This is a genomic window from Vibrio aerogenes, from assembly GCF_024346755.1.
In the GTDB taxonomy this organism is placed as follows: domain Bacteria; phylum Pseudomonadota; class Gammaproteobacteria; order Enterobacterales; family Vibrionaceae; genus Vibrio; species Vibrio aerogenes.
Genome location: NZ_AP024862.1, coordinates 1,268,773 through 1,326,443, shown reverse-complemented (window position 1 = coordinate 1,326,443; position 57,671 = coordinate 1,268,773). Strand labels below are relative to the sequence as shown.

Below are 57,671 nucleotides of genomic sequence, written 5' to 3'. Positions count from 1 at the left end.
ATGGCTGATTTGACAGATAACTGGGTGGCTAATTTGTCTTATGCCTACAACGATACAATCGTCAAGCAGGCTTATGATGGTATTTCCCGGACTGTTGGACGTCGCTTTGCAAATGCACCGCATCATCAGCTGGGATTGTGGACCCGTTATGACTTGCCGGTGCTCAATTCGTCGGTTGGTTTTGGTGCGGATTATGTGGGACAGCAGTGGAGTCAGGATGGACAAATCGTCAAATCATATACGGTTTATGATGCTTCATGGCAAACCCACTGGCAGGACTGGAAATTCCAGCTGAATGTGAAAAACCTGTTTGATAAAACCTATGCTGTCAGCGGTTTTCTTGAACGCACAGGACATTTCCCCGGAGAAAAACGCCGCATTTATCTGACGGCTGACTATTCATTTTAGTGGCAGATAAATGACGCCAGTACCTTTATCTGGCTGAGTTCATTGCCCGGCGATTCGCCGGGCTTCATTGAGGGTCTGTTGACCCTGACAACCCCAGGTTAATATTTATGATGAGCAGAAAACTATTTATCCGGGCCATGTGTTGCCTGAAACTATATTTTCTTTCGGCGGTCTGTTTTGCTGCAGTGACTGTTGAAGATAAGCACGGTACATTTCATATTGATTATGTTCCTTCCCGAATCGTTGTACTTGAGTTTTCATTTGCAGATGCACTGGCTGCTGTAAATGTAAGTCCGGTTGGCGTTGCCGATGACAAAGATCCAAAACGCTTATTACCGGAAATTCGTCAGAAGTTTTCTGACTGGGTTTCGGTTGGCACGCGCTCTCAGCCATCCCTTGAAGTCATAGCCTCTTTAAAACCTGATTTGATTATTGCTGATGTTGGCCGGCATGCAGCTGTGTATGATGATTTATCCAAAATTGCGCCAACACTATTACTTTCGTCCCGTCGTGAAACTTACGAAGAAAACCTTCAGTCTGCGGCTTTAATTGGCAAAGTCGTTGGTAAAGACAAAGAAATGCAACAGCGCTTGTCAAAACATCGTCAACTGATGAAGTCATACAGACAAGAATTATCCGCATTTGCCGGAAAGACCATCCAGTTTGGTGTGGCAAGAAAAAATGGTTTCTTCGCTCACCCAAATGATTCGTATACCGGTGGGGTGATGCATCAACTGGGTTTTGGATTCCCGCCTGATATTCTGGGTCATCATGCATCACGGCAGATTGGCGTTGAACAGTTACTTGCACTCAATCCTGATTTTTTGGTGATTGGTGACTATACAGCTGACAGTATAGTCCGTACATGGCAAAAACAACCGTTGTGGCAATTATTAAAAGCAGCACAAGCCCATCATGTAAGTCATGTCGACGGTAATCTATGGTCCAGATGCCGGGGGATTCTCGCTGCTGAATATATTGCCAGAGATCTGCTTCAAATCGTGAAGGGATCATGAATCTGAATATGCTTAAACCCACTCTGATTGTCTGTATGGGAATACTGGTGATCGGTTTGAGTTGGATGAGTATTGTCTCTTTCTCTGTTTTACCCTTGCCGTGGCATGTACCCGTGCAAATGCTTTTGCACGGGATGTCCGGAACGATGACAGAAATGCTGATTGCAGATATTCGTTTCCCAAGAGTTCTGGCTGCGATAATCACCGGGGCTGGTTTTTCTGTGGCCGGTGTTCTCATGCAGACCCTGACCCGTAATCCGCTTGCATCCCCCGGACTTTTTGGGGTAAATGCAGGTGCCGCATTGGGCGTTGCTCTGGTATCGGGAATATGGCCTCAGGTTTCGTCGGTGACTTTACCGGTGGCTGCTATCGCCGGTGCTGGTTTTGCGTGGGGCCTGGTCATGGTTCTGGGACGCTCATGGCGTGGTGGCAGTGAAAGCAGGCAGCTGGTGCTGGCCGGAATTGCTGTTTCAGCTTTGTGTGGATCAATGACAAAAGCAAGTCTGATTCTGGCTGAAAATCAGGCGACACCGGTTTTGACCTGGCTGGCAGGATCATATGCCGGTATCGATTGGCAGACTGTTTTTTGGAGTGGACCGCTCTTGTTACTGCTTTTGGTTATAGCGTTTATGTTTGCGCCATCTCTGAATTTATTGCGGTTAGGAGACGAACGGGCGAAGAGCCTGGGGGTTCGTCTGAAGTTGATTCGCTATGCTGTAAATGCTCTGGTCCTTGCGCTTGTTGGGGTTTGTATCAGTAGTGTTGGTTCGATTGCTTTTGTTGGGTTAACCGGGCCTCATATTGCCCGTTTCTTGTTTGGACATGATCATCGCTGGTTGATGGCAGGAGCTGCGCTCACCGGAGCGATTCTTACCGTTAGTGCTGATATTTTAAGCCGTGCGGTTATTTTTCCTGCTGAGACTCCGGCCGGCGCTGTGCTTGCGTTAGTCGGTGCGCCATGTTTTATTTATCTGGTCAGGAAGAAAAAGTCATGAGTGCCGCGGGAAAGACAAAGACAATCATTTTGGGTAAGACAGCTATTTTATCAGGATTATTAGTGATCAGCCTGATCCTGAGTATTTCTTTCGGGGCTGTGACGATCGAATGGACACAATTGATAGCCGGACTGAGTAATCAGGGCGATCAGGCTTTTACTATTTATGAATATCGTCTCCCCAGAGCCTTGCTTGCTGTCATTGCCGGTGCAATGTTATCTGTTTCCGGTGTACTGGTTCAGGGCGTTATCCGTAACCCGCTGGCTTCTCCCGATATTTTGGGGATCAGCCATGGTGCAGGGCTGGCTGCAGTGCTTTTTATGGTTCTTTTCCCTGAACAAAATATCGCTTATATCCCGTGGATTGCACTTTTGGGTGGTTTGTTTGCTGCGTTATTTCTTGTTTTGATTGTCCGGGGAAATTTAGCGCCGGTAACACTGGCCGTGACTGGTATTGCTTTGTCAGCTCTGTTTGCCAGTGTGATTGATTTTGTGCTGCTGATTCACCCGTTTGAAATTAATAATGCGCTGCTATGGCTGACCGGAAGTTTGTGGGGCAGAGGCTGGGAGCAGCTAAATTTATTATTGCCGTGGGCTTTGTTATTACCGGTTGCTTTAGCGTTCGCTCATCCGCTTAATTTACTGGTACTTGGGGAAACAAGGGCTGAAACTTTGGGCCTGCATGTTTATCTGATGAAAGGACTTTCACTGTTTCTTGCCGTCTGCTGGACTTCTGCTGTGGTTTCTTTTTGTGGACCTGTCAGCTTTTTAGGGCTGGTTGCGCCTCATATTGCGAGAAGACTGTACGGTGGACGTCATCAGGCGATTATTCCGTCAAGTATGTTAATTGGGGCGATCATCTTAGTGTTTGCTGATTTTTGTGCCCGGGTGATTGCGCCGCCGATTGAGCTGCCTGCCGGTATATTTACAGCGTTGGTGGGCGCTCCCTACTTTTTATATTTACTGATGAAAATGAGATAAAACATGACATTAAGTACAGAAAATCTGGTTGTCGGATACGGAGATCATCCCATTATTCATCAGGTGAATCTGCAAATTATCGATGGAAAGATCACTGCACTTATCGGCCCCAACGGTTGTGGTAAATCAACGCTGTTGAAGGCTTTGGCGAGATTGTTAGCACCTGAATCAGGAAATGTGATGTGGATGGGCAGTGATATCCGGCAGTATCCATCGAAAGATCTGGCTCAATTATTGTCGCTGTTACCCCAGTCACAAGAAGTGCCGGAAGGCGTAACAGTCCGCGATGTTGTCGGGTATGGACGCACACCATACACCGGATTTTGGGGGAGACTCAGCGATGTTGATCAACAAAAAGTTGATGAAGCAATGGCCTTAACCGGGGTCAGTGAGTTTGCTTCGGCCGAAATTACGGCGCTGTCCGGAGGACAACAGCAAAGGGTATGGTTAGCGATGACTCTGGCACAGGATGCTGAGTATATTTTTCTCGATGAACCCACAACTTATCTTGACCTGAATCATCAGGTTGAGCTCATGAAACTGATGCGTTCACTGAATGAAAATGGTAAGACGATCATCACCGTCTTGCATGATATTAATCAGGCATGCCGTTACTGTGATCATTTGATTGTCATGAAATCTGGTCAATTGATTGACCAGGGTACGCCGGAACAAGTTTTGAGTGTTCCGATGCTAAAAGATGTGTTTGGCCTGGATGCTGCCATTCATCGAGACCCCATAGCAGAAACACCGATGTGTATTGTGAAATAGAGAATGAGCCGGTCAGATGGACTGCGAGACCGGCAAAATCGAGTTTCGGTTAATCACCCTGCCTGTGAATTCAATCTGGTTTGGGGACGTTTGATTTTGTGCCAGCTTTAAAGCCAGATGAATGGCACTCTCTGTCATTTCTTCAATTGGAATGCTTACAGTCGTCAGTGGTGGAAAAGCATATTGTGAAATCGGAGAATTATCTATGCCACCAATAGACATATGCTCTGGTACGCTAATTCCTTTTTCTGTCAGCGCTTTCAGGCTGCCGACGGCCATTTCATCACTGCATGCAAGTATGGCTGTAAATTTTACCGGTCGACTCAACAGGTTTTTACATGCCTGATACCCTTCCATAAAATGGTTGTGACCTGACTCGGTCAGCGCTGGATCGAATGGAATATCAAATTCAGCTAATGCTTGTCTGTATCCCTGAAGCCTGGCAATTCCTGTATGTGTTTTCAACTCTCCGGTAATACATGCGATTTGTCTGTGCCCCATCTGAAGTAAATAAGAGGTAATCATATATGCTGCACCAGCCTGATCGAATGTGATACAGGGTAAAGCCGGACTGGAGAACTGTCGGTTAATGGTCACGACAGGAATCTGGATTCTCTGGATGAGTTCAGCGAGCATTTTTTCCGGCATATGACGGCTATATAAGATAATTGCGTCACAGCAACGATCACTCAGCAATAAGATGGCTTCTTTTTCCATGACAGGGTCGTTATGTCCGTCGGTGACAATCAGTTGTTTTTCATACCCCTCTGAAGAACTGGCCGCTTGTTTTAGCAGAGAACCGTAGTAAGCGCCTTCAAATTCGGGAACAACTAACCCAATGGTATTGGTTTTTCGGGTGATAAGTGCTCTGGCTACTGAGCTGGGCCTGTAATTCAAAGCATTGACTGCTGTGATTACTTTTTGTCGGGTAGCATCAGAGACTTGTCCGGTATTGTTTAAAACACGTGAGACAGTGGCTTTTGATACACCGGCAGCTTTACATACATCAGCGATAGTTGTCATAAAACTCCAGTCATTAGGTTGTATCAGAGGAGGATTGTCCGCCCGGATTATGTTTCGCGGAAGTATCTTCCTCTGAGTGGATGATATCTCAATAGTAGCAATAAATTGGAACCGGTTACAATTTGTTGCTGTAAATTTGAATCAGGTTTGAATTTTTATCTGAATTTTTATCTGAATTTTTTGCATGAAGACTGGTCTGAGTCTTTTGTCATCCTGAAGTTCATCAGACCGTAGCTTGTGTTATACCTGAGGGGGGATCATACCGGGTATGGATATGTCCGGGTTGATTCCCGGGCTTCAAGCATTCCTGAATATTCGTAGTGATGTGAGTCCTGAGTGCTTTTATCTGATAAAGATACCGCCAGATTTACCGCATCCTCAGTCAGCTTTTCAACAGGAAGAGAAACCGTAGATAAGCTTGGAATGGCGTAACAGGCTGCCGGTTCATTATCAATGCCGATGACTGAAATATCTTTGGGTACGGAAATATTTTGATCGTGAAAGGCCCGGATTGCACCGATTGCCATATTATCATTACAACAGAAAAGCGCTGTGAATGAGGTGTTTTTTTCAAGCAGTTTCATTGCAGCAGTATAACCACTGGGAAGTGTGCTGTTTCCCTGTACAATGAGGTCTTCCTGAACTGGTATATTCCGGTTATTCAGACAACTTTTATAGGCCTGAAGTCGTTGCTGACCCGTTTGGCTGGTGAGGGGGGTTGCAATACACGCGATATGCCTGTGTCCCAGCTCCAGTAAGTGATCAACGGCGATTTGTGCCAGTTGCTTTTGATTGAACCCAAAACTGAACAGTAATTCTTTTTCCAGACAACGGTTCAGTACAACAAGCGGAATCTGCAAATCTTGTTGAGCTGTGGCTAACTGGGTTTCGGTCAGATGCCGGCTGTAAATAATGATGGCATCACAGCGTTGAGCAGCAAGGGAGTGAAGTGCTTCGATCTCGCCACTCATGTTATCGTGGCTATCCATAACAAATAATTTTTTATGTTTCAGCTGAAGTATTTGAGCTGTTTTTTTAAGCACCGAGCCAAAATAGTTATTTGCAAAATGGGGCAAAATCAAACCAATAGAATTGGATGTATTTGTTGCCAGCGCCTGAGCTAACAGGTTGGGCTGATATCCCAGTTGTTCCATAATGGAAAGTACATGTTGTCTGGTTTCTTCCCTGACCTGTCCACTGTGATTAATGACCCGGGAAACTGTTGCTTTGGATACACCGGCTGCTTTACAAACATCATTAATCGTAGCCATCTGATTCCTCTTTTATTTTATCTGATTTTTTACAGCAGACATCTTATCCAATTTATATAGGTCGTGTTAATATTCTCTGCTCAAATTGCGGAACAGAGAATATTATTTTTACTGTCCTGTCAGTTTAGAAATCGTCTGAATATTTTGATCAATATAAGACAGTTCCCCCTGTACATTGTCAATTTCATTGATGCTCGCCTGTATACTCCCTGAAGCTTCTTGAGAAAGAGAGAGCATTTTGCTCATTTCGTCATTGAGCTCTGATGATGAACCTTTGACATGTTCCATAATTTCCACAGTTGTGGAAATCACTTCTTTAATTGAGTCAATCGAGGCATGAAGGCTGCTGATTGTTTCACCCGTAGAGCTCAGACTTTCCTGAGTGCTTTGGGATAAATTTCTGACTTCATCTGCTACCACTGCAAACCCCCGGCCTTGTTCACCAGCACGGGCTGCTTCAATGGCTGCATTCAGGGCTAATAAATTTGTTTTTTCTGCAATACCATCAATCACGTCCAGGATATCCTGAATCTTATTTGAGTTATTCTTCAGTGTTTCTACATAATTTTGCAGCTGATGACTATGCTGAGTTTGCTCCTGGACTTTTGATGACATTGATATAAAGCGTGTCTGAACCGTTTGAGTTGCTTCAGAAGTACTGTTAGCAAACAAAGCGATATCTTTCAGGTTACTCAGTAAGTGATCGAGTAAATCTTTGTATTGAATGAGATAATGAATATTTTTTTCCTGCAAAGAGACTGTTTTACGTAAACTTTGCAGCTCTGTTTCTATAAAGTAGCTTTTGTAATTGCCGTAATACAGTGGAAAGTTTTCAGCGTGCTCATCATAAAAGCTATCTGTATCGTTTAGTTTGTAAAAACTAAGTGCTGTTAAGGTCTCATTCTGGTGCACACCAAGCATTTCCCCGAAACTACTAAAGCCTGCAATCGCCGGAATCTGATCAAAAGTATGAACTGATGCCAGAGATTCACTATTATTCAGGCGGCGTAAAATGCAGTCATTGGCGATCATTGCAATTGGATTGCCAGGCTTACCCTGTTGAAAAGAGGCATAGTCTTTCTGCAATGCCTGATTAAAGTCTTTTGCTTTAACCAGATATATTTTATCGCCAAATGTGAAGTCACAGAAAAACTTGATATGGCCCGTATCAATATCGATACTGGCGATGGATCGAATGTAGATTTGTCCACCGATTTTTACGCCAAAGCTATGTTTATGTAGTCTGGAGGCTAGTTCACCAGGCTGACAGCGGAAGTGTTCACATAACATTTCTACCGGTGTTTTCAATGTCATTTGCTTTTCATCGAGCAGTGTGCGGACAATCCGGGTTTCTGCATCAGCTTCTGCAACAGTGAAAGAAGTGGAGGTTGGCTCAAAATTATGGGTTTTTAAAATACCATACCTTATTGATGGTGCCAGCTTAACAAAAATTAAAGTGGCACAATTGGGCACCATTTTCCCATTGATGGCGATATCTGCCTGAGAGAAATCCATTTTCCCCCCGGCTGACCCACCGATAAAATAGCAGGGCAGTTTTTCGGATTGATAAAGAGCTTTCACAAAAAAGTTCTCAGAAGCGGATATACCATCAAAAAACGTCAGCGCCAGCGTGTCGATATAGTTGACTGAGAATGGCAGCTTAACTTTTTGAATTTCACGCTTGATTTTTTCAACACGCTCATCTTTATCAAGCTTTATTTGTCCAGCCTTAATATCTTCACAGAAAAGAGGAACCTGAGCGATATCGACATGAGGAAACAGATTTGAGCTGAAACTTTGTAAAACAATACCATCCCATTCACCCTGTGTATCGTGGTAGAGCTTTTCTGATGTACCGCCCAGTTCACCGGCGGTCATAATTGACACAACATGTTTAGAAAATGGCATGGCATCTTTGAGTTGCCTGGATATGCTGTCAAAAGGCAGATGGGGGGAAACAAATGCCAGTACAAGAGCGGTTGAGTTATCTCCAAAGCTCATTTCCCGGAGTTTCTCTGGGGAAATATCTTTGCTGCGAATCGTTTTAACTTTAACGTAAAGGTCTTCCTGCAATGATCGCGGAGTTTTATTCTTTTTTGGGCGGAAAATATTTAACATAAATCCTCTTTTTGTTTATTTCTTCCAAATGTAATCGATTATATTTTCTCAGATATCATGTGATTCATAGTTATGATAATTCTCTTCCTGCTACCGATAATTACCAGTTCATATGAGATCATTCCGTTTACAATGCCGGTTTTATCATGCTTGACCCAAGTGTAAGTCAGATAGCTTCTTATCCGTTTGACATATCCGTTTCTGTTAGATTGCCGGGATTTGAGTCATATTTCAGTGATTGTAATAACGTAAAGCGGAATTATACAAAGAGTTGAGTAAATGAACGAAGTGATTGGATCAAATTATTACATGTTAATAAACATAATAAATATGGAAATATCTTAAATAATTAATTAATTGATTGATTGCTTTGATAATTTTATTCTCGTTCAGGCCCCATGAAGAGACATAATAATATGTTTTACTCTATCAGGTGTGTGATTTATTCGTATTTGAGCAGGATTGAGTTTTATTTCATTAAAAGGAAATAAATGTCAACAATAAAGATGATGAAATGAATACATTAAATTTTGGGTGAATATCACAAATATTTGAAATAGATTAAAATTGTCGAATTAATAATCATAAAACAACGCACATTTCCAGACCCCCAAAGCGAGAATTATGTCAATTTATGGTTAATTTACTCGCGTTTACCAAAATAAAATATCGAACATTTGTTGTTTTTTAGTGTTTTTTGTGACATTCTCCACTTCGTTGGATGGTTTTTCTGATATATATATTTTTAGTGTTTTGGCACTAGATTATTTTGTCAATATAAGGGAAAATCGCTTCAGAAAGTTAAAGCGGGCAACAAGTTGCCTGATTCAGGCAATAAATTGCCTGAATGGTTAGAAAATACTCAAAAAATTAGCTCAAATAAAAAGAAAATATTAGGAATTCAATAATATGGTGAATAACAGGCTGAATATTCATCATGTTTTGGATTGACTAACAACGATGAGGCAAATATGGGAAATGGAATAGTCGTCGGACATACAGGGTCCGATCATGCTGGGTTTCCGCCAACACCGGTACTTGCTGGTTCTGGCACCGTAAAATACGATGGTATTCCTGCAGCTCGTAAAGGTGATCCACTGGCTCCGCACTCAAAACCTAAACATCCTCCTCATGGACGATCAATTTCTGGTGGTTCAGGTACAGTCATGATTGATGGCAAACCGGCTGCGAGAGTCGGCGATGCTGTAAGTTGTGGTGGTTCTTTGAAAGGTGGTAGTAGTGTTAATATTGGCTAAACATGTCGGTGTTTTATCCCGTGTAGTGTTTTTAGGAATAGCCATATCGGCACAGTCTTTTCCTCTTTCTGCTGCGTTATTGGATATACCAGGAAATATTATTCCTGATCCGGTTACTGAAACAACTGAATCAGTCAAAGCAAAAGCAACGGCTGAGTTAGTTAAAGAAGTCAACCAACATAAATCTGTGACAAAAAACGCAGAAGATAAAGACGCTGGAAAGAATAAAGAAGCTGACAGAAAAGCTGATATCAAAGCATCAAATAATGCTGATGATGATTCGCAAACTGTAAAGATCATTGTTGCGGATGAACAGACCTATGATTATGACATTGAGTCGATGTCGGCTGATCAAGCCTATAAAAAAGGACGTCTGTTAAGGGCGCAATTTAAAAATAGTGATGCGCGTGCTTATCTTCGGTATGCCGCAGATAAAAAACATGCGGACGCTGCGTTTTTATATGCTGTTGAGTTGATGAAATATAATGCAACCGTCCGAACGCCTGCTGAATCAAGAAAATATATTGAATTATCAGCGAAGTTGGGAAATTTGCATGCGATGAGATATCTCTATAAACGTGGAGACTGGCTTCGGCCAAAAGATCGGAATACCTGGAAAAAACGTTATCATGATGGTTTGATTGCTTTTGCTGGGCAGAATCCAGGAGAAGCAACATATTTACTGTCTCTGTTTTTTCAGAATAGATTTCCGGATAAGTCTGATTATTATCTCCGTCGTTCAGTGAAATATAATTATCCATTAGCATTAATGGAGAAAGCACGCAGACAACAGGGGAGTGGAACACCTCAACTGAAGTTTTCAACAGATGGCAGTCGTGATCCGGATGTATTGCGTACATATAAGCAAGCTGCATCGGAAGGCTTTATTCCTGCAATCAAAGCATGTGTTGAATTATATGAAGCCCGGGATGATTTTCAGGAGGCATTTAAATGGCGTTTAAAAGCCGTGGAAGCCGGAGATCTAACCTCCTTATTTGCAGTTGCAAAAATATATTCTCATGAAGCGGCGTCGTACCAGTTCGTTGACAAGGATTTAATCAAAGCACGAGCTTTCTCTGAACTTTATCTGGATTTTGCCGGAGATGACCGTTTTACTAAATTACATCAAATGGTTGAACAGTTTTTTGTTGATGTAACAGAACAATTAACACCTCCGGAAGTTATCGAAGCAAATGCTTTTGTGACCGACTATAAAGAGAAAACTTTATTTTACAATCACGATATTTATTGGGATTTGTAATTACTTTGAAATAATTTGTGTTTATTTAAAAATATATCTGGTTATCAGGCGTCTTTTGGATGTTGGATAGAATGATAATGAATAATTAATCAGATATATCTAATTATTTTTTATATTCGGATCTTTTCGGATATTACGGAGTGTCTTCATCTCAAAATTATATTTATGAAATAACGATTTATTTCGTTGATATTTTTTGATGTGAGATGAAAATCGGTAAGCAACGACTATTGGCATAGGTATTGGAGACTTTTTATGTCTAAAGAAGGTAGTGTCGCTCCCAAGGAGCGCATTAATATTAAATATGTTCCTGCAACCGGAGATCAGCAAGCTGAGATAGAGTTGCCAATGAAGACCTTAGTCATTGGTGATTTTAAAGGTCATACTGAAGAAACTCAGATTGAAGATCGCCCTACAGTTTCGGTTGATAAGAATAATTTTGAATCAGTCATGCGTGAAAGTAACCTTTCAGTTAGCACTTCTGTGAAAAATAAATTGAATGGTGAAGAAGATTCGGACTTACCTGTTGAATTAAGCTTTAAGTCACTGTCTGATTTTGCCCCTGATGCGGTTGCATCTCAGGTACCTGAACTGAAAAAGTTAATTGAACTGCGTGAAGCGTTGGTTGCCTTGAAAGGCCCTCTGGGGAATATCCCTGCATTCAGAGAGCGTTTACAAGAGCTGATTGCATCTGGTGAATCGCGTGACAAACTACTTGCTGAATTGAATATCATCAGCGGTGGTGAAGGTGAATCAAAGCCGGAAGAACCTCAAGAATAATTGTCGACGCGATACATAAGGTATTTCGTTTAACTTTTTTTATACGTCAACTTAGGAATTTGATTGATGTCTGCTACAGAAACGGTACTTGAACAATCGCAGGCCGGTGAAGCGAGCCTGCTTGATGAGATAATGGCGCAAACCCGCCTCGCTCCTGATGAAGAAGGCTATGATGTAGCCAAGAAGGGCGTGGCTGCGTTTATTGAAAATCTGATCGGTTCTCATCAGGAATCTGAGCCTGTAAATAAATCTCTTGTCGACCAGATGTTGGTTGAATTAGATAAGAAAATCAGTGCTCAAATGGATGAAATCTTACACGATGAGCAATTCCAGCAAATGGAATCGGCATGGCGTGGATTGAAACTATTAATTGATCGCACAGATTTCAGAGAAAACAACAAAGTCGATATTATCCATGCAACCAAAGAAGAATTGCTGGAAGATTTTGAATTTGCTCCGGAAACTTGCCAGTCAGGTTTGTATAAGCAAGTGTATTCTTCAGGATATGGTCAGTTTGGTGGTGAACCAACCGGTGTGATGATCGGTAACTATGCCTTTACCCCATCAACACCAGATATGAAGTTGCTTCAGTATATGGCTGCTCTGGGTGCCATGGCTCATGCGCCATTCCTGTCCAGTGTTGGTCCTGAATTCTTTGGTATTGACTCTTTTGAAGAGCTGCCAAATATCAAAGATGTGAAATCTATTTTTGAAAGCCCTAAATTCACCAAATGGCGTTCACTGCGTGAATCTGAAGATGCGCGCTATCTGGGTCTGACTGCACCTCGCTTCCTGCTACGTGTGCCGTATGATCCAATTGAAAATCCAATTAAGACTTTCAATTATCAGGAAAATGTCCGTGAATCTCATGAGCATTACCTGTGGGGTAACACTGCATTCGCACTGGGTACACGTATCACAGACAGTTTTGCGAAGTACAGATGGTGTCCGAATATCATTGGTCCACAAAGTGGTGGTGCAGTTGAAGATCTGCCTGTCCACGTATTTGAATCAATGGGTGCGCTGCAGGCGAAGATTCCTACAGAAGTTCTGATTACTGACCGTAAAGAATTTGAACTTGCCGAAGAAGGCTTTATTGCACTGACCATGCGTAAAGGTAGTGACAATGCTGCATTCTTCTCTGCAAACTCGATTCAAAAACCAAAAGTCTTCCCGAATACGAAGGAAGGTAAAGAAGCAGAGACTAACTACAAACTGGGTACTCAGCTTCCTTATATGATGATCATCAACCGTCTTGCACACTATATTAAAGTGCTGCAACGCGAACAGATTGGTTCATGGAAAGAAAGACAAGATCTTGAACGTGAATTGAACACCTGGATTAAACAGTATGTCGCTGATCAGGAAAACCCACCAGCAGACGTACGTAGCCGTCGTCCACTTCGAGCAGCGCGTATCGAAGTGACCGATGTAGAAGGCAATCCTGGTTGGTACCAAGTGTCTCTTGCGGTTCGTCCTCACTTTAAGTACATGGGTGCGAACTTTGAGTTGTCACTGGTAGGACGTTTAGATCAGTAATGTCTTACATTGCACCTGAAGAGGTTGCATTTGGCGTCGGCTTCTTTGAACGATTGGAAGCCGGCGATAAACCTGCGTCTCTGACGCAGGGACCAGATGCCGATGACGTGCTCTACTCGATTAAGCGGAATGTTTCTAATTTACTGAATACGCGCGTGGGAGGAGCTCAGAGTGCACCGGACTTGGGGTTAGTTGATTTTAATGACGCCACGCTGGAAACTCTGGATCTTTCAGTCAGAATCCGTTTAGCCATAGAGCAATGTTTGAACCAATATGAGCCACGGTTAAAAAATATTGTGGTGACATCAGAGAAAGATAATTTTAATCCACTGAGCCTTCGGTTCAGCATTGTTGCAGAAGTGAATACAAGTGCGATTCACAATACAGTGAAGCTGAGTTTGTTGCTGGATCAAAATCGTCAGTATCGAGTGTATTAATACATGGCACAAGATAAGTATTTTCGGGAAGAACTTTCATTTTTGAAAGAGCAGGGAAAACATTTTACTGAGGTTCATCCTCAGTTGTCCCGTTTTCTGCATGGTCAGGTGACCGACCCTGATGTTGAGCGTTTGCTGGAAGGGTTTGCATTTCTGACTGCGCGCTTAAGAGAAAAAGTTGAAGATGAATTTCCTGAATTAACCCATTCGTTGATTAACATGCTGTGGCCGAACTATCTGCGTCCGGTTCCGAGCATGAGTATTGTCGCATTTGAACCTAAATCAAGTGTGAGTGAGAAGCATGTGATCAAATCAGGGGTTCAGCTTGATAGTGCCAGAGATGTGTTAGGAACAACATGCCATTTCCGCACCTGTCGGGATGTGTCGCTGTTTCCGCTTGTCATTGAGGGAATTACCTCCCATCACACCCGCGAGTCGAGTACGGTGAATATTTCACTGATGATGCAGGGTGAAATGTCAGTCGGTGAAGCTTTGGTTGACAGCTTAAGATTTTATTTAGGTGGTGATATCTACAGTGCACAAATGCTTTATCTGTGGCTCAACCACAATTTAAATAAGATCGTGATTGATGTGGATGGTACTGAATTTAATGTTCCAAAAGATGCGCTGAAATCTGTAGGATTTTCATCCGAGGATGCATTATTACCTTATCCAAAGAATGTTTATGAAGGGTATCGGATTCTTCAGGAATATCTGTCGTTTCCACAAGCATTCCATTTTATTGATGTATTTTCTTTGGATAAAGTGATTCCTTCGTCAGTACGTGGTCGTATGACGATGAAAATTCGTTTTTCAAAAACACTGCCAACAGATGTCCGGATTAATGAGGAGAGCTTTCAGCTGTATTGTGCTCCGATTATTAATCTGTTCGAACATGATGCGGATCCGATTGATTTAACAGGTAAACAGTCTGAATACCGGATCATTCCTTCAAGTCGTTACCCTTCACATTATGAGGTCTTTAGTGTCGATGGTGTGTATGGCTGGCAGGATAAAACTCAGGACAGCCAGAGAATTCGTGGTGAGAAACGTGTTTATCACCCGTTTGAAAGTTTTCAGCATCAGGTGGAACGGGTCCGCAATCGCCAGGTTCTTTATTACAGAACCCGGGTGAAAGATAGTATTCGTGGCGATGGGTTTGACTCGTTCGTTTCCTTTATACGGGGAGATGAGACGCGATCAATTGATGTTGATGAAGCCGTTTCTATTCAGTTGACCTGCACGAACCGTTTATTACCCATTGAATTGGGTGTCGGAGAAATTTGTCAGCCGACGGATACTTCGCCCGATTTTGTTACCTTCAGAAATATCACGATTCCATCGCAGCCGCTACGTCCGGTATTGGATGGTAGCCTGCTTTGGGGGCTGATCTCGAATCTGTCGCTGAACTACCTTTCTCTGCTATCAAAAGATGCATTAAGTAGTGTGTTGCGGGCTTATGATTTCAGAGCTTTAGTTGACAGACAGGCTGAGCGGGTTGCGAAAAAACGGCTGGCCGGAATCATTGATATTAAATCGAAGCCAGTTGATAAGTTATTGCGGGGATTACCGGTTCGGGGGTTGCAGTCGGAAATATTTATCGATCAGACCGGGTTTGGTTCAGAGGGTGAGTTGTATCTGTTTGGCCGGGTTCTGAGTCACTTTTTCGCGTTGTATGCCAACATTAATTCTTTCCACGAACTGATTTTGGTCAATGTTAGTAATAATGAGAAGTATACATGGGGAACCCGGATAGGAATGCAGCCCTTGATTTAGAGGGTGAGCAAGAAGAATGTCTTTTGCCTGAGCGGGTCAGGTCATATAACTTTTTCCAGTTGGTGGAATTATTACAGCAGCTGCAAAAAACAAACCCTGAAGACGAAGACTGGGAAATGTTGTGCAGTCTGTTATTTAGCGCAAATCCCAGCCTGGGTTTTTCGCCGGCTGATGTCACTGATTTAACCCGTTTTGATAAAGATCACCTGATCTTACAGACAAACTTTTTTGGTTTGACTGGTGCGCAGTCACCACTGCCGGGATTTATTCTGGAGCAACTGGTTGAGGAAGAAAGTGGTGGTTTTCGCCGGCCTTTCCTGGATTTCTTCAATAACCGGCTGATCACCCTGGTGTATCGTGTTTGGCGTAAGTATCGCTATTACGTGCGGTTTCAGGATGATGCGCAGGACCTGTTCTCTCAGCAATTATTTGCTTTGGTTGGACTGGCTGACCCGGATCTGCGCGGAGATACGCCAATTAACTGGTGTAAAATGCTTGCTTATGCAGGTGTTTTGGCTGGCAGAAGCCGTTCTCCACAAGTTGTTGCCGGGATTATTGCGCACTGTTTTGATCTGGAAGATGTCACGATCAGGCAGTGGGAAAAACGGAAAGTTGCGATCAATCAGGAACAACAATTTTGTCTTGGCAAACAAAATGGTCAGTTAGGCATGGATAGTGTTATCGGAGAATCTGTGATGGACTGCAACGGGAAATTTGTTGTTTGCGTCAATGGGTTGTCCCGCCAGCGTTTCACTGACTTTCTTCCGATTGGGAAGGAGTTTCAGCCATTATGTAAATTGGTTGAGTTCATTCTCAGGGAACAAATGGCATATGATATTGAATTGTCTCTTGATGAGAAGGAAATTCCGGAACTTTGCCTGAATTCTGAACAAGGTGTTGCTTTGGGCTGGTACTCATTTTTGGGCAATAAAAATTTGAATAACAAAGTGTTGATACAAGTAAGGCAGTAAAGTATGACGATAGAAGAACAGCCTTTACTCAATATGGTTGTCGTTAACGTACAGTTGCTCGAATCCGGTTTGACACCTCAGTCCTCTTGGACCCCGGATGGTGGCCGTATTGGTACCTCAGTAGATAGTTTTTGGCGACTTACGGATAAAAATGGCAACATCCAGCCGAATCATGCCCAGATTGAAATGATTGACGGGGCTTTTTGTCTCCGGGATCTGTGCGGTGAAACTTATGTCAATGGTTCCCTGATGCCTCTGGGCAGCGGAAAGCTGGCAAAGTTAGAAAATAAAGACGAAGTCCAAATCGGCCCCTATAAAATCCGGGTCTATCTGGGGCATAACATCAAAGAAGATATGGCATCCAACCACGTCCTGGAGCAAATGTTTGATAATCAGGATACGTTACTGGCCGATGATAACGGTGAAGCTGACCTTCTGCATCTTTCAGCCAAAGAAACGGGAGTTGTCGATCCATTACTTGCTCTCGAAGAAACCATGGTGAAAGTTGAAGATGACAGCAACTCTCTGATTGAAGGTGTGGAAGAGGAGCCAGCGGCAGATGAAATAGAAGAGAAACGTATTCTTTCTTCTGAAGGTTATGAGTCTCAGAGTAAAACACTGCAGGAAACTCAACAGGAAGATGGAGAATATGACATGACTTCGTCCATCAGCCTGAAGAAAATTTTTAGTTTTGCCGGTTTTAATAAGACTGGCAGAAAATCAAAACAACAATCTTTACGGCATCAGACTTCTGCTTCTGAGAAGACAGGTGAGCCAGTAAATCACAATTTAAATACAACAGATTCAAACCAATCAGAGGGCTATGGAATGGATGAAAATGTACTGGATCTTCTTGAAGAAGAAGTCGCAAAAAGTATGGTGTCAAAACCGACTCAGTCTGATGCAGAAAATCGTTACGGGCAGCATCTCCTGACTGGCCCGATGCTGGATGGACTGGGGGTTAATTTTCTCAATGATCAGGATATGGAAAAAATGCATTTCCTGTCTGAGGAAATTGGTCAGTCACTCCAGTCATGTATTAAAGGATTACTGGAGCTGCATCGTCAGGTTGATCATGGCCGGTTTGAGATGTTGAACCGTAATTTGCAGCCAATCGAAGATAATCCATTAAGGCTCGGTCTCTCTTATGAAGAGACACTGAAGACACTCTATGACTCAGATAAAAGTCTGGTGCATCTTTCTGCTCCCGCAGCCATCGCTGAGAGCCTGAAAAATATTCAGGATCACAATGACGCAGTATTGCATGCAACCACTGAAGCATTGCAACAGATTTTAGCCGCATTTTCACCTCAGGTTTTGTTGCGTCGTTTTAATAACTACAAGCGTTTGCACGAAGTTCATCATGAGTCGGAAGAAGCATGGGCCTGGAATATGTACAGCAACTATTATCAGGAGCTGACTTCGAATCGTCAGAAAGGTTTTGAGAAGCTTTTCTGGGAAATTTTTGAGCAGGCATACGATAAGAAAATCCGAGAAAAACAACTGGAGTTCTGACTGTGAAAAAACTGGCTTTTATCCTGTTGGTTTTGACGATGTTGTCGGCTTGTAGTAGTGGCGGTGATAACCCGGCTGAAAACTATAATCCGGCTCAGGAACCGACAGAAGTGACATTTAGTATGGTCATTGATGATGGTGTCAACCCGAATATCTGGGGTGAAGCTTCACCGGTAGAAGTTCAGGTATTTGAGTTAGAAGACGATTCGATGTTCATGTCAGCCGATTATGATGCAATTAAAGAAGATTATAAGAAGGCACTGCGAAGTAATTTTGTCCGGGATTATGACTATGTTCTGATGCCAGGGCAATTTAAGTTTGTCGACCAAATTCACCTGTCTCCGGATACTCACTATATTGGAGTGATGGCTCATTTTGCCGAACCGGAAGTCAGTGAATGGAAAAAAGCAGTCAAGGTTCTGAATAAAGGTCGTAAGTACCATTTGCTTATGTACTTTAAAGATTACGATGTCAAATTAAAAAGAGTGGAATAGTTGAGATGTTTGCCCGTAACCGTGTCATCTGGAATGAAGGTCTTTTTATAAAACCTCAGCATTTCCAACAGCAGCAACGACACACTGAATACTATATTGACGAACGCATGAATACTGTGAGTCGTTATTTGTATGGTGTGGCTGATCTGACTTTAAACCCTGAATATCTGGCGTTCGGACGTATTGCGATTGAACGTGCCACTGGTGTAATGCCTGATGGCACTGTATTCAATATCCCTCAGGAAGATGCAATGCCTGAACCACTGGAAATTCACGGTGAGTCTGTTGCAAATCAACTTGTCTATCTGGCGCTGCCATTGCGAACTGAAGCATTGATGGAAGTGACCTGGCCCGAAGAGCGTGGCTCAGGCCGGTATGTTAGCCGCCGGATGGATATTCGCGACGTACAGAGTATGCAGGGTGATACAACGACGATTAATGTTGCCCCCGTTTGCATGCAACTGATGCTTGAATCAGAAGATCGCAGCTCTTATGCGTCTTTTGCGATTGCCCGGATTCAGGAAAAAAGGCCCGATGGTAGTGTTGTTCTGGATCCTGAGTTTATCCCTTGCCATATTAATTCATCAGTGAATGTTACCCTGCACCGGGTTGTGACTGAAATGGCTGGCCTGATGACGGAGCGGGCCAGAAATATCGCGCAGCGTATCAGTTCTCCAAGTCAGGGAGCTGTGGCGGATGTTTCTGATTTTATGTTGCTTCAGACATTAAACCGCATGCAGCCACAGATGGAGCACTTAGCGAAGTTGCGTAGTCTGCATCCGGAGCGTCTTTTTGAATGCTTTGCCTGTGTTTGTGGTGAGCTTTCTACATTTACTGACGAAAGCCGGCTGCCACCATCAATTCCGGTGTACAACCACGACATGCCTTCTGACTCCTTTATGGCGTTGATTCGGTATCTGAGACAGAGCCTGAGTGTGGTACTTGAGCCTAGAGCTGTGTCGATCCAGCTGGATAAACGGAAGTATGGCCTGATGGTCGCGCCAATCCACGATAAGATGCTGATGGAAGACGCTGACTTTATTATTGCTGTGAAAGCGAAAATGCCTCTGGATGAGCTACGCCGGGTATTTGTTCAGCAGACCAAAGTGGCTTCAGTTGAAAAAATCAGAGAGCTTATCTCATTACAATTACCAGGTATTCCGTTGGTCGCACTTCCTGTTGCGCCAAGGCAGCTGCCATATCATGCCGGGTATACATACTATCAATTGGATAAATCAAGCTCGGCATGGTCAATGTTGCATCAGGCCAGTGGATTCGCATTCCACGTTGCGGCAGCATTTGAAGACCTTGATTTACAATTCTGGGCAATCAGGAGTTAATTGTGGAGCAGGAAAATAATTCTAAGCCGCTTAACAACTTACTGTTTGATAATGTTGAAAATATCGATCGCGACCAGGACTATTGGTTCAAATTACGTGGTGATAATCCTAATGTCTTGATCGATGCTGCGACGCCTTTATTTGGATTGTCGTTGCGGGTTCGCGGGTTAACGGCTTGTCCGAATATTGAACAAATTTACAATCAGACGATAGAAGAAATTAAAGCCATCGAAATCGAATTGAGTGAGAAGGGTTTTGAGAATGCTGTCGTCATGGCATACCGGTATATCTTATGTACGTTTCTTGATGAAGCGGTCATGGGAACGGAATGGGGAGCGTCCAGTATCTGGGCATCTCACTCAATGTTGTCCCGTTTTCATAATGAGACCTGGGGTGGGGAGAAAGTGTATACCATTCTTGCCCGTCTGGAAGGTGAGCCCAAACGCTATCAACCCTTATTAGAATTCATTTATTACTGTCTGATTCTGGGGTTTGAAGGTAAGTATCGTGTCATGGTGAATGGTCATAATGAACGTGAACGGGTGATCAATCACCTGCATGACCTGTTAACCACTTTGGAAGAACCCCAGATAAAACCATTATCTCAGGCTAATCAGCATGTTGTTGATGCGAAGTATCGTTTGAATCACCAACTGCCGGTCTGGTCGGTTTTTGTCGGATTTGCTGTGTTGTGGGCTGGTGTCTTTTTAGGATACACCTGGTTACTACATGAAAAATCGTCGGACGTTATTAATCAGTTAACGCAACTTCTTTAATTCATTTTTAGGCTAGGTGATTACTGTGATTCGAATTGAATTACCCACTCTTATCTCAAAACTAAACCAACAAAGTAAGCTGGCACTTGAACAGGCAGCTTCACTTTGTATTGAACGTCAGCATCCTGAAGTCACTCTGGAACATTATCTTGATGTGTTACTCGATAATCCCCTGTCTGATCTCCGCGTGATCCTGAAGCAGGCTAATATTGATTTTGAACGTGTGAAACAAGCTATTGCAAGTACTTACTCACGTGAGCATGTTTTGGATACTTATCCTGCGTTTTCTCCATTACTTGTTGAATTGCTGCAGGAAGCATGGTTGCTTTCTACAACTGAACTGGATCAGCAAGAGTTGCGCTCTGGTGCAATTTTCCTGGCCGCTTTGACCCGGGTTGATCGCTACTTATCGACACCGTTAATTTCTCTGTTTGATTCAATTAATCGTGAGAACCTTAAGAAGAATTTTGCAGCGGTTGTGACTGATTCTTCTGAGACAGAAGTTGAAACTCCATCTGCATCAGGCAAGGCTGCGGGTAATATGTTGCAACAGGAAGCGAATTCTCCGCTGCAAAAATACTGTACAAATGTAACGGAGCAAGCGCGTCAGGGTGAATTAGATCCTGTTCTTTGTCGGGAAGACGAACTGAACCTGATGGTTGATATTCTTTGCCGTCGCCGTAAAAACAACCCGATTGTGGTTGGTGATGCCGGTGTGGGTAAAAGTGCCATGATTGAAGGTTTGGCTTTGCGGGTGTTTGCCGGAAAAGTACCGGATCAGCTGAAAAATGTTGAAGTGATGGCTTTAGATTTAGGCTTATTACAGGCGGGTGCATCGGTTAAAGGTGAATTTGAAAAGCGTCTGAAAGGCGTGATTGATGCGATTAAAGCAGCGCCTACCCCAATTATCCTGTTTATTGATGAAGCACATACACTGATTGGTGCCGGTAATCAGGAAGGTGGTGCGGATGCCGCGAACCTGCTTAAACCTGCACTGGCCCGTGGTGAGTTGAGTACGGTAGCTGCGACAACCTGGAAAGAATACAAAAAGTATTTTGAAAAAGATCCAGCACTGACCCGTCGCTTCCAGCTGGTTAAACTGGATGAACCTTCTGTTGATCAAGCGGTAGACATTTTGCGTGGTCTGAATAGTGTGTATGAAAAATCACATGGTGTATTGATTACTGATGAAGCACTCAAATGCGCCGCTGAACTTTCTGCAAGGTATATTTCAGGCCGTCAGTTGCCGGATAAAGCGATTGATGTGCTGGACACTGCGTGTGCACGGATTGCGATTCACTTAACGACACCGCCGAAGCGCCTGGCATTGCTCGAAAATAACTGTCATCAGCGTCAACTTGAGATTGATATGCTTGAACGGGCTCAGTTCCTTGGACAAGACTATGAAGAAAAACGTCTTGAAGAGTTGAGATTGCAGGAAGCAGATGATGAAGCAGAGAAAGAGATCCTGCTGGCCAGCTGGGAATCTCAGAAATCTCTGGTAGAAAATATTATTGAGTTGCGTGGGCAGCTGATGGCGTTTTCTGAGCAGGATGAAATTTCTGAAGAAGAGATGGATGCTGTGGAAACGCTCAAAGTGGAATTGAAAGAGAAATATGATGAGCTCGAAAATATTCCGCATGATCAACGTTTGATTCACCCTCAGGTTGACGTCAATCAGATTGCTGAGGTGATTGCCGACTGGACAGGTGTTCCGGTTGATCAGATGAATACAGATGAACTGCATAAAATCACCAACCTGACTTCCATCTTAGGCGAAACGATCAAAGGTCAGGACATGGCGATTGAGCGGGTGCACCGCCACCTGCTGACTGCCAGAGCTGATCTGCGCCGCCCTGGTCGTCCAAAAGGGGCTTTCCTGCTTGTTGGTCCAAGTGGTGTTGGTAAAACCGAAACGGTTATTCAGTTGGCTGAGCAACTTTATGGTGGACAACAATTCCTGACGACGATCAACATGTCTGAATATCAGGAAAAACATACGGTTTCCCGCTTAATCGGTTCTCCGCCAGGATATGTTGGTTATGGTGAAGGCGGTGTGCTGACAGAAGCAATCCGTAAAATGCCTTACTCAGTTGTATTGCTCGATGAAGTCGAAAAAGCACACCCTGAAGTATTAAACATTTTCTATCAGGGCTTCGATAAAGGTGAAATTGCCGATGGTGAAGGCCGGGTGATTGACTGTAAAAATGTCGTCTTCTTCCTGACATCCAATCTGGGTTATCAAACGATTGTTGACTATGCAGATGAACCAAAGCTAATCAGTGAAAGGCTATACCCTGAACTGGCGGATTTCTTTAAACCAGCACTGTTGGCCCGTATGGAAGTGATTCCTTATTTGCCGTTGAAGAAAGAAGTACTTGCTGAAATTGTTCAGGCGAAACTCAAACGTCTTGAGAATCTGTTTAAAGAGCGTTATTCCGCTGAAGTTGAGATTGATGATTCTTTGATTGAAGAGATTCTTAACCGGGCGACGCGCTCCGAAAATGGTGCGAGGATGCTTGAAGCGATAATCGAAGGGCAACTATTGCCACCTGTTTCTCTGGCTTTACTGAATAAGCTGGCAGAAAGAGCGGATGTGAACCGCGTATATCTTGGTGCAGAAGACGGTGAGTTTATCGGAGAGGTTGAATAAAATGAGTCGCTGGTTAACTTATGCCACTGATTTAATTGGAATCAGAGAGCCACAGCAATTAGCACAGCTTTTTGCTGAGACTGTAAAGCATGAGTTGGAGCTTGAGACTTGTTTAGTTCTCTTCCTGAGTGCAGATGGGCGCACGCTGGTGCCCCATCTGCAATCACTGAATAAAACCTGGTCTGTGACTGACTTTGATTGTCCGTTTGCGCATGTTCTGCAGTCCGGAAAACCGATGGAAATTTCGTCAGAAGAGTTGGTGTTCTGGCAGCAGAATCGTGATTTTTGTCAGTTGACTGAATCCATGAGCATGTTTTCTGCAGCGAGAGTTGAACCACTTCCGGTCAGTCACCAGTCTGTCAGAGCCGTTCTGTTTGTTGTCGGCAATGCGGACAAAATACACGACACATTTACCGATGAAACATTTCATCGTTATAAGCAGGTTTTCAGTCAGCAAAGGTCATTGTTGATCGACATGCAGCAAGAAGAGTTTACCCAACGTAATCTGCGGGAATCTTTATCTGATGTAGAGCGAAATAACCAGCAACGCCAAATGGTGAATGAACTTTCCCGGACACTGGTTGGCTGCAGTGAAGCAATGAAGAAGCTGAGAGAGCAGATCATCAGTGCTGCTGGTTCCCGGTTGTCTGTGATGGTTCAGGGAGAAACCGGAACGGGAAAAGAATTAGTTGCTCAGGCAATTCATGATTTCTCTCCCCGTGCAGGAAAACCGTTTGTTGCGATTAATTGTGCCGCGATTCCGGAAAATTTGCTTGAGAGTGAGTTGTTTGGCTATTGCAAAGGTGCTTTTTCCGGAGCGGATACAGACAAGCAGGGACTGATTGAACAGGCTGATGGCGGTACTTTATTTCTGGACGAAATCGGAGATATGCCGCTCGTGTTGCAGGCGAAGCTGCTTCGGGTGCTGGAAACTCATCAGTACCGGCCCATCGGCGGGAAAGAAGAGTATGCTTCTGATTTTCGTCTGGTTTCAGCAACCCATGTGAATTTGCAAAATCAGGTACATCAGAAGTCTTTTCGTCAGGATCTTTATTATCGTTTGTTTCAGTATCCGTTACTGGTTCCACGCTTGGTGGATCGGATCGAAGATATTGAATTACTCAGTGATCACTTTGTTGCAATTTATAATCAGGTTCACGGGACACATGTCCGCGGACTGAATTACAAAACGGTTGACTGTCTGAAGCAGCATAACTTTAACGGGAATGTACGTGAGTTGAAACATCTGGTTGAATTCGGATGTGCGCAGACTCAGGATGATCAGGAAGTTTTAGCAAACAGTCTGATTCACCGGATTCTTCCCAGAGAAGAGCTTAATCTTCTTTCCGTTGAAGAACCTGAATCATGTACTGTCATTAAAGATTTGAAGCAGGCACTACAGGATTTTGAATCGAAAATTATCCGGGAGCGGTTACGACTTTTTTCCGGAGACCGTACAAAAGCCGCTGAAAGCCTTGGAATTCCAAAACGAACTTTGGCTTACAAATGTCAAAAGTTGGAGATTAAATCGCCATGAAATTAAGAGTATCCAGCTTATTTATTAGCTTGATTCTGTTGATACACACTGCTTTGGTTCATGCGCAAGATGCACCTGAATCAGATTCAAAACTATTGATTGAAAAAGCAAAGCAATGTCGTGACGTCACGGAGCGTTTAGACCGGCTGCGCTGCTTTGACCGCGTATTTGATACACCGCTGATGCATATTCCAAAGATTGTTGAACATAACCAGGCATCCGTTGGTTGGATTCGTGCTATGGAATCAGCGGCAAAAACACAAGATGGAAGCATGATGAATCTGACGGTTCAGGGAACCGAAGATGAACATGGGAATGCATGGTTAACACTGTTGGCTTTGAATGATCAGGGTCGCTTCAGTAAAGATCAAAAAGCCGTATTAATGATGAGTTGTATTGATAAAATCAGCCGGATTGATCTGGCGCTTCCGGAAGCAATTCCTGAAGCCAGAGTGAAAGTCAGTGTCCATGGTACGACTCAATATTGGCGGAGTGATGATGCCGGGCTGTTACTGTCCTCCGGCCGGGGGATGCCCGCGATCAGCCTGATGAGAAAAATAGCATCGCAAAGCAGCATTGCTCTGCGATCGAATGCGGTTAAAGTGGACGGTTTGTCTTTCGATACACATGAATTGAAACAGGCACTAAAACCGTTAAGAAAACGTTGTGGGTGGTAAGAATAAGCATGGAACTTTCTGAATATCGCCAATGTGTTGCTTCACCTATCAGTGATGAGAATCCGGTAGGTGAACGGTTACTTGATGATTCTTTATTTGATTTTGTCGAAGACCAGATGATGAAAGTTGGTTCTTTGTCGCATGCGAGTGTCCAGTGGGACGAGGTGGAACATAGTGTCCTGAAGCTGCTCAAAGAAAAATCCAAAGATATCAAGTTACTGGTCTATTTACTCCAGTGTTTGCACCACGAAGTCATTCCTGCCCGGTTTAATATGTCACTGTTTATTCTGGCTGACTTTATTTCCCTGTATTGGGAAGAAAGCTTTCCGGCGCCGGGACAACGGGGTAAACTCCCGCGCCAGAAGTTTTTCGGGCAGATTATCCAACGGTTCAACCTGATTATTGAAAAGCAGGAATTTGAACGTTTCACCGGCGAACTCATGAGCGATCTGGAAAATGCGCTGGCGTTATTCAGCACTGCCGTTGAAGAAAAAGAGATCAGCAATGATGCTTCTGATGATCTGTTAAAAACGGTCCGGACGAAAATGCGTCTTGCTGAAGAAAGGCAGCGTGTTGAGCAGCAGGCGTCAGATACCGGTTCGTCTCAGTCTCAGAATGTAACTGAGTCATCTGCGACTGTGACGGCAGCGCCTGCATTGTCCGTTGACAGTTCTAGTGATAAGGCGACAAAGCAGACTTTATTTAAAGTATCAGATTTTCTTGGTGAAAATGGAGAAGGGATTGCTCTGTCTGTCCGGGTTCGCCGTTATGCTGTGTGGTCCGGCATTCACTCAGTGCCTGATCACAACTCTGATAATGAAACCATGCTAAGACCAATGCAGCAAGATCGGGTCAAAGATTATCAGGATTTAATGCGTAGTCCGGATATGGCATTGTGGCGAAAGGTAGAGCAGAGTCTGACTGTCGCGCCTTATTGGTTTGAAGGACAGCTGATGAGCTACCGGATCGCAGAAGAATTAGAGAAGCCGGTTTGGTGCAAAGCGATTAAAGAAGAGACACAGATGTTTCTTGAACGTCTGCCTGCGTTAAAAGAACTGAAATTCAAAGGTGGGCAGCCATTTGTGACTGCCGACGTTCTTTCCTGGCTTGATGAGGAAGATGAGCAGGCTTCATCTCCTGTCGTTGCCGCGACCGGAGGGTGGCAGGAAAAACGTAAGGAAGCGTTCACTTTGGCCAAAGAAGCTGGTATTGCTGTTGCTCTTTCTATGATTAATCAGGGTCTTGAAAGTTCAGTTGAACCACGCGACAAATTTTACTGGCGATTGCTATCGGCGGATTTACTTGAAGAGTATGGTTTTTCTGCGATGGCGCAAGAGCAGTATTTCACATTATACCGTCAGGTGAATGCAGCGAGTGTCTCAGATTGGGAGCCCTCTCTCATGCAACGACTAGAAAAATATTCAACGTCAGAATAAGCGAAGGACAATTATTCCATGTTATCCATCTTAAAAAAAGTGTTTGCTCTACTGAAAAAAATAAAACTGAAGCCAAAACCAGGCATGTTAGCTGTCATGCCTATGTTACTGTTCCTGTGTTTTATTTTAATCAACGTTGCTATCTGGTGGGCAGGCCCTTGGCTGACATTGTATGATACAAAACCTCTTGAAAGTGTCACAAACCGGGCAGTTGCCACGACTGTATTCTGGCTTTTGGTTGCCGCAATCTGGGGGGTATGGCAGTGGAAAAAGCTTCAGGGTTATGAAGAGCAGCAGGAACGTGAAGAGCGTTTTCGTCAGGATCCAATCAAATTACTTGAAGAGAAGCAGGAAGCTGAGCTCAATAAAGTCATTGCGAATATGCGGAAGAATATCAATAAACGGGATTTTCTGTATACGCATCCCTGGTATTTGGTACTTGGATTAGAGAACGCAGGTAAAACCAGTCTGATTAACCGTTCTGGTCAGAACTTCACCATGACCTCGGTGATGAGAGCATCCGGACAAAAAAGTGAAAATCCATACTCGTTTGACTGGTGGATTGGTGATAAAGCCGTTGTGATTGACCCTGATGGTGAGTTACTGACTCAGGGCCATCGTGATGCGGATACAGATGGCGAGATGGAACGCCGTTTATGGAAGCATTTTGTTGAATGGCTGGAACGTACCCGGAACCGTCGTCCTTTAAACGGGATTGTTTTAGCGCTGGATGTGTCTCATCTGGCTTCAGTGAAAGCGTCTGAGCGTAAAGCTTACGCAAGTATTCTGCGCGCCCGGGTGCGTGAAATTGTTGAAACGATGTCAATTCAGTTACCGGTTTATATTGCTTTGACCAAGCTGGATTTACTCTACGGATTTGAACCCTTCTTTAAGAATTTTACCAAAGAGCAGCGTGAAGAAGCCCTGGGCTTTACCTTCCAGCTGAAGCCGGATGATGATGACGATCAGTGGTTAGCTGAATTTGAAAATGAGTACGGACAGTTTGTTGATACGGTGAATGAAATGCTGCCGGTTTCTGCTTCTGCACCGATGGAGCTGGATGAAAGAAACGGTATCTATAGTTTCAGCCGTCAGGTTGCCGGGTTAAAAGATATTCTGACTCAGTTCTTACGGGAAGCGCTGGGGAACGATCAGTACTCTCTCTCTGCGATTGTTCGTGGGGTGTATTTCACATCGGTGTATCAGCAGGGTGTGCCAAGTAATGCGTTTGATGATGCCGCCTCACGTCGTTATGGGCTTGAGCATGCGATTAATAAAGCGCAGATAGCAAAGAACTCAACCGTATATTTTACCAATCAGCTATTTACGAAAATCATTTATACGGAATCGGGTTTAGCATCAGACAATAAAAAAGTGATTAAGCAGAAGCGTCGTTTATTGATGCTGTCGACTGTCGCCTGTTCGATTGTGACTTTACTGCTGTTTGGTTCATGGCAAAAATATTATCTGTCTAACGTGAATCACTCGGATGCGGTACTGACAAAGGTCAATCAGTTTAAGAATGAGCTGCCCAAAAATATTTATAAAGCCTCTCAGCAGGACATGCTGGATTCGCTGAATAAAATCCGGGAAGCAACGCTTGAGTTTGGTTTCTTCCGGAATAAATCACAGTATTTTGCGGATATGGGACTTTATCAGGGCCATACAATTGGACCCATGGTTGAAAGTACCTATCTGAATATGCTGGAAACCCGGTTTTTGCCGATTCTGATTTCTGATGTCATTGTTCAGTTAAATCAGGCGCAAACTGATGAAGAAAAGCTGGATGCTTTACGTGTTTTCCGGATGATGACGGATAAGAGCGGCCGCTATAAAGACATGGTGCTCGATTATTTCGGCAAATACTGGCAGCAGGAGTTTCCGGGTAAACGGCTGGTTCAGGAAGAGCTGCTGGGCCACTTAGATTATGCGATGGATCATACCAATCTGGCGATAGCCCGTGCTCAGGGTGACAAAAATGCGGATAAGGTATTGCGTCCTTATGATCAGACAATTGCTCAGGTGCAGACAGAACTGAGTACAATGCCAAACAGACAGCGGGTTTACCGTAACCTGAAGCAGAATGCACAAACAATTCTTGGCCCGGATATTAATCTGAGAAATCTGATTGGTCCTGTGTTTGATCTGGTTTTTGATGAGCGGGTTGTGAACAGCGACGGATTATATATTCCGCAAATGCTGACCAAGAAAGGCTTTGAAGAATATTTCATTCCTCAGGTTGAATCAGTTTCAAAACTGGCATTGATTGATAGCTGGGTACTGGGCCAGAGTAAATCTGCTGAATTCAGTGAAGCGGATAAACAGAAACTTCGTGATCAAATCCGGGAGTTATACGTTTCTGATTACACGAAAACCTGGCGGGCAGCACTGGCTGAGATCGATATGAAATATTTCAGCGACATGAACGATGCTGTTTCAGTGCTGGAAAATATAACAAGCAGTGTTGAGCCTATTCAGCGTTTGATGAGAACTCTGGAAGAGAATACAAAGCTGTTTGATATTCAGCCAAAAGATGAAGAAGCGCAGAAAGAATTACTGAAACAGCCGAAATACCGGATGGCTGCAGCGATTGACACACCATTTGCTGACTTAAACAGCATGTTGACAGCTGTTGGAGATAAGCCGGCTTACATTAATGAAGTGATTGGTGCTGTGGATGAATTGAAACTTTATTTGAAAGGTATTCAGGCATCTCCTGATGAAGGGATGGCTGCGCTGAACGCGACTAAGTCCCGGATGAAGCTGGTAAATGCCGATCCGATTTATACACTGAGACGAATTGCATCAGGCCTGCCAACACCACTGGATCGTATCTTAACCAAACTTTCTGATGAAAGCTGGCATGTGATAAAACAGGAAGCGATTAAGTATCTTGAAGTGCGCTGGCATAATGATGTTTACCGGGTGTTTGAAGAAAAGCTGGCGAACCGTTATCCGTTTAATCCCGCTTCCAAGAAAGACGCATCTCTGGCGGACTTTGAATCATTCTTCGCCCCAAATGGTATTCTGGATAGTTTCTATCAGAATCAGCTCAAGATATTTATTGATGAGAAGAGTGTTCTGGGTAGTGAAAGTGAAGGTTCTCAGGGCGTGGTTAAAAATTCAGTGCTTGAACAGCTGAAACAGGCGAAACAAATCCGGGAAGCCTTCTTTAACCGGAAAGGGATTCTTGATGTCAGTTTCTCGGTTGAGCCGTTACGTTTAACCAGTAACAAACGCAGAAGTGTACTGAATGTTGATGGACAGTTCCTGACATACAGCCATGGTTCGAGAGAAAATGCTGAACTGATTTGGCCGAATACTTTGCGGGATTCAGCCATATCGAAGATCACTTTGATTCCGGCTAAATCGAATCTTTCACCACGAAGTATTGTGATTCAGGGGCCATGGGCATTCTTCAGATTGCTTGACTTTGGTGATGTGATTGCCGCAAGTTCAACATCGGTTGATTACCGCTTCCGTGTTGATCATGGTGATATGATTTACCGGATTAATTCTGAAGATGATGTGAATCCGTTTACACAGAGATTGTTTAAATCATTCAAACTTTCTGCAAATCTGTATTAGATATAGAAGCTTAACCGCAGTTAGTTTTATGGAGCGCTTCTGGCGCTCCCTTTATTCAGGGGTCGCAGGGGATATGTCCCAACGCATCTTTATTGAAAATAAATCATTTATGATAACCAGTGAACATGATGAGCTGGCCGGGCATGCACTTTATCAGTCTGTTAAGAAAGAAGTGTATAGCGAGCGTTCACCATTTTCTGGTGGAACAAACTGGGAGAAAGTAAAGCAGGAATGTGAGCAACTCTCTCAGGAAGTTGGTGCTGATATGGCGGTAAGCACTTACTATACAATCGCTCTGCTAAAACTTGATGGATTACGTGGCTACGCCCTTGGGCTGGAGTTTATGTATAGCTGCATGCTTAACATTGGTGAAGTCGTTCACGAAACTGAACGCCAGATACAGCGTTTGTTACGCTGGGCGAATGCACAGGCATTGATTGAATTGCAGAATCTGAAAGCAGGTTATGAGATGCTGAGATATTTGTATCAATGTGAGCAGTATTGCCAGCGAATCAGCTATTTGCTGCAAACTGATTATCCGTCAGTTAAAGCTGATTTTGAATCCATTGGCTATGTCATCTTTGAGCATATTGATGGTCTTGAGACCTGTTATCAGGTCGCGCTGAAGAGAAATGAAGTCAGTGAAGCCGGGCAAAGTGTTCAGGTCGTGAAAGCAGGCAAACGATCCGCCTGGCCGGTTTTGTTTGCCTTTATTGGCGGAGGGATTCTCTCAGGTGCCGGATATTGGTTTTGGTTAAATATGCAACTCTTTAGCTGATCACAAATCATCTGTATCAACTGATTTTGCAGATGATACAGATGGTCTTTTGAGTCGGTTCAGACACAATTGTTTTATCTTGTTCAGGCTGCAGCAATATATTTTCGCTGGTGGTTTTTCATTTCTTTGAGTGTTGAGATGAGCTTATCGATATCTAACGGTATGTTGAACTGCTGCTTTAAATTCGCCAGATAGATAATATCTTCACACATCGCTTTTTCTGGTTCATCGCTGATTTTGGCGACAGGCCGCCCATTACATTCAGCCAGCTTGATGACAATTGAAAGCGGCGTATAAGCTTGGTTTTGAGCGTTTTCCCATGCACCGAGGTCATTGGTGAGGAAGGTGCCGATACCAAATGAGATCTGGATTCTGTCGGCAAAATATTCACAAATGTCTAAGGCTTGATCAAAGTTGAGTCCATCAGAAAAAACAAACAGTTTTGTTTTCGGATCGATTCCCAGCTTTTCATAATGAGCAATCATTTTGTCGCCCCAGGTGTAAGGGCAGCCTGAGTCATGACGAACGCCATCATAGGCTTTTGCCAGATGAACGTTAAAATCATGAATAAATGCATCAATTGTGAGTGTGTCTGTCGGAGCGATTGAAAGTTGTCCGTCAAAAGCTTTCAGCCATTGTTCCAAAGCGACCTGCTGCGAATCTGCCGGGTTAACAAGCGCCTGATGTCCCATAAACCATTCATGCGCGATAGTGCCAATGGGTTGCAGGTTAAACTCCCGGGCAAAATGATAGTTGCTGGTACCAAGTAATAAGTCTGGTATGTATTGTTGCATATAATCGATCACCTGATGCTGCACCTCAGAAGAGAACCGGCGTCGTGTGCCCATTTCAGTGATTTTGAAGTTATGAATCCCCCGTTCAGTGAGTTTATTCTTCAGGCTGGTTATTTTTTGGAACAGTACATCTTTGGCCCGGGTCGCTGGCATATCGCTCCAGTGACTGCGGCTGCGGACCTCTGAAATGATCGACATAATCATTGTTTCGTAAAGAATTGTATCCCGCCATGTACCATGAATACTGACGCGCAGCTGTTTTTTGCCGTTTTCATGGATGATGCCCAGCTCAACCTGCTGCTCTGGCTGGAACCGAAAGTAACGCAGGGAATGCAAGAATGTCTTTTTCAGATGAGGGGAACTTTTTTCCAGATACCTGATATCACGTTCAGAAAATTGCAGATGTGCCAATTGCTTTATCTCATAGCGAATATCGCTTAGCAGATCACTGATATCTTCAGCAGATCTGACAATCAGTTCATAACGGACTTCTGTATCCGGATAGAAGGAGTGAATTGCCTGCATCATATTGATTTTATATGCATCTAAATCCAGCAGACTTTTAATCATATGTTGGGAAAACAGGCCTGTATTCATAATGACATCCTCACAAAGTCATATTAGTAACATGATGTTCCTAACTTGAGCGACATTAAAATAGCTCGTACTATTTGTCAACTGGTTGTGTATCAATAATCCTGAGACATTGTTATGCTTTATCGCAGGTTTTTAATGAGTTGACTGAGTTCAAAATGTGTGGAACAAATAAAAAATAGAGTGATATCAAGTTTGTAACATCAAGTGATTAAGTTTGACCTCTTATTCATGCATTTTTAGAATACGTCTCCGGATAATCAGCAGGAACGGCGATGAAAGATAAACACGCCCGAGGGGATAGATGAGTTTTTTGCAGGGAAGGTTTTATGATTGTTACCATTGATATGATTTGTCTTCGTCTTTCAGGCAAGGGTATACAGGCTTTGCTTATGAAGCGTTCTAATCCTGAAAGACCACACTTTGGTGAGTGGGCGATACCCGGTGGTCTGGTTTACGACGAAGACATGACAGACGCAGGTGGAGAGCCCGTAGACAAAGACTTTGACGCTGCAAGGAGAAGAATATGCCGGCAGAAAGTTCATACTTACCCTAATTTTATCAGCGATCCATTAGTTGATGGTAATCCTAAACGGGATCCGGATGGATGGAGTGTCAGCATTTCACATTATGCATTGCTGAATCCATCTAATGCCAGGCAAATTGAAAATGCAGGCGTTGATCGAAACCGGTTAGACTGGTTTGATCTGGATGCATTGATCACGCATCAATTTCAGATGGCATTTGATCATGTCGCCCAGATAAAGCATGCATGGAAAAAATTACGTGCGGCGGTTGAATATACATCCGTTGTGCTGTTTTTTCTGGATAAAGAGTTTTTAGTAGCCGATATCATAGAAGCATATGCACAGTTTGGTGTTGAAGTAAACCGGATGACAGTCAAACGTCGTTTGATTGATTCTGGTGTCATCGTGAGTATGAACAAAGTCGTGCCTACAGGTAAAGGGAAGGGGGGAAAGCCTGCAACTGTCTACTGTTTAGCAAGTGATCAGGTGACCTATTTTCAAACCTGTCTGAAAACGGGTTAACACATGTCCGGTTTTGTGAGGTAATTTCCGTGCAGCGATTCTGGATGCACAAGTCACTCATTTTCAATATAAGAAACGTTTTCGAATCAGAATCGCCCTTAAACCGGTGATTTACTTCAGGATCAGAGACATCTTATCAACTACCTGTATTTTGAGAGGAATGTAAAGATCCTGGCATTTACTCTTTTTCTGCTGATTAAGTATTGATAAATAGTCTGTTTTTTACTATACCCGGCATTAAAAGTATCAACAGAGTTTAAAAGCATCGTCTGAATAAACCATATGATAGCGACGATAAGTACTAAACTGATTTTAAGCGATGGTTTGATTATCAGAGATTAATTGCATTGTGCTGTTAATCTTTTGGATTGATTTTATATTGGTAAAATAATTATATGTCACTATTCAATTGGTATAATATGTCATTAAGCCGGAAAATAAGCACGTTATTTATCGTATTACTTTCTTTTCTTTTAATTGTGATTATTTACTCGATTTATAAACTGAGATTAATAGAAAATGAAATGAATGAAGTGGCATATATAGATATTCCTCTGAATCAGATTATGAGCGAAGTTGAAATGATTCAGCTGGAACGACATATTTTGTTTGAACAATTTAAACTGAAAGAGAAATTACCCAAAGAAAAGAAAACACCGCATCAGGAGTTTGTCTATCAAAAACAGCAGTTAAAGCTTTTGCTTGATAAAGCTGTCAACGTGATTGCTGAGAACCTGGTCAATCATAAGATTCGCTTTGAACGACATGAACACCAGCATTTGCTGGAAGTTATAGAAGCGTACCATGTACAGAGTGACAGGTTTGAGAAAAAACTTGCTGAAGCTATTTCTCACGAGTCTATCCCAAGCGCAGAGCGATATCAGCTTGAAGAAACCTCAACCCAACTGGAATCTGCAGTGAATTCGATATTGCAGCAGCTCGATGAGATGACATTTGAAGCCGGTAGGTATGCAGAAAAACATGAGCAAGAGTTTTTATTTGTGAATACCGCGCTGGGTGTGTGCGCACTGTTACTTGGATTATTTTTGACAATATACACAATTTATATTTTCCGGCAGCGTATTAATAAAATCCAGGATGGTATTCAGAATATGGACTTTTCTATTGAGCAAGGCTACCCAGCTCTGGGGAAAGAGATTTTTCAGGTTGACGGCCCCGGTGATGAGCTGAGTGAACTTGAACAAGAACTGATGCTTTTGATGCAGCGTTTGACAAAGGAGATCACTAACCGGGAACAAGTTGAGAAACAACTGTTGCAAATGGTGACTCAGGATAAACTAACCGGAGCTTTTAACCGCCACAAGTGGGATGAACAGGTTCTGCTTCATCTGGATTTGGCACGTCGGGGCAGTTTTTTCAGTTTGATTTTGCTGGATATTGATTACTTTAAGCAAATTAATGATGAATATGGCCATCAGGTTGGTGATCAGGTCTTGCAAAATCTGGTACATCGTTTGAGCACCGGATTGAGAAAGACTGATATGCTGTTTCGTTTGGGTGGAGAAGAATTTGCGATTTTGTTGCCTGTTCAGGAAGCATCATCGGCATGTATGTTGGCAGAAAGGCTGAGAATATTAGTTTGCCAGGATTCAGACGAAGGTCTGCCATCTTATACGGTCAGTATTGGTGTCACCTCTTATCAGGAAGAAGATACCGAAGAGTCTGTTTTTCAGCGTGCAGATAAAGCGCTTTATCAGGCTAAATCCTCCGGTCGTAATCAAATCTGTCAGATTTAGACATGATACCTGCCTCATTGTCCTCAGGGCGCATTTGCAGCTTCCTGAGGACATGGGCATACAGAAGGTCTGCTACATCACACTGGATGCTCATTGGGTCAATATTATTTCTTATTGATTTCCAGTATCACTTTTCCGATCACTTTGATGTCGTCCTCATGAATTTGAAGGGTCGAACCAAGAACGTCGATCGAACAGCGTCTGCCGGGTAAGCGCTGAATCGTATTCAAAGAGTAAAAGTCTTCCATATCAATAAGATACATGCCAGCTACAATTTGTGTGACAGACCGGTCAATGACATAAATGGTATTTCTGTATTCGATACTCAAAGGTTGAGTCACTTCCAGTTTATATAAATAGTCATGATCAAAAATTAATCTTTTACACCTGAACAGCTCTCCATTGATGAGTTGAAAATGTTCGATATTGGCGATCTTTTTGTTCTTTATATCCATATTTTGTTCATATTGAGAACTTTTTTCCGGATAAGGTTCGCCTTTGCCTAATAATAAGTACTCCAGAGCAGCTCCTGTATGTAAATGCACACGAAGAATCACTTCATAAGGTGTGAGTTCCCGCTGATGCCAGGTTGATATTGTTGAACTTGATATATTCAAAAGCGAAGATAATTCCAGAATAGTATGACAATTTGTCACTTCTTTTAATCTTTTTGTGACGTCATGACCTTTTATGTACGCTTTTGGGTGAATTTTATCTTGTTGTTCATTCATAAGCGATCTAATATTGTTGCATTGAAGGGCGTTTGCGACTGAAATGCCCGGCAATAAATTGACTCAATAGCGTACAAGGATAACATTATGCTTTCATATCAAGTAGTCCTAAATTCATCTTTTCAGGGGTTCGGATAAAATCCGGTTTCTGGCTATCACTTTGCGGTGTGCGTTGTGCCAAATGATAAAACTGCGGGTTGGTGATGACATTTTGGTAATGGCACTTTGATGATGATAGTGTGGCTTGGATATGAAACAGGGTTTCTTTTTCTTTTACGTGATAAAAATGAATATCAGGAGGTTTTTATATGGCAGAAGTTTATACAAATAATTTTGAAATGCACAAGTGTGCCTGTTATCACTTGATGATCATGCAGACGATAATGACAGATACTGAACGATGTGAGCTGGATGAGGTGCTTCTGTATCTGCATTGTTTGATCGCAAGGGATATGTATGACAGGACATGATGGTCTGATACTATAAATATTGTATCGATTGAATAAAATTAATTGCATATCTGTTATGAATATATATTTTTAAGCTACGATTCACTTCATTTTTTTGTCATAAATGTCGATCATTTTGTAATGAAAGAAATATTTGGGTATATATTTAACAGACATACTTTATGCTGAAATGAGTTTTATTCTTTCCATAATATATTTAGTCAATATGTCTGTCTGCGTGTGAGTTTTATTTATATCATTCTTTGGGAATATTGAGGTTTATATTTTATTATATGGCGTTTTTTATTTTAAAGGGGAATAGTATGAGGTCTAATGATTAACATATTGATTATTGTGGATGAATTCTAATAAAAAACATAAACATGTTGTATTTGAAGAAGATTATATTATTCTGTGTTTTTACAATAATATACATTCATAAATAATCATATGTTAAGTTGGTGCTTTAAATGCATGATTACAATCGGCGATTGTTCCCTTTATCTGCAGCGCAAAGGGGAATCTGGTTCTCTCAAATAATGAATCCTTCTGCCCGGGCAGAAGTTTATAAGATTACAGAATATCTGGAAATTTTTGGTGAAATACAAACAGATATATTCGAAACCTCTCTCCGCCAGGCTATTCGGGAAGCTGAATCATTCAATCTGGTGTTTGAAGATACAGAGGATGGACCCAGGCAGTATATAATGCCGCAGAAAGACTGGGATTTTCCTGTGATAGACATGCGTCAGGAAGAGAATCCGGAATTATCTGCGGAACAGTGGATGAGAGCCGATATGGCCCGCCCCTTCAAACTGAATCATGGACCCCTGTATTCATTTGCTTTGCTTCGGTTGAAAACGGACCTTTTTTTATTTTATGCCAGTACGCATCATTTAGTCATGGATGGCTTTGGTGGTTTTCTTTTTGTCCGCCGCGTTGCAGATATTTATTCAGCGATGGTGAATCATTCGAAGATACCTGAATGCCCTTTCAGCACAATATCCGAAGTATTTGCTAATGACATTGAATATCAGAATTCAAAACAGTACCGGATAAGTCAGCAATACTGGCAGTCGCAGAAAGAAAACGGGTCAGAGCCATTTAGTCTGAGTGGTGAAAATAAGGTTTGTAGTCAGGTGATTCGTTGTCAGGGAACACTTTCTCCACAAGATAATATCAATCTGTCCTGGCTGACCAGCGTCCATCATACATCCCTGCCGATATTACTGACGTCTCTTGCCGCGATATATATTCACAGACTCGCTGATCAGAATGATTTATTATTTGGCTTCCCTATGACAGCCCGTCATAACCGTTTATTGCGCTCATTTCCGGGAATGGTAGCCAATGTACTACCATTTCATCTGAAGTTGAATGCGGCAATGACCCTGACTGATGTGTTACTTGCGGTGAAACAACGGATTCGCTCCATGGCCAGGCATCAACGATACCGACCGGATGATTTAAACACCAGCTCATGGGCCGAAGGTCGTGAGAAAGGATGTTCAACCATCATTAATATCATTCCTTTTCCGTATGATATGCACTTTGGTGAGTTTGAGTCGGCAGTTCATAATTTATTATTTGGCCCGGCTGATGATTTGGTGATTCACTTTTGTGATTATGGCCCCCGGCGGGGGATTCATATCTTTATGGATGCGAATACAAATCTTTATACCGAGTCGCAGCTGCAAATGCACCTTGATCGCTTCATTCATTTCTGTTCGGAAATCCTGACTGAAGCATCTGATTTGTGCCTGTCGCAATACCCCCTTCTCTTACCTGAAGAACAACAAAACATCACACTGTGGAATCAGACAAAAGCCGGTTATCCGGCCAACTGTAGTCTGTACAGCTTATTTGCAGCACAGGTGCGACAGAGCCCTGATGCTATCGCTGTTATTTGCGGTGAAAGACAATTGACTTATGGTGAGTGTGAGTACAAGGTTAATCAACTGGCTGGTTACCTGAGATCGTGTGGGGTTGAGAAAGGAGATGCAATTGTTGTCTGCCTGGAACGTTCAGCTGAGTTGATTCTGATTCAGCTGGCGATTGTTCATTGCGGTGCCATTTATGTTCCGGTCGATATTCATGCACCGGATGAACGACTGAATTATGTGCTATCGGACTGTCAGGCCCGGATGATATTTATTTCACCTGACAGGCAGTCAGCGTTTATCCCCGGTGTGAAGGTGGTTCCGTTTACCCTGAGTATTTTTACGCAATTACCCGCTGAATCAACATATCCGGAAAATCTTAGTGGCCTGGATCCTGCGTATATCATGTATACATCTGGTTCGACCGGGAATCCTAAAGGTGTTTTGGTACCCCACCGTGCCGTCATACGTTTGGTGGTTCAGTGTGGTTACGCTGATTTTAATCCGCAGGACAACGTTGCTTTCGCTGCAAATCCTGGTTTTGACGCTGCAACCATGGAAGTTTGGGCTCCTTTGCTGAATGGCGGGAGCGTCGTTGTGGTTGAGCAAAACGTTTTACTTGATCCACTCCGGCTTGAGGAAAGTCTTCTTCGCCACAAGGTCACTGTTCTGTGGATGACCGCAGGATTATTTAAACAGTATGCAGAGGTCTTAGGGAATACTTTTCAACAACTGAGATACCTGATTGTTGGTGGTGATGTTCTCGATCCTTCAATGATTCAGCGAGTGCTGGAAAATAATGCTCCCCGCCATTTGCTGAATGGTTATGGTCCGACGGAAACGACAACGTTCGCCCTGACATATGAGATACAGCCTTCAGCGGGCATTATGCAAACGATACCTTTGGGCCGCCCAATCAATCATACGCATGTCTATATCCTGGATTCAAATCATCAGCCTGTTCCGGTGGGTATTGTGGGTGAAATCTATATTGGTGGTGATGGTGTGGCACTGGGTTATATGAACCGTCCTGATTTAACCCGGGAAAGGTTTCTGCATGATCCTTTTTCTGAACAATCAGATGCCCGTATGTATAAAAGTGGAGATATGGGCCGGTGGCGTTCTGACGGCGTGATTGAGTTTACCGGCAGGAATGATGAACAGATTAAGATTCGGGGATACCGGATTGAGCCAGCTGAAATTGAACAGGCGTTGCAGGCGTGCCAGGGTGTTCACTATGCAGTAGTCATTGCTGAGAACACTCCCGCGCAGGGAAAAAGACTGGTTGCTTACTATGTCCCTCAAGCTGAAATCCGGGTGTCAGCTGAAACACTGAAAACATCGCTGGAAACTCAGTTTCCTGACTATATGGTTCCGGCTATCTATATTGAACTGCCATGTTTGCCTTTAACGCCCAACGGCAAAGTCGATCGGAAAGTGTTACCAAAACCGGATGAGAATGCCTTTATCCGGGATGAGTACGAAGTACCACAGGGCGAAACAGAGCAGGTATTGGCTGGCTTTTGGCAGGATATTCTGCATGTTCACCGGATTGGCCGGAATGATCACTTTTTTACACTGGGCGGACACTCCTTACTGGCGGTTCAGCTGATTTCCCGGATTCGTGAACAGTTGAACGTTGAGCTCTCTTTAGCGGATATGTTTGCATGGCCGGTGTTACGTCAAATGGCTTCCCATATCCAACAGATGCAGCCCTCGAAAGTCGCTGGTCCTGAGATACCGGCTTATGACGGTGGGTATGAAAATAGTGTATTTCCATTATCATTTGCTCAACAACGTTTATGGTTTCTTGCACAAATGGACAGCGAGGCTGCTCATGCTTACATTATTGCAGGTTGTGCCGATTTGAAAGGCCGGTTAGACGTTCATGTCCTGAAGCAAGCGCTTGATCAGATTGTTGCCAGACATGCGATATTACGGACACATTTTCAGGTTATATCTGGTACTCCATGTCAGATCACCGGGTCAGCAGCATGTGGTTTTCCCCTGCAGGTGATTGAGATTCAGGAACAAACAGCAGAAATTGAACCTTTTTCTCCTGTTTTTGATCTGGAGAAAGGCCCGCTAATCCAGGGACAATTACGCTGTTTCCCCGGCCATATGTACCAGTTGCAGCTGGCCATGCACCACTTGATAGCCGATGGCTGGTCAGTGAGTGTTTTCATCAACGAGCTGAATATTCTTTACAGTAACCTCTGTCATCGTCATCGAAAAAAGACACCATTGGCCGATTTGCCGTTTCAGTATGTCGACTATGCCCGGTGGCAGCATGAAAATTTACAAGAAGACGAACTGAAGAAACAACTATCCTACTGGGTTGAACAACTCGGCGGTATTCCTGAATATATCAATCTGCCTGCTGATTATCCAAGGCCTAACATACAGGATTACAGCGGGAAACTATTACCGGTGAAGCTGGATCATGAACTGACTGCCGGGCTCCGGTCATTCTGCAAGGATCAGGGCTGTACTATGTATATGTTGCTGCTGGCAGGATGGTCTGTGGTGATGGGACGGCTTGCCCGACAAAATGATATTGTGATTGGATCTCCCGTTGCCGGAAGAACCATGACTGAAACCGAATCATTGATCGGCATGTTCGTGAATACGATTGCGCTTCGTATTGATTTGTCTGATAGCCCGGACACCCGAACCCTGCTGGCACAATTAAAGTCGACAGCCTTATCTGCAATGGAAAACAAGGATATTCCTTTTGAGCAGGTGGTCGAGGCAGTTTCACCAGCCCGAAGCTCGTCACACAGCCCGGTTTTTCAGGTGATGTTTGCCTTACAAAATGTGCCTCCGGCACAGATAGATTTACCGGATGTGTCGCTGGTGTCCTTTGAGCCGCTGGTCAACAATGCGAAGTTTGATTTAAGCCTTGAAATGACAGAAAAAGGGGAGTCTCTGGAAGGTTTTATCAACTATGCTTCAGCTTTGTTTGATGAACGGAATATTCAGGAATATCTGAAATACTGGCAGCATTTACTTTGGGAGATGATCCATCATCCGGAGCAATCTGTACATACCTTACCGATGCTTTCTCCGCAGGCATCATCTGATTTATTAAATCGATTCAGTATGGGGCATCGATCTGCAGTGAGCCATTTGAGTGTCCATGAATGGTTTGAGCAACAGGTGCAGCATACGCCTGATGCCATGGCTGTGATTGCCGGTGAAGAGCAGCTGTCTTACTATCAATTAAATCAGCGGGCCAATCAACTGGCTGCTTATCTGCAGATGCAGGGAGCCGGTCCTGAAACGAGAGTGGCTCTTTTTTGTAACAGAAGTACCGAATTTATTATTGCCATGCTTTCTGTACTGAAAGCTGGTGGCGGATATATCCCAATTGATCCCGCCTGTCCCGCTGAGCGGCTGCAGTTTATTCTGTCTGATTGTCGTCCGGTATTCATTCTGACTGACAGGGAGGAGGGGACTGAATATCTGTCCGGCAATTCTGGAGTGTCAGTCCCGGTGATTCATCTCATACAGGATATTGACTTGTGGGAACACTTGCCTGCAGACAATCTCCGGCAGGATAGCTCCGGGCCGGAAAATCTGGCTTATATCATTTATACATCAGGTTCGACCGGCCGCCCGAAAGGAGTGATGGTCGAACATCAAAACCTGGCCCATTTAATCCACTGGCATCATCAGACATTTAAACCCGAAAACGGTACTTACGGTTCCAGCGTCGCCGGTTTAGGGTTTGATGCCGTTATCTGGGAAATCTGGCCCACATTATGTGCGGGCGCCTGTTTATTATTACCTCCGGTTTCTGCTTCAGAAAATCCAGACCAATTACTGGACTGGTGGTATGAGCAGCCTTTACAGACCAGTTTCCTGCCGACCCCTGTTGCTGAGCTTGCTTTGGCCCGGGGGGTGACTCATCCGACGTTAAAAACGTTATTAGTCGGGGGGGATCAACTCCACAGCAGTCCATCGGATCAGCATGCTTTTTCTCTGGTCAATAATTATGGCCCGACAGAGACCACTGTCGTAGCGACTTCAGGATGTATTTCTCCGGAAAGTCATTTGTTGCATATTGGCCGTCCGGTGACGAATACAAACATTTATATTCTTGATGAGTCGAAACAGCCGGTTCCGGTTGGTGTTGCGGGAGAAATTTATATTGGTGGTGCAGGGGTCAGCAGAGGATATCTGAATCGCCCGGAGCTGACAGCAAAGCACTTTTTATCTGATCCTTTCAGTCACGAGCCGAATGCCCGAATGTATCGTACAGGAGACCTGGGACGCTGGAGAGCAGATGGTGTGATTGAGTATCTGGGCCGGAATGATCAACAGATTAAAATTCGCGGATACCGGATTGAACCTGGTGAAATCATGGCTGCTATACAACGCTGTCAAGGCATTCAGAGTGCTGTGGTTACCGCAGTTGGTTGTCAGCTTAATAAAAGACTGGTCGCTTATTTTACTGAGCATCCGCACAGCCATGTTTCTGTTGAACAATTGAAAAAGCAGTTAAGTGAACAATTACCGGATTATATGGTGCCTTCTGCCTACATACGTTTAGCCCATCTTCCTTTGACGCCCAATGGTAAAATCAATTACAGGGAATTGCCTCAACCGGATGACCGTTCCTTTATCCGGCACCGTTTTGAGCCACCTCGTGGTGAAAATGAACAAATATTAGCGACTATCTGGAAAAAACTCCTCGGGGTTGATGACATCAGCAGACATGACAACTTTTTTGAACTTGGCGGCCATTCATTACTGGCTGTTCAGGTGATTGAAAGCCTGCGTCAGAAAGGATTCCACCTCGCGGTCAAAACGCTTTTCAGCCAGCCTGTACTTTTGTCACTGGCGGAGAGTCTGGTGCCTGAATCCGCTTGTGAGGATTGTGACGTTCCGCCTGATTATATTCTTGAAAAGACAGAAAAAATTACGCCGGATATGTTACCACTGGTTCATCTGACACAATCACAGATTGATCGTATATGTGATGACATTCCCGGAGGTGCGGCCAATGTCCGGGATATCTATCCGTTAACACCGCTTCAGGAAGGTATTTTGTACCACCATCTTGTACAGCAACAGGGGGATTTGTATGTCATCAGGAGCATTCAGTCTTTTCCGTGTTTATCGCGGTTACGGCAATATACGCAAGCGATACAGGCATTGATCGATCGCCATGATGTACTGCGTACCTCTTTTGTCTGGGAGGGGGTGGCAGAGCCGGTTCAAGTCGTATGGCGTCAGGCTACACTTCCTGTGATAACGCTGGATATTGAAGCCGGTGATGCCGAATCTCAGCTACGCCAGCATCTTGAGCCTGGCCAGTGTAAAATGAATATTCGCCAGGCCCCAATGCTGGAAGTATGGCAGGTTGAGGACAAAGAAAATCAGTGCTGGTTAATGTGTTTAAGGATTCACCACTTGTGTACCGATCACTTCAGCCTTGAGCTGATGGGAGAAGAAATTCACAATTATCTGCAGTATCCGGAAAGACAGTTACGTCCTTCATTGCCATTCAGAAATTTTGTAGCCAGAACCCGGCAGAAACATGATCCGGATGCGGAAGCCTCTTTTTTCCGCCAGCAGCTCGGCGATATTGAACACCCTTCTGCGCCCTTTGGTTTGATGGATATATACGGAGAAGGTCAGCAAATTTCAAGACGACATCTGTCAATTGATGCGGCACTTGCAAGGCGTATGCGTGAACAGGCTCAGTTATTGGGAGTGAGTTGTGCCAGTGTGTTTCATCTGGCATGGGGGTTGGTCATCAGAGCCTCTACCGGCCGTGATGATATTGTTTTTGGTACCTTGTTATTTGGTCGTATGAATGCTGTAAAAGGTGCAGACAGAATGATGGGCTTATGTCTGAATACGTTGCCATTTCGTTTGTCTCTTGATCATGCTTCCGTGAGAGATTGTGTATTGGAGACGCATCAGAAACTGGCACAGTTACTTGAGTTTGAACACACGCCGTTGACGAGGGCACAACAATACAGTCGTGTTGCATCACCATTGCCGCTCTTTAGCAGTCTGTTAAATTATCGTTATCAGCAGGACTTTATCTGGCTGCGTCAATCGGAAGAGAGTCTGAAGCCAGAGATTCTGTTCTGCGAAGAACGCTCAACTTATCCGGTCAGTTTGTCTGTAAATGATTTTCCCGGAGGCGAGTTCTCATTAGACATTCAGTCTGATATTCGTGTGAGTTGTGAGCAGCTCGGGCTGATGATGATGAATGCGTTGTCTGGTGTGCTCACGGCACTGGAGACGACACCGGAATACCCGGTGAACCGTCTGAACGTCTTACCGGAACATGATGATTTGGAAAATGGTGTTCTTCCTGAGGCCGTTATACAACCGATCCGGTTTCAACAGAATAAGCGTTTAAACCAAGGGTATGTACCACCGAAAAACAGCACAGAGAAAATACTGGCGAAATTGTGGCAGACATTACTGAACATTGAACGGATTGGCCGGAACGATGATTTTTTTGAACTGGGAGGCCACTCATTATTGGCTATCAGGCTGATTCATGAAGCGAGAGCACAGGGTATAGAATTTTCGTTATCTACGTTGCTCAACGCATCCGTGTTAAAAGATTTGGCGAAGAAGGTGAGCTTATCCGCCACGGAGTGATTCTGACAATCCCCAAACACCCTCAATTATGAATCTTGAGGGTGTTTGGGGACAAGGCTCCGGAACGATTGGTAATATTCAATAAATTCGGAGATTTCCAGCGAATCACTGTAATACCAGCCCTGTACCAAAATATCCGGTTGTTTTGGAATGAGCGAGAGTTGCTCCCGGGTTTCCACTCCCTCAACAATTACACCGAGCTTTTGGCTGTGGGCGATATCAAATAAAGACAAGAATAAACTTCTTGCTTTTGGCTGGTGGATATTCTGTAAGAAGCTGCGGTCGATTTTGATTTCATCGAGATTAAATTTGGGCAGATAGCTGAGTGAAGAGTAACCTGTACCAAAATCATCAAGATGAATTCTGACACCAAGTGATTGAAATTTTTTGAAAATGTCCGCAATGATATGTTCATCTTGCAGCAGACTTTTTTCGGTGATTTCGATATCAATTCTGTCTGCGACGCCCGATGACTCAAGTAACTGTCTGATTGTTGTGACGGCGTCGTCATCGAGCAATGTGTCGATAGAAATGTTGACGCCCGTCCGGATGTCGACACCTGTGTCTTTCATCATCCGGGCATCACGGATAACCTGATTGAAAACCCACAAATCCAGGTCTGTCATCATCTCTGCTTTTTCGAGCCAGGGAAGGAATGATGCAGGTTGATATATCTTATTCTCGCTGTCTCTGACCCGGATGAGCGCTTCAGCTCCGACAACTCCGGGATCAATCAGAGAAACCTGTGGCTGATATTCCAGATAAAATTCGGCCGAACTTAACCGGGTTAACTCTTTCTCGAGCTGACGGTGCTCTTTTTTACTTTGTGATAAGTAGCTCACCAGATCCTTGGTTAATATTTGTGCTTCTTCTTCTTTTCGCTGGTAGTAAGTATCGAATCTTGAAAAATAGATAGACCTGGTTCTGTAGGAATGACTGAGTCTTTTAACGAATGGCAGGTAAACCAGAGTCCCGATACCAATATTAACCAGTTGCAACAATACGGCATACCAGTCTCCGTCTGTCGCAATGTATGCATTGGCAAAAAGCGGGCTGATATAGGGAACAGAGACGACTGTTGGATGAACCCAGCCAGCATTGGTCAGAAACAGGGTCAGACTGATATTTAATATCGGGACGATCAGAAAAGGGAAAAATAAGGCCGGATTAAGAATAACAGGAATGCCGAAAATCAGAGGTTCATTAATATTAAAAAAACCGGGTGGAATACTGAGCAGTGCAATAATCCGTAATGATTTTTCTTTGCTGAACAATAAAATAGCAATAATCAGGGAAAATGTGGAACCAGCGCCTCCGAGCCGGGAAAATACACCAATAGCCGTGTGATTCAGGGCAACAAAATCCGTATTTCCCTGCATATAGCTCATCACATTTTCGGTCGTTGCCTGATAGAGCCCCTCATTCAGAAACGACAGTGTATAAAAGCTGTGTAACCCCAGAAAGTGAGAAATAGCACTAATCACCGATATCAGGTTGCTATACAGGTAGGGGTGTGTTTTTAAATCTTCATATTCGACGGTTGGTGGTGAGATCGCGTCCCAAATATTCAAGAGGGAGTCATGGACCAACAGGACCAGCAGCATCGTGATAAAAGCCGGAATAATCAGCGCCATGACCTCTGAAAAAACACCAGATAAATGTTTACTTTGCGGGGACCTGAAAAAGCTCAGGCTCTGTAGCCATGTGATTAAAGGAATCGTATAAAAGGGCGTAATAATTGCGATCAGATATTGCATTGCCATCCCCTGAGGATGCTCCGGGATAAAGTACTGAAATAAACCCAGATAGAAAATTGATAGCAATATGAGTGGAGGGCGGGGTTGTTTCCATCGGATAGAAATGGTGAATGTCAGAGCAACGGTTAACAGGTAACTGAATAAAGTGTGGATTTGCTGGTAAAACCGGACGACCAGCAGATAGCTGTGATCGTTTTCTGTTGAGAAATAATGGAATACACCCACCAGAAGTATCAGCATCGAATACAGGATAATACAGGGAACAATCCAGAGTAATGTTATCCTGAAATCAGCAAGTTGTTGTGACAAGCCTTCTTTCATGGCATTCAGGTATGAAGTTAATCTGGATAAATTAACGTTGAACAAGTTCTTCCCCACTTTTAAACGACACTGTAAAGAATGGACCCGCTGATTATCCGCAAATCAATATTAATGACATAATACTTTATAGTTTAATGGCCTGTTTGTCTTGGCATTCTTTAATATTTATGATCGGGTTATCTTAGGGTCAACAGACCCTAAGATGAAGCAATGTATATACCCAAGTGACCTCAAGATGCAGAATTCAGAGCGCCATCAACAGGTCCGGTTCAAGGAAAAGAACTGAAGGAATGCACCCGCCTTTCGAAGTTATTTGACGCAGAAATGGACCTGTTGATGCGCTCCCGAAGGGCGAGATTGATTGGCTCCTGCCCTGTGTTACTGATTTTCAACGTAGAATGACTATGTTTACAAATCAGTGCCTTGGTCAGAAGCCAATCAACTCTCGCTGAACATGCATCTTGAGGTCACTTGGGTATACCCACTTTTAAAATTTACCTGGTGCAGAAACCTGTCGGTATCTGTCCCGGAGCGATTTTTTACTGGGGCTCATTGATGGTATTTATTACTGATTCTGTGAGTTATTCCGAAGAATCATGAAAAAATCACTGAACATTGATGTGATTCGGACGCCTTTTATTCTTAAAGTCGTCAAACCTTCCGGGATACACATGGCGTTTGCAGATATGGAGCAGATTTAAGGAATACCATGATTAATAAGGGCTCATTAACATTCTTTTATGGAAAAACAGGGACAGGAAATTGTGCATTCTTAAAAAAGATTGCTTCAGAAAAAGCAGCGGTATTACTTTCTGAGCACGAATGGTTGTCCACACTTTATCCGGGGTTAGTCATCTCACATGATGACTATCTGGCATATTCATCCCGCCTCAAACCGCGCATTAAATCGTATACACAACATATTTTGTCGATTGGGACCAATGTGGTGATGGATTTTCCGGCACAAACACGTCAGCAACGAAGATGGTTTTTGGATCTTGTGACTGAAATCAAGGCAAAACATGAGCTAATCCTTATTTCAGATCATCACGTCATTCATCAGCCAGAGGCCTGTTTCGGAGCAGATTTCGGGGTGTCTGAGGTTCCTGATGTCAGCGAAGGGCTAGTCATCCGGACTTGCTGACTTTAAATACCAGTTCCTGACTGTGGACCACTCAGGCAGATATAGAACACAGACACACATCACCTTTGGGGATCTGCCGCGCCCTCTCTGGCGCGGATGGTCTGCTTATCGCCATCTTCCCCGTAACCAAAAGTGGCGAATATTCAGGAACACCGAGTTAAGCACCAGAGCTCACAGAAGGTGGGATACAATCAGAAATCGTTATTTTAAGCCATAGTCTGAGTTTGTTTAGGGTATAAACCGGTGTTTTTCTGAGCCCTTTCAACACAAGGTAATAGTCAGGTAAACAGTCGCTGTATATAAATTTAATCGATAGTCAGAAAATGATGAATAATGCCTTTCAACAAGCAATTCAATGTAGTATCCATATCAAACGAGACAATGCAAATATTATTTGGGAATGAAGTTAATATTGATTGAATTCAATAGAATTTAATTTGTAAGTGATTGTTTTTATTGGATTATGTTTGATTTCCAATAGAATCATCACCTTGGAAAAATTATTGATTATTCATGTTTTTTTATTTTATTCAGGAGTAGAATTACCAGATGTTTTAAACGGGAGCTATTCTGGTTATTTATTTCATACTTGCTTAACCATATAAAATATAGTGGTAAACATATTTGTATATTGTATGAATACCGGATGAATTGTCAGCATATACCCCCAACAACCTGAAGATGTGGTGTTTAGTGAGATTTTTCCGGGCTTGAAGTCCATTTCCTTCCCGAATTAACAGAAAAAGCCAGCATCAGTTTGATTCAGTTTTCAGGTGGTGGTTATAAAAAGCCTTTGTCACCAGGGCTACATTCTGGTGAAGAATAACAGATACATTGAGGTTTTAATGGCTACAGATAATAAAGAGAATAAAGAAAATACCACTCAAAATAACGATGAGAAATCGAATCATAGTGATTTGCCACCTGCCCCAAAGGGAAAACGGAAAAAAAGTTTACTCATATTTGTGTTCATTTTGTGTGTGATTGCGGGTGGTGCAACAGGCTGGTATTACCTGTTTGAAGCTGGTCATGTGACCACTGAGGATGCCTATGTTGATGGCAATCTTGTTCAGATAACGCCCCAGATTGTTGGCACAGTAACCCGAATCAGTGTTGATGATGGTGATTATGTCCAGCAGGGAAGTGAGCTGGTTCGTTTTGACCCAAGTGATGAATATATTGCGGTTCAGACTGCAAAAGCAAATCTGGCACAGACGGTTCGCAAAGTCCGTTCATTATTTAATAATGTTGAGCAGGCAAAAGCCGTTGTGGCACAGAGAGAAATTGCACTGAAAAAGGCGAAGACAGACTATCACCGCCGGCAGGAAATGGTGAAGTCCGGAGGGTTATCCAGGGAAGAACTCAGCCATGCAAAAGATATGGTTGATTCATCTCATAAGGCATTATTAGTGGCGATTCAGCAACTGAAGTCACAGGAAGCGATGACTTATAACACCGATGTTGAATCCCATCCACTGGTCCGTACTGCAGCTGCTCAGTTACGTAAAACCTATCTGAATCAGCTAAGAACCCGGGTCGTTGCTCCTGTATCCGGGTATATCGCACGACGGAATATTCAGGTTGGACAACGAGTCAATCCCGGTGCTGCGCTGATGGCTGTCGTTCCATTGAATCAGGTTTGGGTTGATGCGAATTTTAAAGAAACACAAATGAGAAACATGCGGATAGGACAGAAGGTCACACTGATTTCTGATCTGTATGGTGATGAGACGGTATTTCATGGTGTGATTGAAAGTCTGGGCATCGGTACAGGCAGTGCATTCTCATTGTTACCGGCACAAAATGCGACGGGAAACTGGATTAAAGTCGTTCAAAGGTTGCCGGTCCGTATCAGACTGCAAAAAGATGAGTTGGTGAAACATCCGTTGAGGATTGGGTTGTCGATGCAGGTTAATGTTGATATTCAGGATCAACAGGGTAAGTTGCTCTCTGGTACATCTCCGGCGTCACCCCGGTATCAGACCGATATCTATCAGGCACAGTTATCCGGCGTAGAAAAAATCATTCAGGATATTGTTAAATCCAATGATATTGTTAATCATAAGGATTCATAATGGATGAAGATCAAGGTTTTCGGCCTGCCAATTTTTCACTCTGTGTGTTTGCAATTTCACTGGGTGTATTTATGCAGGTGCTGGATAGTACGATTGCGAATGTCTCCCTGTCGACCATCGCAGGAAATATGGGCGTCAGTCTGAATCAGGGAACCTGGGTTATTACTTCATTCACTGTGTGTAACGCTATCGGGTTACCTGTCACCGCCTGGTTGAGCCGGCAGATTGGTGAGGTCCACCTGTATGTTGGCTCTCTGGCTGTTTTTGTCATCACTTCGTTTTTATGTGGTATCTCTCAATCGATGACCGAACTGGTCATGTTCCGTGCACTTCAGGGATTGGCCTCTGCGCCTTTATATCCGATGAGTCAGGTTTTGCTCATGTCCATTTTCCCCAGAGCCAAACGGCCAATGGCGTTAGCTTTGTTAGGGATGGTCGCGGTTGTTGGTCCGATTGTTGGCCCGATTTTAGGTGGGTGGCTGACTTATAATTACACGTGGCCATGGATATTTTTTATTAATATTCCGATTGGTATTTTTACAATTTCAGTTGTTTTAAGCCAGATGAAAGAGCATCCGCATGAGCCGCAAAAATCCCGCTTAGATTACATCGGTTTTGTCGGATTAGCTTTGGGGGTTGGGGTATTACAGGTTGTTCTGGATAAAGGAAATGATCTGGACTGGTTCAGTAATATCTGGATTATTGCCGGATCCGTATTTGCTGTCATCATGCTGGTGTTTACGGTGATCTGGGAGCTGACCGATAAGGCTCCTATTATTAATTTGCGCTTATTTACGAACTGGAATTTCTGCTTTGGTACGTTATTGCTGACGTTAGGTTATGCTGGCTTCTTCAGCATTAACCTGATTTTGCCTCAGTGGCTGCAAAGTCAGATGGGGTATACCGCGTTATGGGCAGGACTTGCTGTTGCTCCAATGGGGATTATTCCGATATTTCTTTCGCCGGTTCTGGGGAAGATTGGTAACCGGTTGGATATGCGACAGCTATCTGCGATGGCATTTGTGGTGATTGCATCAAGTTGTTATTTCCGGGCAACATTCAATCATTCAGTTGATTTTGAATCCATTGCCTGGGTGCAGCTGTTTATGGGGATTGGTATTTCCCTGTTTTTTATGCCAATAACAAATATTTTACTTGCGGAATTATCCGGGCCTGAAATTGCGGATGCTGCATCTTTGTCCACATTTATCCGGACAATCGGGGCGAGTTTTGCTTCTTCACTGACAACCTGGATATGGACAAGAAATGCCAGTGTGCATCATTCGGTGTTGGCTGAACAAATATCACCCTACAATCCACTGGCGTCTTCGGTGGTACAAAGTGGTTCTCCGTCAACGCTTGCTTATGCGAATCAGACAATTACACAACAGGCCTATATGTTGTCCACAATTGACTTATTCCAGATACTGATGTGGCTCTTTGTTTTTCTGATACCATTTTTGTTTATTACCAGGCCGGTAAAAGCACATTCTTAATACTGTTCTGCAACAGGTCTGGATTTTCAAGGCCTGTTGCGTGCTTCCATGACAAAATGGCAGTTTGCTGGTTTTCAGGCTATTTTTTAATGAAGTTTTTCATATAAAACTGATTCTTAAAATGCCTGAGGATATGAGTCATGAGATATATGTGTGCCGTGTACGCACACTTCCTTGTACTGTTTCTTTCATTCAGTCCACAAGCGAGCGCTAAGCCCGCGGAGTTTATTTACCCGGTAAAAAAATCAGAGATGGATCACCGGTACAATGATGTGATTGAACTCATTGATACTGCTTTGCAAAAGACGCTTATCAGTGATGGGCCATATATACTCCGTCCCGCCCGGATTTACATGTCCTGGAAACGTTCTCTGGCAGAGATTAAAAAAGGCAGTGAGTTAAACATTATCTGGGGGGAACCGACACAAGAGAACCTTCAGCACTTGATACCGGTTCGGATTCCGCTCAGAAAAGGTTTATCAGGTTATCACTTGTTATTCGTTCGTACAGCACATCAGGCTCAGTTTGCTCAGGTGAATTCTCCCGGTTCTTTTCGAAAACTACGTCCCGGATTATGGACTAAAAGTAACGAGGTTGATATTTTCAGGCTGAACGGGTTTGATTATCTTGTAGGTAACAGCTATGAGGGACTGTTCCGCATGTTAATGATTGGACGGTTTGATTATCTTCCCCGCAGTGTGAATGAAATTTTTAAAGAAGCGGAACAAAGAACAACAGAATTTCCTCAGATGGCTATCGAAGAAACGTTGGCCTTGTATTATCCGCTTCCCTTATTTCTTCTTGTCAGTAAAGATCATCCTGAACTAGCCAGAAGGCTGGAAAAGGGATTGAATGCCATGGTGAATGATGGCAGCTTTGACCAGATTTTTTACAAGTATCACCGTCACAGTATTGAGAAAGCTAATTTAAATCACCGGAAAGTCATGAGAATGTTAAACCCGCTGCTGTCAAACGAGTTCATACCGTTTGACAGGAAGAAATTGTGGCTGAATGTTGCAGACCCGGAGCACAATGTCACTCCGGATTCACAGTAAAAACACTCAGCCCAGAGCGGGTAGTATCTTAAAGGTAATCAGACATTGTGCAAAGATAATCATTAAGCCTGCCAGTGTCACCAGATTCAGGACTGACTTGCCGCCTTTCACCCGATAGACTTCGGTTGAATTTGTTTTTCCGGATAATACCGGATTATCTGAATTTGTAGTTTGTCTTGCTTTATGAATCATGGCGACAGGAAGAAAAATCGCCAGTACTGTTAACGCGATTGCTGCATATCCCAATGCCATGATAAATCCCTGCGGATAGAATAAGGCAAAACACATCGGTGGCAGAAAAGTAATAACTGCCGGGAAAATTCTGTTCTGTTGACTACCCATGCGTTTCTTCAGGGTGTCGCCAAGAAATTCGAATAAGCCCAGACTTACACCTAAAAATGAAGTTAGCAAGGCAAGATCAGCAAAAACACCGATGATTTGGTTGAGCTGGCTGAAGTGGACTTTAGATGATAATGCATTAATTAATGCGTTCAGCCGATGGTGATGTGATAACTCTTCCTGACTGATAACACCCAACGTGACGACCTGCCAGAAAATGTAGATGATAAGCGGAATCGCTGAGCCGAATATAATCGCTTTTTTTAAGGCGCGGGTGTCACCGTCAAGATAGTTGACGATAGCAGGAATACTGCCATGAAAGCCAAATGAAGTGAAAATAACCGGGATAGCCGCAATCACCAATCCCTGTTTCAATGGCATGTCCAGCAGATAAGATTCGGTGACATTTGGTGTCAGAAAGAACAGGACGGTTACCATTGCGATTACTTTTGCCAGAAACAGCAGACGATTAAAGTGATCAACTGTTTTCGTTCCTATGGTGACAACCAGGCAGACAATGAGTGTGAAAATCACTGTTGATTCTGTTTCTGTCAGCCGGATACCAGCGATCTGTGACATTCTCTCACTGAACTGAGATCCCCCGCCGGCAATATAAGCGGCACATAGTGCATAAAATAAGAACAGCATGGCAAATCCTGCCACCCACTGCCCTTTATTTCCGAGAAATTGTTTGGTTAATGTGTGTAATGTTGCGTTGGCGGGGGCGTGTTGATGCAGCTCTAACATTAATAGCGCGGTATATGTCATCAGAGCCCACAGAACCAGCATGATGACCAAAGCGGTTGAGAAACCAATCCCGGCCGATGCCAGTGGTAATGCGAGCATCCCCGCACCAATTGTCGTACCGGCAATGATCAGTGTACTGCCAAAAATCTTCGATTTATGCATTTGTATAATTATCTTTACAAAGTATGATTTATTAACATGTAAATAACACTATAAATTATCATTTATGGCGCTATATATAGGATTTTGAGCCGATTATTCAGTATTTTTATTTGTCATTCAAGCGGTATGTACAAATAAAATACCGTGATGTAATTTATTATTTACACTCTGTCTTTCTCTGTTTTAGTGCAGATCATTTTGAGATCCAAATCTACGAATTTATGTACCGGGCTTTTCGTATTCACACATCTGTCATATAAACGGATTAAAAACAGACACAGACAGAGTATGTTTTTACTGGCTGACAAAGCGGAGTTTATATGAGTGATTACGAATATAATGAAGATAGCCTGGAATTGCTGGATGCAATGGAAATAGGAATTGATATTTCTGAAGTACAACAGCTGATTCAGGAAACTGAAACAGAGCATCAATAATTTTACCTTTATAAGTTAATCTACAGTCTCCTTTTCCTTATCTATGAATTATTTAGCGCACTTACATATTGCAGATGCCTGCCAGTCCAGTTTACTTGGCAACCTGCTGGGAGACTTTATTAAAGGGAATCCGGAAGGAAAGTTTCCCAATGCGGTGGTTCAGGGTATCAGGCTCCACCGTTTTATCGATGCATATACGGATCATCATCCTGTGATCCACGACTTGAAAAATCTGTTTGACGGCCCGGCCAGACGTTTTGCATCAATTGCACTGGATGTTTTCTGGGATCATTGCCTTTCTCTTCAGTGGCATGACTTTCATGATCTGCCACTGAGTGAATTCTGTCATAATGCACGAGAGCGACTGGAATCGGAGATGACCTTTCCTGTACCGGAAAGGTTCAGATCGGTGAATCATAAAATGTGGCAGGGGATGTGGCTGATGTCTTATGGTGATATGGATAATATTGAGCGGGCACTAAAGCGGATCGCTTTACGTTCAGAACGGATGCATGCTTTGCATTTATGCTATCCATTTCTTAAGGCTCACTATGATACTTTACGGGCTGGTTTTGAGCAGTTTTATCCCTTGCTTTTAACAGCGGCTGAAAACAAGTTAACAGCCACTGGCAATGCCTCATCCGGAGATGTTATGGATGAGGCAATACAGACTAAAAATAACTTTTAAGCTCCGCACGGGTTAAATCTGCGGATGTAAAGTCAGAAATAATGACGCCATAGTGATGATTCCCGGCATTCTGACCATTAAAGTAACTGATCAAACGCTGATTGATATCATTCGCAACGCCCGGGATATTCGGAATACCTAAAATGGGACGGTAACCGCTGGTGAAGTTAAGATACATTTCACCATTGCTGCTTTTGGCTGCATTCATATTTTTATAGACCGCCTGCCACTTATTGTCATTAGATGAAGCGCTGACTTTATAATAGTCCTGAACATGAATTGGTGTGTTTCTTGAATCTTTTATTGTAAATTCAGCATTATCGGACCACCGGGAAATATCAATCCCGCCGGATGTCCAGAATGATCCCGCAAAGCGCCTTAACAATACAATTTTACCACGGGCCTCCCCCAGTTTGGGCAGATAACTGTGTCCCCACCAGAATTTACTGTATTGGGACCTGTTTTTATACTGAACAAAGGTTTGTTCAAATGTACGGGTGTTATTAGCCGGTTTGTACTCCTGTGATACTTCCATAATCACTGTTTCGGAAGGATGAATAGAAAGGAAGTCGGTGACTGACTGAAGTACGTTGTCAAAGTTGAGATGTTGATAGACGGAACCGTGATGGACGACCAGAGCATCGCCATAGTGACGTAAACGAATATCGAGATAGCGCACACCAATTTTTAACTGGTCGGAAATAGAAAGATTTTGTGTCTTTGCAATACCGCTGACAGGTTCATGGGTTGCACCAGAATCATGTGTACCGGGAATGGTTATATTCGTGAGAGGTACTGAGTCATCTACATTATTCATCCAGTCAGATAAACTGGCAGCAAAACATGAAGCAGGTAGCGAGAGTGCTAAAGTTAAGGAAAGTAAAGTAAATTTCATATTATTATTTCTCATGTGAAACATATTGCTTAAAAATTAAAGGTATCAGGGAGTATGAAGTGAAGGGAAGCGTGATTTCAATTTCCTTGGTCAGGAAGAGATCTTCGTTCGTTTTTCATGCACACTGAATCAAATATTATTCATGTATCAAATAAGAGGGTTTATGGATCAATTGATGACACACATGCTTTCAGTTTTCATGGGTTTTTTTGCCATGATGAACCCGATTGCTAATACGCCGGTTTTTCTGGGATTAACCGCTGACGAAACCCCTGATGAGCGAAAAAAGGTTGCCTGCAGGGCATTGATGGTGAGTTTTGCCATTATTTTTGTGTTTGCTGCCGGTGGAAAGCTCATTTTTGAATTGTTCGGGATCACATTGCCTGCATTCAGGATTACAGGTGGAATTCTGATAGGTTTGGTGGGATACCATATGTTGCAGGGTGGGGAACATTCTTCTATTCAGCATCCCAGCGAAGAAGACAAACAAAAAAGCAGTGATGCATTGATGAGCATTGCTGTTTCTCCGCTGGCGATGCCAATTCTTGCCGGGCCTGGAACGATTGCGACCGCAATGAATTTTTCATCTGCCGGTGGAATGACTGAATTTGCAGTGACCATCATCGCATTTCTGATTCTTTGTGTGGTCAGCTATGTGTTTTTTGTCTCTGGTGAAAAGTTTATAAGCTATATCGGTCACAATGGTGTCAAGGTCATAACCCGGTTAATGGGGTTAATTCTGGCTGTGATTGGTGTGCAGATGTTAATTGAAGGTATTGGTGGTGCGGCGACTTACCTTCAGGTGCATTAGCTGGCAAGTTTTTGTGTGAGATAATCTGTTCAGCATGCCGGAATGATAGCTTAATGAAATGTCACTGTAGTGATATTCGCACCATTCCGGCTTTATTTTTTATTTAATTATGGGGGGCATATAAAGTGGTGGGTACTTCGGTTTTACAACGATGGATATCATAGTCGTTTTGCATGCCGCCATTGCCAAGAAAAGTCATTCTGACGACCATTCCCCGGTCTGTAAACCATTTAAAATCTTCACAAGCAACTCGGTAACTTATTTCTTTGATATGTACTCGTTTCCAGCGTAATCCTCCACCATGGGTTGTTAATGTGTAAGCGATTACACCATTATCAGTGACTTCTATATATTTGTTTTCTTTCAGTTTATCTTTAGCGACCTGAATAGTTTCCATTGACGCAGTCGTTTGAATCTCATTTATATTTTTTGCACAGCCACTGACGATGAAAGTGGCACAGGTT

The 57,671-nt window shown here is 43.4% G+C and carries 40 protein-coding genes (2 of these 40 only partly in view); 31 read left to right on the top strand and 9 right to left on the bottom strand.

Going from position 1 to position 57,671, the window contains the following annotated elements; translation table 11 throughout:
- The 5 genes from OCV29_RS23100 to fecE form a co-directional block, all read left to right on the top strand.
- Positions 1 to 408 carry the end of a TonB-dependent siderophore receptor gene (locus OCV29_RS23100; protein WP_245796767.1) on the top strand. It extends 1,587 nt beyond the left edge of the window, so the window shows 408 of its 1,995 coding nt (coding positions 1,588-1,995); its start codon lies beyond the left edge, outside the window; the stop codon is at positions 406 to 408.
- A 107-nt stretch (positions 409 to 515) separates the two neighbouring features.
- Positions 516 to 1,424, top strand: coding sequence for a Fe(3+) dicitrate ABC transporter substrate-binding protein (locus tag OCV29_RS23095; protein WP_217653285.1), 909 nt, complete (start codon positions 516 to 518; stop codon positions 1,422 to 1,424).
- 8 nt (positions 1,425 to 1,432) lie between these two features.
- Positions 1,433 to 2,419 carry an iron chelate uptake ABC transporter family permease subunit gene (locus OCV29_RS23090; protein WP_245796766.1) on the top strand — a complete coding sequence of 329 codons (987 nt, stop codon included), beginning with the start codon at positions 1,433 to 1,435 and terminating at the stop codon, positions 2,417 to 2,419.
- Positions 2,383 to 3,399, top strand: coding sequence for an iron chelate uptake ABC transporter family permease subunit (locus tag OCV29_RS23085; protein ID WP_245796765.1), 1,017 nt, complete (start codon positions 2,383 to 2,385; stop codon positions 3,397 to 3,399). Before OCV29_RS23090 ends, OCV29_RS23085 begins: the two co-directional genes overlap by 37 nt.
- A 3-nt stretch (positions 3,400 to 3,402) precedes the next feature.
- Complete coding sequence (fecE, locus tag OCV29_RS23080) at positions 3,403 to 4,170, top strand: Fe(3+) dicitrate ABC transporter ATP-binding protein FecE (protein WP_073602332.1); 768 nt, start codon at positions 3,403 to 3,405, stop codon at positions 4,168 to 4,170.
- Positions 4,171 to 4,182: 12 nt separating this feature from the next.
- On the opposite strand, the gene OCV29_RS23075 is transcribed toward fecE, so the two are convergent.
- The 3 genes from OCV29_RS23075 to OCV29_RS23065 all read right to left on the bottom strand — a co-directional run bounded on the left by OCV29_RS23075 (position 4,183) and on the right by OCV29_RS23065 (position 8,582).
- Positions 4,183 to 5,193, bottom strand: coding sequence for a LacI family DNA-binding transcriptional regulator (locus OCV29_RS23075; protein ID WP_073602331.1), 1,011 nt, complete (start codon positions 5,191 to 5,193; stop codon positions 4,183 to 4,185).
- Positions 5,194 to 5,450: 257 nt separating this feature from the next.
- Positions 5,451 to 6,464 carry a LacI family DNA-binding transcriptional regulator gene (locus OCV29_RS23070; RefSeq protein WP_073602330.1) on the bottom strand — a complete coding sequence of 338 codons (1,014 nt, stop codon included), beginning with the start codon at positions 6,462 to 6,464 and terminating at the stop codon, positions 5,451 to 5,453.
- Between the two features lie 108 nt (positions 6,465 to 6,572).
- A complete protein-coding gene (locus tag OCV29_RS23065; protein ID WP_073602329.1) occupies positions 6,573 to 8,582 on the bottom strand; it encodes a methyl-accepting chemotaxis protein in 2,010 nt (669 codons plus the stop codon).
- A gap of 971 nt (positions 8,583 to 9,553) precedes the next feature.
- Between OCV29_RS23065 and OCV29_RS23060 the strand changes: the two genes are divergently transcribed.
- From OCV29_RS23060 to OCV29_RS22980, 17 genes are all read left to right on the top strand, one after another.
- The gene (locus OCV29_RS23060) at positions 9,554 to 9,838 is read left to right on the top strand and encodes a type VI secretion system PAAR protein (RefSeq protein ID WP_073602328.1); all 285 of its coding nucleotides are present in this window, start codon (positions 9,554 to 9,556) and stop codon (positions 9,836 to 9,838) included.
- The gene (locus OCV29_RS23055) at positions 9,822 to 11,099 is read left to right on the top strand and encodes an SEL1-like repeat protein (RefSeq protein ID WP_084193216.1); all 1,278 of its coding nucleotides are present in this window, start codon (positions 9,822 to 9,824) and stop codon (positions 11,097 to 11,099) included. Before OCV29_RS23060 ends, OCV29_RS23055 begins: the two co-directional genes overlap by 17 nt.
- 255 nt (positions 11,100 to 11,354) lie before the next feature.
- The gene (tssB, locus tag OCV29_RS23050; RefSeq protein WP_073602327.1) at positions 11,355 to 11,879 is read left to right on the top strand and encodes a type VI secretion system contractile sheath small subunit; all 525 of its coding nucleotides are present in this window, start codon (positions 11,355 to 11,357) and stop codon (positions 11,877 to 11,879) included.
- A gap of 66 nt (positions 11,880 to 11,945) precedes the next feature.
- Complete coding sequence (tssC, locus tag OCV29_RS23045) at positions 11,946 to 13,418, top strand: type VI secretion system contractile sheath large subunit (protein WP_073602326.1); 1,473 nt, start codon at positions 11,946 to 11,948, stop codon at positions 13,416 to 13,418.
- Positions 13,418 to 13,855, top strand: coding sequence for a type VI secretion system baseplate subunit TssE (gene tssE, locus OCV29_RS23040; protein WP_073602325.1), 438 nt, complete (start codon positions 13,418 to 13,420; stop codon positions 13,853 to 13,855). Before tssC ends, tssE begins: the two co-directional genes overlap by 1 nt.
- A 3-nt stretch (positions 13,856 to 13,858) precedes the next feature.
- A complete protein-coding gene (gene tssF, locus OCV29_RS23035) occupies positions 13,859 to 15,631 on the top strand; it encodes a type VI secretion system baseplate subunit TssF (RefSeq protein WP_073602324.1) in 1,773 nt (590 codons plus the stop codon).
- The gene (gene tssG, locus OCV29_RS23030) at positions 15,595 to 16,602 is read left to right on the top strand and encodes a type VI secretion system baseplate subunit TssG (protein WP_073602323.1); all 1,008 of its coding nucleotides are present in this window, start codon (positions 15,595 to 15,597) and stop codon (positions 16,600 to 16,602) included. Before tssF ends, tssG begins: the two co-directional genes overlap by 37 nt.
- Before the next feature lie 3 nt (positions 16,603 to 16,605).
- On the top strand, positions 16,606 to 18,117 hold the full coding sequence (gene tagH / locus OCV29_RS23025) for a type VI secretion system-associated FHA domain protein TagH (RefSeq protein ID WP_073602322.1): 1,512 nt from the start codon (positions 16,606 to 16,608) through the stop codon (positions 18,115 to 18,117).
- Positions 18,118 to 18,119: 2 nt separating this feature from the next.
- Positions 18,120 to 18,611: a type VI secretion system lipoprotein TssJ gene (gene tssJ, locus OCV29_RS23020; RefSeq protein ID WP_073602321.1), complete on the top strand. Its 492-nt coding sequence runs from the start codon at positions 18,120 to 18,122 to the stop codon at positions 18,609 to 18,611.
- 5 nt (positions 18,612 to 18,616) lie between these two features.
- Positions 18,617 to 19,951 (top strand): type VI secretion system baseplate subunit TssK, encoded by a 1,335-nt coding sequence (tssK, locus tag OCV29_RS23015; RefSeq protein WP_073602320.1) that lies wholly within the window; start codon positions 18,617 to 18,619, stop codon positions 19,949 to 19,951.
- A gap of 2 nt (positions 19,952 to 19,953) precedes the next feature.
- Positions 19,954 to 20,727, top strand: coding sequence for a type IVB secretion system protein IcmH/DotU (gene icmH / locus OCV29_RS23010; protein WP_073602319.1), 774 nt, complete (start codon positions 19,954 to 19,956; stop codon positions 20,725 to 20,727).
- A gap of 25 nt (positions 20,728 to 20,752) precedes the next feature.
- Positions 20,753 to 23,380: a type VI secretion system ATPase TssH gene (gene tssH / locus OCV29_RS23005; RefSeq protein ID WP_073602318.1), complete on the top strand. Its 2,628-nt coding sequence runs from the start codon at positions 20,753 to 20,755 to the stop codon at positions 23,378 to 23,380.
- A 1-nt stretch (position 23,381) separates the two neighbouring features.
- Positions 23,382 to 24,917, top strand: coding sequence for a sigma-54 interaction domain-containing protein (locus OCV29_RS23000; RefSeq protein WP_073602317.1), 1,536 nt, complete (start codon positions 23,382 to 23,384; stop codon positions 24,915 to 24,917).
- Positions 24,914 to 25,594, top strand: a complete 681-nt coding sequence (gene vasI, locus OCV29_RS22995) for a type VI secretion system-associated protein VasI (protein WP_073602316.1) — start codon at positions 24,914 to 24,916, stop codon at positions 25,592 to 25,594. Before OCV29_RS23000 ends, vasI begins: the two co-directional genes overlap by 4 nt.
- A gap of 8 nt (positions 25,595 to 25,602) precedes the next feature.
- Entirely contained in the window at positions 25,603 to 27,030 is a 1,428-nt protein-coding gene (gene tssA / locus OCV29_RS22990) for a type VI secretion system protein TssA (protein ID WP_073602315.1), read from the top strand.
- Positions 27,031 to 27,114: 84 nt separating this feature from the next.
- Positions 27,115 to 30,618: a type VI secretion system membrane subunit TssM gene (tssM, locus tag OCV29_RS22985; protein ID WP_073602360.1), complete on the top strand. Its 3,504-nt coding sequence runs from the start codon at positions 27,115 to 27,117 to the stop codon at positions 30,616 to 30,618.
- A 73-nt stretch (positions 30,619 to 30,691) separates the two neighbouring features.
- Positions 30,692 to 31,396 (top strand): type VI secretion system ImpA family N-terminal domain-containing protein, encoded by a 705-nt coding sequence (locus OCV29_RS22980; RefSeq protein WP_073602314.1) that lies wholly within the window; start codon positions 30,692 to 30,694, stop codon positions 31,394 to 31,396.
- A gap of 83 nt (positions 31,397 to 31,479) precedes the next feature.
- On the opposite strand, the gene pncB is transcribed toward OCV29_RS22980, so the two are convergent.
- On the bottom strand, positions 31,480 to 32,787 hold the full coding sequence (pncB, locus tag OCV29_RS22975) for a nicotinate phosphoribosyltransferase (protein ID WP_073602313.1): 1,308 nt from the start codon (positions 32,785 to 32,787) through the stop codon (positions 31,480 to 31,482).
- A gap of 326 nt (positions 32,788 to 33,113) precedes the next feature.
- On the opposite strand from pncB, the gene OCV29_RS22970 reads away from it, so the two are divergent.
- Entirely contained in the window at positions 33,114 to 33,833 is a 720-nt protein-coding gene (locus OCV29_RS22970) for an NUDIX hydrolase (RefSeq protein ID WP_073602312.1), read from the top strand.
- 524 nt (positions 33,834 to 34,357) lie between these two features.
- Positions 34,358 to 35,590: a GGDEF domain-containing protein gene (locus tag OCV29_RS22965; protein WP_245796764.1), complete on the top strand. Its 1,233-nt coding sequence runs from the start codon at positions 34,358 to 34,360 to the stop codon at positions 35,588 to 35,590.
- 104 nt (positions 35,591 to 35,694) lie between these two features.
- On the opposite strand, the gene OCV29_RS22960 is transcribed toward OCV29_RS22965, so the two are convergent.
- Positions 35,695 to 36,321: a helix-turn-helix domain-containing protein gene (locus OCV29_RS22960; RefSeq protein WP_073602310.1), complete on the bottom strand. Its 627-nt coding sequence runs from the start codon at positions 36,319 to 36,321 to the stop codon at positions 35,695 to 35,697.
- 919 nt (positions 36,322 to 37,240) lie between these two features.
- On the opposite strand from OCV29_RS22960, the gene OCV29_RS22955 reads away from it, so the two are divergent.
- Entirely contained in the window at positions 37,241 to 45,280 is an 8,040-nt protein-coding gene (locus OCV29_RS22955) for a non-ribosomal peptide synthetase (RefSeq protein WP_073602309.1), read from the top strand.
- A 26-nt stretch (positions 45,281 to 45,306) separates the two neighbouring features.
- On the opposite strand, the gene OCV29_RS22950 is transcribed toward OCV29_RS22955, so the two are convergent.
- Positions 45,307 to 47,403: an EAL domain-containing protein gene (locus OCV29_RS22950; protein WP_139281501.1), complete on the bottom strand. Its 2,097-nt coding sequence runs from the start codon at positions 47,401 to 47,403 to the stop codon at positions 45,307 to 45,309.
- Positions 47,404 to 48,067: 664 nt separating this feature from the next.
- Here OCV29_RS22950 and OCV29_RS22945 point away from each other — a divergent pair.
- The 4 genes from OCV29_RS22945 (at position 48,068) to OCV29_RS22930 (ending at position 53,128) form a co-directional block, all read left to right on the top strand.
- Positions 48,068 to 48,502 (top strand): AAA family ATPase, encoded by a 435-nt coding sequence (locus OCV29_RS22945; protein WP_073602307.1) that lies wholly within the window; start codon positions 48,068 to 48,070, stop codon positions 48,500 to 48,502.
- An 845-nt stretch (positions 48,503 to 49,347) separates the two neighbouring features.
- Positions 49,348 to 50,577, top strand: a complete 1,230-nt coding sequence (locus tag OCV29_RS22940) for an HlyD family secretion protein (protein ID WP_084193212.1) — start codon at positions 49,348 to 49,350, stop codon at positions 50,575 to 50,577.
- Positions 50,577 to 52,073: a DHA2 family efflux MFS transporter permease subunit gene (locus tag OCV29_RS22935; protein WP_073602306.1), complete on the top strand. Its 1,497-nt coding sequence runs from the start codon at positions 50,577 to 50,579 to the stop codon at positions 52,071 to 52,073. Before OCV29_RS22940 ends, OCV29_RS22935 begins: the two co-directional genes overlap by 1 nt.
- Before the next feature lie 140 nt (positions 52,074 to 52,213).
- Positions 52,214 to 53,128, top strand: coding sequence for a type 2 periplasmic-binding domain-containing protein (locus tag OCV29_RS22930; protein WP_139281500.1), 915 nt, complete (start codon positions 52,214 to 52,216; stop codon positions 53,126 to 53,128).
- 6 nt (positions 53,129 to 53,134) lie between these two features.
- On the opposite strand, the gene OCV29_RS22925 is transcribed toward OCV29_RS22930, so the two are convergent.
- Positions 53,135 to 54,376, bottom strand: a complete 1,242-nt coding sequence (locus OCV29_RS22925) for an aromatic amino acid transporter (protein ID WP_073602304.1) — start codon at positions 54,374 to 54,376, stop codon at positions 53,135 to 53,137.
- A gap of 480 nt (positions 54,377 to 54,856) precedes the next feature.
- On the opposite strand from OCV29_RS22925, the gene OCV29_RS22920 reads away from it, so the two are divergent.
- Positions 54,857 to 55,501, top strand: coding sequence for an acyl carrier protein phosphodiesterase (locus tag OCV29_RS22920; protein WP_073602303.1), 645 nt, complete (start codon positions 54,857 to 54,859; stop codon positions 55,499 to 55,501).
- Here OCV29_RS22920 and OCV29_RS22915 read toward each other — a convergent pair.
- The gene (locus OCV29_RS22915; RefSeq protein WP_073602302.1) at positions 55,485 to 56,396 is read right to left on the bottom strand and encodes a phosphatidylinositol-specific phospholipase C; all 912 of its coding nucleotides are present in this window, start codon (positions 56,394 to 56,396) and stop codon (positions 55,485 to 55,487) included. The two genes, OCV29_RS22920 and OCV29_RS22915, sit on opposite strands and share 17 nt — an antisense overlap.
- A 163-nt stretch (positions 56,397 to 56,559) precedes the next feature.
- On the opposite strand from OCV29_RS22915, the gene OCV29_RS22910 reads away from it, so the two are divergent.
- Positions 56,560 to 57,207: a MarC family protein gene (locus OCV29_RS22910; protein ID WP_073602301.1), complete on the top strand. Its 648-nt coding sequence runs from the start codon at positions 56,560 to 56,562 to the stop codon at positions 57,205 to 57,207.
- 103 nt (positions 57,208 to 57,310) lie between these two features.
- Here OCV29_RS22910 and OCV29_RS22905 read toward each other — a convergent pair whose 3' ends face one another.
- Positions 57,311 to 57,671, bottom strand: the 3' portion of a protein-coding gene (locus tag OCV29_RS22905) for a hypothetical protein (RefSeq protein ID WP_073602300.1). It continues 26 nt past the right edge of the window; 361 of the gene's 387 nt are visible here — the last part of the coding sequence; its start codon lies beyond the right edge, outside the window; it ends in the stop codon at positions 57,311 to 57,313.

What these genes read in the sequence shown, in the direction of transcription:
- OCV29_RS23095 (WP_217653285.1), top strand. Translation starts at nt 516, where the DNA reads ATGATGAGCAGAAAACTATTTATCCGGGCCATGTGTTGCCTGAAACTA.
- OCV29_RS23090 (WP_245796766.1), top strand. Translation starts at nt 1,433, where the DNA reads ATGCTTAAACCCACTCTGATTGTCTGTATGGGAATACTGGTGATCGGT.
- OCV29_RS23085 (WP_245796765.1), top strand. Translation starts at nt 2,383, where the DNA reads ATGTTTTATTTATCTGGTCAGGAAGAAAAAGTCATGAGTGCCGCGGGA.
- fecE (WP_073602332.1), top strand. Translation starts at nt 3,403, where the DNA reads ATGACATTAAGTACAGAAAATCTGGTTGTCGGATACGGAGATCATCCC.
- OCV29_RS23075 (WP_073602331.1), bottom strand. Translation starts at nt 5,193, where the DNA reads ATGACAACTATCGCTGATGTATGTAAAGCTGCCGGTGTATCAAAAGCC.
- OCV29_RS23070 (WP_073602330.1), bottom strand. Translation starts at nt 6,464, where the DNA reads ATGGCTACGATTAATGATGTTTGTAAAGCAGCCGGTGTATCCAAAGCA.
- OCV29_RS23065 (WP_073602329.1), bottom strand. Translation starts at nt 8,582, where the DNA reads ATGTTAAATATTTTCCGCCCAAAAAAGAATAAAACTCCGCGATCATTG.
- OCV29_RS23060 (WP_073602328.1), top strand. Translation starts at nt 9,554, where the DNA reads ATGGGAAATGGAATAGTCGTCGGACATACAGGGTCCGATCATGCTGGG.
- tssB (WP_073602327.1), top strand. Translation starts at nt 11,355, where the DNA reads ATGTCTAAAGAAGGTAGTGTCGCTCCCAAGGAGCGCATTAATATTAAA.
- tssC (WP_073602326.1), top strand. Translation starts at nt 11,946, where the DNA reads ATGTCTGCTACAGAAACGGTACTTGAACAATCGCAGGCCGGTGAAGCG.
- tssE (WP_073602325.1), top strand. Translation starts at nt 13,418, where the DNA reads ATGTCTTACATTGCACCTGAAGAGGTTGCATTTGGCGTCGGCTTCTTT.
- tssF (WP_073602324.1), top strand. Translation starts at nt 13,859, where the DNA reads ATGGCACAAGATAAGTATTTTCGGGAAGAACTTTCATTTTTGAAAGAG.
- tssG (WP_073602323.1), top strand. Translation starts at nt 15,595, where the DNA reads ATGGGGAACCCGGATAGGAATGCAGCCCTTGATTTAGAGGGTGAGCAA.
- tagH (WP_073602322.1), top strand. Translation starts at nt 16,606, where the DNA reads ATGACGATAGAAGAACAGCCTTTACTCAATATGGTTGTCGTTAACGTA.
- tssK (WP_073602320.1), top strand. Translation starts at nt 18,617, where the DNA reads ATGTTTGCCCGTAACCGTGTCATCTGGAATGAAGGTCTTTTTATAAAA.
- OCV29_RS23000 (WP_073602317.1), top strand. Translation starts at nt 23,382, where the DNA reads ATGAGTCGCTGGTTAACTTATGCCACTGATTTAATTGGAATCAGAGAG.
- vasI (WP_073602316.1), top strand. Translation starts at nt 24,914, where the DNA reads ATGAAATTAAGAGTATCCAGCTTATTTATTAGCTTGATTCTGTTGATA.
- tssA (WP_073602315.1), top strand. Translation starts at nt 25,603, where the DNA reads ATGGAACTTTCTGAATATCGCCAATGTGTTGCTTCACCTATCAGTGAT.
- tssM (WP_073602360.1), top strand. Translation starts at nt 27,115, where the DNA reads ATGTTAGCTGTCATGCCTATGTTACTGTTCCTGTGTTTTATTTTAATC.
- OCV29_RS22980 (WP_073602314.1), top strand. Translation starts at nt 30,692, where the DNA reads ATGTCCCAACGCATCTTTATTGAAAATAAATCATTTATGATAACCAGT.
- pncB (WP_073602313.1), bottom strand. Translation starts at nt 32,787, where the DNA reads ATGAATACAGGCCTGTTTTCCCAACATATGATTAAAAGTCTGCTGGAT.
- OCV29_RS22970 (WP_073602312.1), top strand. Translation starts at nt 33,114, where the DNA reads ATGATTGTTACCATTGATATGATTTGTCTTCGTCTTTCAGGCAAGGGT.
- OCV29_RS22965 (WP_245796764.1), top strand. Translation starts at nt 34,358, where the DNA reads ATGAATGAAGTGGCATATATAGATATTCCTCTGAATCAGATTATGAGC.
- OCV29_RS22960 (WP_073602310.1), bottom strand. Translation starts at nt 36,321, where the DNA reads ATGAATGAACAACAAGATAAAATTCACCCAAAAGCGTACATAAAAGGT.
- OCV29_RS22955 (WP_073602309.1), top strand. Translation starts at nt 37,241, where the DNA reads ATGCATGATTACAATCGGCGATTGTTCCCTTTATCTGCAGCGCAAAGG.
- OCV29_RS22945 (WP_073602307.1), top strand. Translation starts at nt 48,068, where the DNA reads ATGATTAATAAGGGCTCATTAACATTCTTTTATGGAAAAACAGGGACA.
- OCV29_RS22940 (WP_084193212.1), top strand. Translation starts at nt 49,348, where the DNA reads ATGGCTACAGATAATAAAGAGAATAAAGAAAATACCACTCAAAATAAC.
- OCV29_RS22935 (WP_073602306.1), top strand. Translation starts at nt 50,577, where the DNA reads ATGGATGAAGATCAAGGTTTTCGGCCTGCCAATTTTTCACTCTGTGTG.
- OCV29_RS22930 (WP_139281500.1), top strand. Translation starts at nt 52,214, where the DNA reads ATGAGATATATGTGTGCCGTGTACGCACACTTCCTTGTACTGTTTCTT.
- OCV29_RS22925 (WP_073602304.1), bottom strand. Translation starts at nt 54,376, where the DNA reads ATGCATAAATCGAAGATTTTTGGCAGTACACTGATCATTGCCGGTACG.
- OCV29_RS22920 (WP_073602303.1), top strand. Translation starts at nt 54,857, where the DNA reads ATGAATTATTTAGCGCACTTACATATTGCAGATGCCTGCCAGTCCAGT.
- OCV29_RS22915 (WP_073602302.1), bottom strand. Translation starts at nt 56,396, where the DNA reads ATGAAATTTACTTTACTTTCCTTAACTTTAGCACTCTCGCTACCTGCT.
- OCV29_RS22910 (WP_073602301.1), top strand. Translation starts at nt 56,560, where the DNA reads ATGGATCAATTGATGACACACATGCTTTCAGTTTTCATGGGTTTTTTT.